Origin of the sequence: Salinimicrobium xinjiangense DSM 19287 (assembly GCF_000423585.1) — a bacterium.
Taxonomy (GTDB): Bacteria; Bacteroidota; Bacteroidia; order Flavobacteriales; family Flavobacteriaceae; genus Salinimicrobium; species Salinimicrobium xinjiangense.
The window spans coordinates 202664-260171 of the sequence record NZ_KE384054.1; the positions used below are offsets into that span (position 1 = coordinate 202664).

General features: G+C 41.9%; 47 protein-coding genes, 2 tRNA genes and 1 pseudogene. 22 read left to right on the plus strand and 28 right to left on the minus strand.

All coding sequences use genetic code 11. From position 1 onward, the window contains the following. Window positions 1–774: 774 nt before the first annotated feature. The 6 genes from proB to G564_RS0114160 all read right to left on the minus strand — a co-directional run bounded on the left by proB (window position 775) and on the right by G564_RS0114160 (window position 9516). The gene (proB, locus tag G564_RS0114130) at window positions 775–1596 is read right to left on the minus strand and encodes a glutamate 5-kinase (RefSeq protein WP_169578137.1); all 822 of its coding nucleotides are present in this window, start codon (window positions 1594–1596) and stop codon (window positions 775–777) included. After that, the gene (locus G564_RS0114135; RefSeq protein ID WP_029038230.1) at window positions 1580–2776 is read right to left on the minus strand and encodes a glutamate-5-semialdehyde dehydrogenase; all 1197 of its coding nucleotides are present in this window, start codon (window positions 2774–2776) and stop codon (window positions 1580–1582) included. Before G564_RS0114135 ends, proB begins: the two co-directional genes overlap by 17 nt. 132 nt (window positions 2777–2908) lie before the next feature. Continuing rightward, window positions 2909–6361: an efflux RND transporter permease subunit gene (locus G564_RS0114145; protein ID WP_029038231.1), complete on the minus strand. Its 3453-nt coding sequence runs from the start codon at window positions 6359–6361 to the stop codon at window positions 2909–2911. A 1-nt stretch (window position 6362) separates the two neighbouring features. After that, complete coding sequence (locus G564_RS0114150; protein ID WP_029038232.1) at window positions 6363–7526, minus strand: efflux RND transporter periplasmic adaptor subunit; 1164 nt, start codon at window positions 7524–7526, stop codon at window positions 6363–6365. A gap of 23 nt (window positions 7527–7549) precedes the next feature. After that, on the minus strand, window positions 7550–8911 hold the full coding sequence (locus G564_RS0114155; RefSeq protein ID WP_029038233.1) for a TolC family protein: 1362 nt from the start codon (window positions 8909–8911) through the stop codon (window positions 7550–7552). Continuing rightward, window positions 8908–9516 (minus strand): TetR/AcrR family transcriptional regulator, encoded by a 609-nt coding sequence (locus G564_RS0114160; RefSeq protein WP_029038234.1) that lies wholly within the window; start codon window positions 9514–9516, stop codon window positions 8908–8910. Before G564_RS0114160 ends, G564_RS0114155 begins: the two co-directional genes overlap by 4 nt. Before the next feature lie 144 nt (window positions 9517–9660). Between G564_RS0114160 and G564_RS0114165 the strand changes: the two genes are divergently transcribed. Further along, window positions 9661–10635, plus strand: a complete 975-nt coding sequence (locus G564_RS0114165) for a polyprenyl synthetase family protein (protein WP_029038235.1) — start codon at window positions 9661–9663, stop codon at window positions 10633–10635. Here G564_RS0114165 and G564_RS0114170 read toward each other — a convergent pair. Then, window positions 10632–11168, minus strand: coding sequence for a hypothetical protein (locus tag G564_RS0114170; protein ID WP_029038236.1), 537 nt, complete (start codon window positions 11166–11168; stop codon window positions 10632–10634). The genes G564_RS0114165 and G564_RS0114170 overlap by 4 nt on opposite strands. A gap of 112 nt (window positions 11169–11280) precedes the next feature. Here G564_RS0114170 and G564_RS0114175 point away from each other — a divergent pair, with 112 nt between their 5' ends. Together G564_RS0114175 and odhB are read left to right on the plus strand one after the other, a co-directional pair. Next, window positions 11281–14076: a 2-oxoglutarate dehydrogenase E1 component gene (locus G564_RS0114175; RefSeq protein WP_029038237.1), complete on the plus strand. Its 2796-nt coding sequence runs from the start codon at window positions 11281–11283 to the stop codon at window positions 14074–14076. Window positions 14077–14127: 51 nt separating this feature from the next. Beyond that, window positions 14128–15414, plus strand: a complete 1287-nt coding sequence (gene odhB / locus G564_RS0114180) for a 2-oxoglutarate dehydrogenase complex dihydrolipoyllysine-residue succinyltransferase (RefSeq protein ID WP_029038238.1) — start codon at window positions 14128–14130, stop codon at window positions 15412–15414. A 256-nt stretch (window positions 15415–15670) separates the two neighbouring features. Here the strand turns inward: odhB and G564_RS0114185 are convergent, their stop codons facing one another. Continuing rightward, entirely contained in the window at window positions 15671–16108 is a 438-nt protein-coding gene (locus G564_RS0114185; RefSeq protein ID WP_029038239.1) for a retropepsin-like aspartic protease, read from the minus strand. Between the two features lie 53 nt (window positions 16109–16161). Here G564_RS0114185 and G564_RS0114190 point away from each other — a divergent pair, with 53 nt between their 5' ends. From G564_RS0114190 to G564_RS0114230, 9 genes are all read left to right on the plus strand, one after another. Then, complete coding sequence (locus tag G564_RS0114190) at window positions 16162–16929, plus strand: TatD family hydrolase (protein WP_029038240.1); 768 nt, start codon at window positions 16162–16164, stop codon at window positions 16927–16929. A gap of 50 nt (window positions 16930–16979) precedes the next feature. Beyond that, window positions 16980–18110 carry a 1-acyl-sn-glycerol-3-phosphate acyltransferase gene (locus G564_RS0114195; RefSeq protein ID WP_029038241.1) on the plus strand — a complete coding sequence of 377 codons (1131 nt, stop codon included), beginning with the start codon at window positions 16980–16982 and terminating at the stop codon, window positions 18108–18110. Next, window positions 18107–19135, plus strand: a complete 1029-nt coding sequence (locus G564_RS0114200) for an asparaginase (RefSeq protein ID WP_029038242.1) — start codon at window positions 18107–18109, stop codon at window positions 19133–19135. The genes G564_RS0114195 and G564_RS0114200 overlap by 4 nt, the downstream gene beginning before the upstream one ends. Window positions 19136–19223: 88 nt before the next feature. Continuing rightward, window positions 19224–19311: transfer RNA gene (locus G564_RS0114205), tRNA-Ser, on the plus strand. A gap of 66 nt (window positions 19312–19377) precedes the next feature. Beyond that, window positions 19378–20178 (plus strand): MotA/TolQ/ExbB proton channel family protein, encoded by an 801-nt coding sequence (locus G564_RS0114210; RefSeq protein ID WP_029038243.1) that lies wholly within the window; start codon window positions 19378–19380, stop codon window positions 20176–20178. A 19-nt stretch (window positions 20179–20197) separates the two neighbouring features. Further along, a complete protein-coding gene (locus G564_RS0114215; RefSeq protein ID WP_029038244.1) occupies window positions 20198–20635 on the plus strand; it encodes a hypothetical protein in 438 nt (145 codons plus the stop codon). Between the two features lie 6 nt (window positions 20636–20641). Then, window positions 20642–21250 (plus strand): ExbD/TolR family protein, encoded by a 609-nt coding sequence (locus G564_RS0114220; RefSeq protein ID WP_029038245.1) that lies wholly within the window; start codon window positions 20642–20644, stop codon window positions 21248–21250. A gap of 18 nt (window positions 21251–21268) precedes the next feature. Beyond that, on the plus strand, window positions 21269–21751 hold the full coding sequence (locus tag G564_RS0114225) for an ExbD/TolR family protein (RefSeq protein ID WP_029038246.1): 483 nt from the start codon (window positions 21269–21271) through the stop codon (window positions 21749–21751). Window positions 21752–21849: 98 nt separating this feature from the next. Next, entirely contained in the window at window positions 21850–22557 is a 708-nt protein-coding gene (locus G564_RS0114230) for a porin family protein (protein ID WP_037374071.1), read from the plus strand. Here the strand turns inward: G564_RS0114230 and G564_RS0114235 are convergent. From G564_RS0114235 to pyrH, 6 genes are all read right to left on the minus strand, one after another. After that, on the minus strand, window positions 22552–23157 hold the full coding sequence (locus tag G564_RS0114235) for a hypothetical protein (RefSeq protein ID WP_029038248.1): 606 nt from the start codon (window positions 23155–23157) through the stop codon (window positions 22552–22554). The two genes, G564_RS0114230 and G564_RS0114235, sit on opposite strands and share 6 nt — an antisense overlap. Further along, the gene (gene rpoN / locus G564_RS0114240) at window positions 23157–24617 is read right to left on the minus strand and encodes an RNA polymerase factor sigma-54 (protein ID WP_029038249.1); all 1461 of its coding nucleotides are present in this window, start codon (window positions 24615–24617) and stop codon (window positions 23157–23159) included. The genes G564_RS0114235 and rpoN overlap by 1 nt, the downstream gene beginning before the upstream one ends. 91 nt (window positions 24618–24708) lie before the next feature. Further along, window positions 24709–26151: an asparagine--tRNA ligase gene (gene asnS, locus G564_RS0114245; RefSeq protein ID WP_029038250.1), complete on the minus strand. Its 1443-nt coding sequence runs from the start codon at window positions 26149–26151 to the stop codon at window positions 24709–24711. A 92-nt stretch (window positions 26152–26243) separates the two neighbouring features. Then, window positions 26244–28664 carry an efflux RND transporter permease subunit gene (locus G564_RS0114250; RefSeq protein WP_029038251.1) on the minus strand — a complete coding sequence of 807 codons (2421 nt, stop codon included), beginning with the start codon at window positions 28662–28664 and terminating at the stop codon, window positions 26244–26246. Window positions 28665–28787: 123 nt separating this feature from the next. After that, complete coding sequence (gene frr, locus G564_RS0114260; protein WP_029038252.1) at window positions 28788–29342, minus strand: ribosome recycling factor; 555 nt, start codon at window positions 29340–29342, stop codon at window positions 28788–28790. A gap of 45 nt (window positions 29343–29387) precedes the next feature. Further along, window positions 29388–30095, minus strand: coding sequence for a UMP kinase (gene pyrH, locus G564_RS0114265; protein WP_029038253.1), 708 nt, complete (start codon window positions 30093–30095; stop codon window positions 29388–29390). A gap of 155 nt (window positions 30096–30250) precedes the next feature. Between pyrH and G564_RS20355 the strand changes: the two genes are divergently transcribed. Next, window positions 30251–30391: a hypothetical protein gene (locus G564_RS20355; RefSeq protein ID WP_156879252.1), complete on the plus strand. Its 141-nt coding sequence runs from the start codon at window positions 30251–30253 to the stop codon at window positions 30389–30391. An 8-nt stretch (window positions 30392–30399) separates the two neighbouring features. Next, window positions 30400–30618, plus strand: coding sequence for a hypothetical protein (locus tag G564_RS0114275; protein WP_029038254.1), 219 nt, complete (start codon window positions 30400–30402; stop codon window positions 30616–30618). 376 nt (window positions 30619–30994) lie between these two features. On the opposite strand, the gene tsf is transcribed toward G564_RS0114275, so the two are convergent. From tsf to rplM, 4 genes are all read right to left on the minus strand, one after another. Next, complete coding sequence (gene tsf, locus G564_RS0114280) at window positions 30995–31819, minus strand: translation elongation factor Ts (RefSeq protein WP_029038255.1); 825 nt, start codon at window positions 31817–31819, stop codon at window positions 30995–30997. 88 nt (window positions 31820–31907) lie between these two features. Beyond that, window positions 31908–32807 (minus strand): 30S ribosomal protein S2, encoded by a 900-nt coding sequence (gene rpsB, locus G564_RS0114285; protein ID WP_029038256.1) that lies wholly within the window; start codon window positions 32805–32807, stop codon window positions 31908–31910. 177 nt (window positions 32808–32984) lie between these two features. Beyond that, window positions 32985–33371, minus strand: a complete 387-nt coding sequence (rpsI, locus tag G564_RS0114290; protein WP_029038257.1) for a 30S ribosomal protein S9 — start codon at window positions 33369–33371, stop codon at window positions 32985–32987. Continuing rightward, a complete protein-coding gene (gene rplM, locus G564_RS0114295; protein ID WP_029038258.1) occupies window positions 33371–33826 on the minus strand; it encodes a 50S ribosomal protein L13 in 456 nt (151 codons plus the stop codon). The genes rpsI and rplM overlap by 1 nt, the downstream gene beginning before the upstream one ends. A 353-nt stretch (window positions 33827–34179) precedes the next feature. On the opposite strand from rplM, the gene G564_RS0114300 reads away from it, so the two are divergent. Beyond that, a complete protein-coding gene (locus tag G564_RS0114300) occupies window positions 34180–34803 on the plus strand; it encodes a lipocalin family protein (protein ID WP_029038259.1) in 624 nt (207 codons plus the stop codon). A gap of 568 nt (window positions 34804–35371) precedes the next feature. Here the strand turns inward: G564_RS0114300 and G564_RS0114305 are convergent. From G564_RS0114305 to G564_RS0114320, 4 genes are all read right to left on the minus strand, one after another. Continuing rightward, window positions 35372–36421 (minus strand): AI-2E family transporter, encoded by a 1050-nt coding sequence (locus G564_RS0114305; RefSeq protein WP_029038260.1) that lies wholly within the window; start codon window positions 36419–36421, stop codon window positions 35372–35374. Between the two features lie 436 nt (window positions 36422–36857). Next, window positions 36858–39683 (minus strand): DNA polymerase I, encoded by a 2826-nt coding sequence (polA, locus tag G564_RS0114310; protein WP_029038261.1) that lies wholly within the window; start codon window positions 39681–39683, stop codon window positions 36858–36860. A 619-nt stretch (window positions 39684–40302) separates the two neighbouring features. Then, window positions 40303–41616 carry a sugar MFS transporter gene (locus G564_RS0114315; protein WP_029038262.1) on the minus strand — a complete coding sequence of 438 codons (1314 nt, stop codon included), beginning with the start codon at window positions 41614–41616 and terminating at the stop codon, window positions 40303–40305. A 2-nt stretch (window positions 41617–41618) separates the two neighbouring features. After that, a complete protein-coding gene (locus G564_RS0114320) occupies window positions 41619–42584 on the minus strand; it encodes a N(4)-(beta-N-acetylglucosaminyl)-L-asparaginase (RefSeq protein ID WP_029038263.1) in 966 nt (321 codons plus the stop codon). Between the two features lie 266 nt (window positions 42585–42850). On the opposite strand from G564_RS0114320, the gene G564_RS0114325 reads away from it, so the two are divergent. Together G564_RS0114325 and G564_RS0114330 are read left to right on the plus strand one after the other, a co-directional pair. Beyond that, a complete protein-coding gene (locus tag G564_RS0114325) occupies window positions 42851–44071 on the plus strand; it encodes a metallophosphoesterase (RefSeq protein WP_029038264.1) in 1221 nt (406 codons plus the stop codon). A gap of 73 nt (window positions 44072–44144) precedes the next feature. Next, the gene (locus G564_RS0114330) at window positions 44145–44441 is read left to right on the plus strand and encodes a thioredoxin family protein (protein WP_029038265.1); all 297 of its coding nucleotides are present in this window, start codon (window positions 44145–44147) and stop codon (window positions 44439–44441) included. A 19-nt stretch (window positions 44442–44460) separates the two neighbouring features. On the opposite strand, the gene G564_RS0114335 is transcribed toward G564_RS0114330, so the two are convergent. From G564_RS0114335 to G564_RS0114350, 4 genes are all read right to left on the minus strand, one after another. After that, a complete protein-coding gene (locus tag G564_RS0114335; RefSeq protein ID WP_029038266.1) occupies window positions 44461–45348 on the minus strand; it encodes a dienelactone hydrolase family protein in 888 nt (295 codons plus the stop codon). 307 nt (window positions 45349–45655) lie between these two features. Further along, entirely contained in the window at window positions 45656–46618 is a 963-nt protein-coding gene (locus G564_RS0114340; RefSeq protein ID WP_029038267.1) for a hypothetical protein, read from the minus strand. Between the two features lie 141 nt (window positions 46619–46759). Next, complete coding sequence (locus G564_RS0114345) at window positions 46760–47398, minus strand: polysaccharide deacetylase family protein (protein ID WP_037374075.1); 639 nt, start codon at window positions 47396–47398, stop codon at window positions 46760–46762. A 9-nt stretch (window positions 47399–47407) separates the two neighbouring features. Then, complete coding sequence (locus tag G564_RS0114350; protein ID WP_029038269.1) at window positions 47408–50671, minus strand: glycosyltransferase family 117 protein; 3264 nt, start codon at window positions 50669–50671, stop codon at window positions 47408–47410. A gap of 253 nt (window positions 50672–50924) precedes the next feature. Here G564_RS0114350 and G564_RS0114355 point away from each other — a divergent pair. Beyond that, window positions 50925–50997, plus strand: a tRNA-Gln gene (locus G564_RS0114355). A 273-nt stretch (window positions 50998–51270) separates the two neighbouring features. On the opposite strand, the gene G564_RS0114360 is transcribed toward G564_RS0114355, so the two are convergent. Then, the gene (locus tag G564_RS0114360; RefSeq protein ID WP_029038270.1) at window positions 51271–51615 is read right to left on the minus strand and encodes a hypothetical protein; all 345 of its coding nucleotides are present in this window, start codon (window positions 51613–51615) and stop codon (window positions 51271–51273) included. Between the two features lie 286 nt (window positions 51616–51901). Between G564_RS0114360 and G564_RS0114365 the strand changes: the two genes are divergently transcribed. The 4 genes and pseudogenes from G564_RS0114365 to hemN all read left to right on the plus strand — a co-directional run bounded on the left by G564_RS0114365 (window position 51902) and on the right by hemN (window position 56928). Beyond that, the gene (locus G564_RS0114365) at window positions 51902–53365 is read left to right on the plus strand and encodes a hypothetical protein (protein WP_156879254.1); all 1464 of its coding nucleotides are present in this window, start codon (window positions 51902–51904) and stop codon (window positions 53363–53365) included. Between the two features lie 63 nt (window positions 53366–53428). Then, window positions 53429–54687, plus strand: a pseudogene (locus G564_RS19385) (putative DNA modification/repair radical SAM protein). Beyond that, window positions 54687–55466, plus strand: coding sequence for a TIGR03915 family putative DNA repair protein (locus tag G564_RS0114375; RefSeq protein ID WP_029038272.1), 780 nt, complete (start codon window positions 54687–54689; stop codon window positions 55464–55466). The pseudogene G564_RS19385 and the gene G564_RS0114375 overlap by 1 nt, the downstream one beginning before the upstream one ends. A gap of 97 nt (window positions 55467–55563) precedes the next feature. After that, a complete protein-coding gene (hemN, locus tag G564_RS0114380; RefSeq protein ID WP_029038273.1) occupies window positions 55564–56928 on the plus strand; it encodes an oxygen-independent coproporphyrinogen III oxidase in 1365 nt (454 codons plus the stop codon). 258 nt (window positions 56929–57186) lie between these two features. Here the strand turns inward: hemN and G564_RS20510 are convergent. Next, window positions 57187–57508, minus strand: a 322-nt coding sequence (locus G564_RS20510; RefSeq protein WP_029038274.1) for a hypothetical protein, incomplete at its 5' end; no start/stop codon positions are given.

Genomic DNA, 57508 nt, shown 5'->3' on the forward strand with positions numbered 1-57508 from the left:
AATATTTTACAATTTCTTCGTGTTCTTCTTTTTTCACTTTGTGCTCTTCGTGTGAAATTTGTCTCATGCTGGCGCGGATTTGTAATCCGTGCCGATTTTAAACAACTGCGCCTCTGTGAAATTTACCTATATGTTGTCCCTACGGGACAATGATTCAGGAGGCGATTTTATTTTCTACCCATATTTTATCCCTACGGGACATGATTCGCTTATCTGCGTCCTCTGCGATTATCCTTTGCGGCTGCGTGAAATTTGTCTCAGGTTGGCGCGGATTTGTAATCCGTGCCGATTTTAAACAACTGCGCCTCTGTGAAATTTACCTATATGTTGTCCCTACGGGACAATGATTCAGGAGGCGATTTTATTTTCTACCCATATTTTATCCCTACGGGACATGATTCGCTTATCTGCGTCCTCTGCGATTATCCTTTGCGGCTGCGTGAAATTTGTCTCAGGTTGGCGCGGATTTGTAATCCGTGACGAAATATAACTCTTTCCTACGGGGACTGTCCAGAAGCTGACCTACGGGACAAAAGCAGAATGGGAATGTGGTGCCTGGAAACTGGGTTTGGGATTTGGTGCCTGGAATTTCGGATTTGGCTCCATTTTGAAATCTGGGTATTGGAATTTTGTCACCTTTTGGTGCTTGGTGCTTGGCCCTCCTTCGCTGAAGCTTCGGCGGGTAAAAATTTGGTGCCTGACCATTTGGTGTTTACAAAAAAAGGCTGCACATCTCTGCACAGCCTTTTCATTTATAAATAAACCTTCAGGTTTCTAATGATGGATCCTGGTAAATTGCACCTTGTCCTCAATGGCATTCAGAATGAAATTATCATCTAGTCCATTAACAATCCAGGTTTCGATCTTCGCTTTTTGAGTGATCTCGGCAGCTGAAACTTTTGAGCTCATTCCGCCGGTACCATGAGTGGATTTTGTCTCACTCATCACCTCTTTTTTAAGGGCATCAAGGTCGCTTACCTTACGAATGGTCTCCGGAGTTTTAGCTTCAATTGAACCTTTTTTGTAGACTCCGTGAGTATTGGTCGCGATGATAAATAGATCTACATCCAGCAGAGCTGCGGTTTGTGCCGCAAGATTGTCATTGTCTCCGAACTTGATCGCGTCTGTAGACGAAGTGTCATTTTCATTAATGATAGGAATGTAATCATTCTCGATCAAAACATTTACGGTGTTAACGATATTCTGCCTCGATTCTTCATTACTAAAGTCGTTTGGCGAAAGCAAACACTGCCCTATCAATAATCCCAGTTCCCTGAAATTTTCCTGAAAAATACGCATCAGGTGAGGCTGACCAATAGAGGCCAGAGCCTGCTTTACGTCAATATTCTCCCCACTGCGTTCCAGGTTTACGAATTGTTTGGCCACAGCAACGGCACCGGAGCTAATGATCACGAATTCGTATTTATCCTTTAAAGTGGCGATCTGCCTGCCTATATCTTCAATTTTTCCTCTTGAAATGTGATCGGTTTCTTTGGTTAGTGTATTAGAACCTAATTTTAATAGTATCCTTTTCTTCTTCTTTGGAGTTTCCATTTCTATATTATTCTGTTCTAAAATTTTATCTAGTTTGTCCATTTCCGTGTATATACCATTTATTGGTTACTAAATGCTGCAGACCAATAGGTCCACGCTGGTGTAGTTTATCTGTACTAATAGCGAGTTCTCCACCAAGTCCTAACTGTCCGCCATCAGTGAATCGTGTGGAGGCATTGTGATAGACCGCTGCATTGTCCACATTTTCCATGAAATGTTGTGCAGTTTTATCATCTTTCGAAATTATAGATGCTGAATGTCCACCCGAATATTTATTGATCTTCGCAATAGCTTCAGTTGTTGAATCCACCTCTCCTATAAGAGCCTTATAATCCAAGAACTCTTCGTACCACTCATCTTCATTCTCTACAGGTCGGCTGCCATTCATATTCTCCAATGATCTGTCTGCAATGATCTCCACATTATTGTCTGAAAGGGCTTTTTGAAGCTCGCTTAGAAATTCTTCCTTATTAGGAAGTTCTGAATTAATGAGGATCTTGTCAACTGCATTACAGGCGGAGATCTTTCCGGTTTTACCGTTAAGGATCACATCGATTGCAATATCTGTGTTGGCGTTTTTGTCAACATAGACAAAATTATTTCCGCGGCCGCTAACGATAACCTGGGCAGAGGAGTTCTCTTTAACAAATTTAATAAGTCGCTCGCCACCTCTTGGTACCACAAGGTCGACCCGCTGATTTGGGTTAGCCAGGAATTCCTGCGTCTGCTTTCTGTCAAACTGAAGGTATTCCACCCACTTCGGAGAAATGTTATTTTCCTCAAGAGCTTTATGCCACAATTTCACGATCTCCAGGTTGGAATTAAGGGATTCCTTTCCGCCTTTTAAAAGGATCTTATTTCCCGATTTAAAGGCGATCCCTGCTGCTTCAACAGTTACATCGGGACGGGATTCGTAAATGATCATCACTGTCCCAAAAGATGCAGTTTTGTTGTAAACCTGCATTCCGTTGTCATGCTTAAAGCTGAATCTTTCCACTCCCACAGGATCTTCCTGAGAAGCTAAATGTTTTAATGAAGCGACCATTCCTTCAATTTTGGAATCATCTACCTTGAGACGGTCTTCCATGGCCAGATCTTCACCCGAATAAGAGTCGAGATCTATTTTATTTGCTTTTAAAATGTTGTCTTTTTCCTTTTCCACAAGATTTGCCATTGAGATCAAAACGGCGTTACGTTCATCAATGGTTAACTGAGTGTTCATTCGTTGAATTTTAATTAATATTAAATTTTACCTGTGCATAGTGTCCAAACACTTTGCCATAGTCCGGAATAAAAATAAAAACCTCCGGAAAATCCGGAGGTTTCAAAAATATAAGGTCTCAAAAATGCCATTTTAGGAAAGTCTTCTTTCTCTTCTGTTTCGCATTCTTACCCTGCCCCGGTTAACCAGATAAAGCATAGCCGGTACTACGACAAGGGTAAGGAAGGTTGCAAAGATCAACCCGAAGATCACCGTCCACGCCAATGGCCCCCAAAAAATCACATTATCTCCTCCAATATAAATTTGAGGATCATAATCTGTGAAAAGGGAGAAAAAGTCAATGTTTAAGCCTATTGCGAGTGGAATTAGACCTAAAACTGTCGTTATGGCAGTTAAAAGTACCGGCCGCAATCTTGACTTACCACCTTCCACGATCATTTCAAAATACTGGCCTTTTGTCAGCAAATCCTTATCATCAAGTCCCAGGCTGTCCTTTTTGCGGTCAATTAGTATCTGCGTATAATCTACCAGAACAATGGCATTATTCACCACAATTCCCGCAAGGGAAATAATTCCCATCATGGTCATGATGATAATGAAATCCATCTGGAATATAACAAGCCCTAAAAAGACTCCCGCGAGCGAAAGGAAAACAGCCATCAGGATGATCAAAGGCTTCGGAATGGAATTGAACTGGGCTACCAGAATCAGAAGAATTCCGCCAAGTCCAATTAAAAGGGCCTTCAGCAAAAAGGACATATTCTCCTGCTGTTTCTCCTGCTCTCCTGTAAATTCCAGGGAGATATCCTGGGGCATATCGTAGGAAGCAAGTTCGGTTTGCAGTTGCTCCACGATCGCATTGCCATTATAACCTTCAAGAACATTGGAGTAAAGGGTGATCACCCGTTTAAGATCCTTTCTTTTAATGGAACTAAAAGCGGAAGTCAATTCAGTTTTTGTGACCGAAGAAATTGGAACCTGCACAATATTTCCGGTGTTCTGATCCTTAAAAGTAATGGGCTGATTGAATAAAGCATTTTCATTATACCTGAAATCTTCATTGAACCTCACATTAATAGGATAATCCTCGTCTCCTTCCTTATAGGTGGAGATCTCTTCCCCATAGATTGCCCGGCGCAGGGTTTGTCCCACTGCACCTGTTGATACTCCGAGCTGCCCGGCTTTCACCCGGTCTACACTAACATTTAGTTCGGGTTTGGATTTATTGACATCGATCTGTAATTCCTCTATCCCGGGAATATTCATTTTCTGAATGAAATCTCGCAGGTTTTCGGCTGTGATCAACATCTGCTCGTAATCCTCTCCTTTGAGTTCAATATTGATAGGATATCCTACGGGTGGGCCTGCAGCGTCTTTTTCTACAATTACAGATGCTCCCGGTATATCCTGAACAGCATTTCTAACTTCAGAAAGTACGTGGCTACTTCTCACACCTCTACGATCCTTGAATTCCCGCATGGATAAGGTCACTTTGCCCTTGTGGGGCATGGCATTCTGTTGCCCGCCGTCTGTCTGCGGATTCCCGGCACCCTGTCCTACCTGAGAGATGGCGGACTCGACCATAAAATTATATCCGTCTTCATCTTCATATTGTTCAATAACTTCATAAACCTGTTCTTCAATTTGTTTGGTAACCTCATTGGTTCTTCTAATATCGGTACCTTCAGGCAATTCGATATAGGTGATGATCTGGTTTGGTTCATTTTCAGGAAAGAACAAAACCTTCGGCTGAACTATTCCCACAAGAACGAAGGAGATGATCAACATAGTTAGCGTTCCGAAGAATACCAGATAGGAGTTCTTTCCACGCAGACTATATCTAAGCGTTGATTCGTACTTCTTCTCCAGTTTCTTCAGAGCCCGGTACTGGAAAAAGTCTACCCAGGGGCTAAGGAAATATTTGTAAGCCCACAACAGGATTGCTGCGAGTATGGAAAGATTTCCAATAGCTCTAAGGCTTCCAAAATCGAGAATAAAGCCTGCCACTAAGAGTATAACCCCTGTACCGGCAAGTACTGCACTAATACGGATAAGTTTTTTCTTCGTGAGCTCTTTTTCCTCTGTCTTCATGTATTCAGAAGTCAGCATGGAATTGATAATAAGTGCCACGAACAAGGAAGAGCCCAGTACCACCGAGAGCGTGATTGGAAAATAGATCATGAATTTTCCAATGGTTCCCGGCCAGAGACCAAGGGGGAAAAATGCTGCAAGGGTAGTTGCGGTAGAGGCAATTATTGGCCAGGCAATCTCGCCCACTCCCTGTTTTGCCGCTTTAATTCTTGGCACTCCCTGGTCCATAAGGCTGTAGACATTCTCCACGACCACAATCCCGTTATCCACAAGCATTCCCAACCCCATTACCAAAGCGAAAAGCACCATCGTATTAAGGGTGAATCCTATGCTTGACAGAATAATAAAAGACAGGAACATAGAAAGCGGAATCGCAAATCCTACAAACAAAGCATTCCTGAAACCTAAAAAGAACATAAGAACTACCACAACCAGGATGACCCCAAAGATGATGTTGTTCACCAGGTCATCCACCATATTTTCTGTAGTGGTTGACTGGTCATTTGAAAATGTGATACGAAGGTCTTCGGGTAGATAAGTTTCCTGTTCGGCTTTTACGATTTCTTTGATGTCATTGATCGCTTCGATCATGTTTTTTCCACCACGCTTCTTGATGTCCAGCATGACAACCGGTTCTCCAAATTCACGGGCAAAAGTTGTTGGCTCCTGCTCCTGGAATCTTATTTCGGCAATATCCCTTAAAAAGACATTTCCATCTTCCCTTTTTACAATCACGTTCCGCAGCTCATTTGGATCTGTGACCTCGCCCAGGATACGAATATTCTTCTGGATCCCGCCGCTTATAACATTTCCTCCCGAGATGGTCTGGTTCTCCATACTTACCGCACTAACGATGTCCTGGAAACTGACTTTTGATGCAGTCATCTTGTAAATGTCAACTGCAATTTCCACCTCTTTTTCTTCGGCGCCACGAACCGATGCTTCTTTTATCTGCGGAAGTAGCTCTATCCTGTCCTGCAGGTACTCGGCATATTCCTTTAGCTTCTGCACAGGATAATCTCCCGTAAGGTTGACGTTGAGAATAGGCATTTCTTCTGAAATGTTCAGGTCGAAAACATTGGGTTCCACCTTTGCACCATTATCCAGGGTAGGCCAGGTAGTTGCTGCTTTTTGCTGATCTACCTTATCTTTTACCTTTTGCTTGGCAGCATCTATAGTAATGTCTTCGTCAAATTCAACGATCACCAGTGAATAGTCCTGAAGCGTTGTAGACGAGATATCCTGAACCCCCGCAATATTGTTAAACTCCTGTTCGAGAGGTTCAGTTATGAATTTCTCCACATCTTCGGCCGAGTTTCCAGGGTTGATGGAGCTTACATAAATCTTGGTCTCTATGACTTCGGGGAATGATTCCCGCGGCATGCTGTAATATGACATCAATCCACCCACGAAGATGATGGCAATGATGACATACACCGTCATGCGATTTTCTATAGCCCAGGAAGAAAGTTTAAAATCTTTATCTAATTTCATTTTAGTTCTGCTTTGCGATCTTTACCTGTTCTCCTTCCTGTATGCTGCGGGCACCACTGGTGATGACCAGCTCGCCGGCCTGTAATCCCGAAAGTATCTCTACAGAGTTATCATAAGACCTGCCGGTTTCCAGGATCCTTCTTTCGGCTACACCCGTACTGTCTGTTTGTTTGGTTACGACATAAGCCACATTTTCTCCTGCGGAATTTTTCAGGATCACATTTTCGGGTATGATGATCGCTTCTTCTGAAGTGTAATCATTAAGCTTTACTGTAGCTATAAGATTAGGTTTTATCTGCTCGTTATTGGAAGGCACCGCCACCTGTATCTCAAAAGTCCTGTTGTTTGGATTTACAAAATTCCCCACCTGTCTTACCGTGCTTTCAAAGGAAGTGCCCGTTGCAGCGATCTCGACCATTACCTCTGTACCTTTTTTTATACTTCCCAGGTAGGATTCCGGTACTGCTGCACTTATGTACATATCAGAAAGATTAATGAGACGGAATAACCTGCTTTGCCCCGGGGCCACTACTTCTCCCTGTTCTGTGAAGATCTCATCTATTACTCCGCTAAAGGGAGCTCTTACTACTGTTTTTGCTAACTGACTACGCAACTGGTCAACCGAATTCTGCATGGCTTCATAGTTGGTTTTTGCTTCCAGGTACTGGATCTCACTACCTATATTTTGTTCCCACAGACGCTGCTGTCTTTCAAAGGTTGTTTTTGCAAGTGCCGCCTGTGCTTCCAGTTGTGCAAGCTGGCTGCCTAATCCTCCTTCGTCAATTCGTGCCAGGATCTGGCCTTTTTGAACCCGGTCTCCCTCGTTTACATTTACATTAAGAAGTACTCCTGAAAATTCAGGATAAATAGTGATGTTTTGTTTTGTCTCCACATCACCCGGAAGCTCAACATAATGCTTGAACAGGGAATCTTTCACCTGTCTCACACTAACAAGAGAGAATTTTGTATCTGTATCCAGTTCTTCAATGGCTGCATCGAGTTGAGCGATCTTTGAGGTAAGTTCGCTTTGTTGTGCACTTAATTCTGCTTTTTTAGCTCTTATTTCGCTAAGGTTTCCTTTTTCTATGACCTTCTCAACAGAATCTTCTTTTCCGCAGGAAACCAGAATTAGGAAACTTATAATTAACAGGCTTATCTTTTTCATTTTTTGATGATTCATTTTTGTCATTAGTCTTTTTCAGAATATGTTTTCGTACTCAGCACGTTTTCCAATTCCACTTTAGCATTTATTACTTCAAGCATAGCCTGCAATACATTCTGCTGGGCTGTATAAAGTTGTCTTTGAGCTTCACTTAATTCAAAGCTGCTGGCGAGACCCTCAAAAAATTTGATCTGGTTCTTGTTCTCGATCCTTTCGGCCAGCGCCAGACTTTCCTGCTGTGCTTCATAATTCTCCAGGCTGAATCTATAATCGGCTTTGGCAGCATCTATTTCCAGAGAAACCCTGTTTTTTGTTTCCTCAAGGTCTAACAGGGCCTGCTCATATTCAAACTGCATTTGCTTTGTCCGGGAGTTTCTCATGCCACTGCTAAAGATGGGTATGTTTAGGCTCACTCCTAAGATAGATTGCTGAAAATATTCCTGGTCTTCATTAAAGAAAGTAAAGGCGTCACTGTGACCTGTGGTTCCGTAGTTCAGGAATCCCGTGAGCTGTGGTAGTGCTTTTGCTTTTTCAAGTCTCACAAAAATGCGGGCAGCCTCTGCGGAATTTTCAGCTATGCGCACATCAATATTCTCCTCCACCGGAATACTTTCCTGCAATAATTGAAGGTCATAAAACTGAAGGGCAAGAGTATTAAGGTCATCTGTGGGAATAACCGGTCTCTCTACCGGTATTCCCATTGCCATATTAAGAAGTTGATAGGATATTTCCAGCATACGGCGGCTGCGGTTGAGATTGTTGTCAAGACTAAGACGGGTGATCTTAAGCTGTTCCACATCTTCCTCTTCGGCAAGACCGTTTTCAAAGATCTTTTGAGTGTCGTTAAGATTTTTGGTGACATTCTCCAGGTTATTCTCAAGAATTGAAATGCTTTCCCTGGCCATTAGCACGTTACCATATGCGTTGATAACAGCCTTTTTTACTTCGAGATCGGTCTTTGTTTTAGCATTTTTGGAGATTTGTAATAAGGTGCGGGCAGATTGTACACCAACAATGTAAGAACCGTCAAAAATGAGTTGTGACCAGGTTGCTGTGGCGCTGAGGTTTTGTTGGGTGCCAAAACGCACGGGTACAAAAGTCCCCGGATCACCGCCGGCAATTTCCCCCGGAATGAGTGTAACAGGTTGTTTCAGGAAATTCTGGTAATCCACATTGGCATTGATCTGCGGCAATCCCTGTGAAATGATCTCCCACTTTTGAGAAAGTGCTTTCTCTACCTCCTTTTCAGACCTGATCGATGAATAATTATTTTCCAGTCCCAGGGCAACGGCTTCTTCCAGGGAAAGACTAAGAGGAGTTGTCGCGGGGATTTGTGCCAGTGTTTGTAAGCACAATAGGCCGGTGATAATAAAAATTAGATTTTTCATTTTGTAATTCCGGATTTTAACAGGGTTTCCAGTTTTTTAAGTCCTCTTGGGGTTACTATTGCTCTTAAATGATATTCGAGATGCATTTCTGTGAGTTCATTCATTGAAAATTCACCTTCGGCAAAAAATTCCCGGTCCTTAATTCCAACAATACCTATAAAATAGATACGGCTGATGAACTCCACAGGTAAGTCACTCCTGTAGACTCCTTCCCTGATCCCATTTTCGAGATTTTCTTTGGTTAGTCCTTCAAGAATATTTTTCTGTTTTTCCCTAACGGTTGAATAGATCTTTGGATAATATTTTTGAAGTTGATATTGAGGAGAAGATTTTTCATCCTTTAGATGTTGACAGGCAAAATCCTTGATCTGAAAAAGTTCTTCAATAGGATCATTGTTCTCATTTCTAATACTCTGTATGCCGGTAGAGATCTGCTCAAAGACATAGAAAGCAGTCGCTTCTATCAGTTTAGTTTTGGTAGGGAAATGGGCGTAAATGGTCTTTTTGGAAATACCCATCTCTCCCGCGATCTCATCCATGGTAACGCTTTTAACCCCGAAGGTGAGAAATAATTCTGCGGCTTTGGATAGTACTTGCTCTTTCACTTTTCTGAAAATTTAAGGCGTGCAAAGATACAAATGGAAACTTAAAAAACAATTAAAGTTTCCGTAGTTTTTAATTTTCATTTCTTAGGTTCCAAAAAGGCCGGATTTTCTTCCTGTTTTGGTATTTTAGCGCAAAATTTTTTTATGCTCCCATTAGAACAATACCGCCGGGAATTTGATAATTACCTTTCCCAAAAGCTTGTAAAGCAGGAACCCGTAAATTTGTATGATCCCATGGTGTATATACTCAGCCTGGGAGGGAAGCGGGTAAGACCTGTGCTGGTGCTAATGGCAGCGGAGATTTTTGGAAATGATCACAGAAAGGCACTGGATGCGGCCCTGGCAATAGAAGTATTTCACAATTTTTCGCTGGTCCATGATGACATCATGGACGATGCTCCTTTGCGCAGAGGGATGCAGACGGTTCATGAACGCTGGGACATTAATACCGGAATCCTTTCCGGAGATGCCATGTTGATCAAAGCTTACCAGTTATTTGAAAATTATGAAGGTGAGACTTTTCGAAAACTGGCAAAACTGTTTTCCAAAACTGCAATAGAAGTCTGTGAGGGGCAGCAATACGATATCGATTTTGAATCCCGGGAGAATGTGAGTATTGAGGAATATCTCAGGATGATCGAGTATAAAACCGCTGTTTTAGTAGGAGCTTCATTGAAAATGGGGGCTATTGTGGCTAATGCTTCCGACGAAAATGCTGACAAGATTTATGAATTTGGTCGCTTGCTGGGAATCGCTTTTCAATTGCAGGATGATTATCTGGACGCTTTTGGGGATCCCAATACTTTCGGAAAACAAGTGGGGGGTGACATTATAGAGAATAAAAAAACCTTTCTTTATCTTACCTCTCTTCAAAAATCAGCTTCAAATGAAGCAGTACAACTGGAACACCTGTATTCCATAAATCCGCCAGATCCTTCAGCAAAAATAGAGACTGTAAAAGGCCTTTTTGAAACAAGTGGTGCTGCAGAACTCACCCGGATGGAAATTAAGAAGTACACACAAAAGGCCTTTGATGTGCTGGAAGAGCTGGAGGTAGATGAGGAGCGAAAAAAGGTTCTCTACAATTTTGGGAAAGGATTGATGGACCGGGAGGTTTAAAAATAAATACTCACAAAAGGCATAAAGGCATTGGCATAAATGCTTTTGTTGCTGTCATATAAGACATCATATCTAATCCCCACCGTTACCGGACCGGTATTATATCCAAGCCCGAAAAAAAGAGCGGGATACCAGTAGGAATCACTCAAATTTGAGCCATCGAGCTTAAAATCACGGGAAACATAATGTTCTTCAAACTCTGTAGAAAGTTGTATTGCCCGTATAGGCCTTAGTAGCCCAATGATACTTCCCCCGGCAGTATAGGTGGTGTAACGCGAGGTGTTATTATATGATCCTGCCAGTCCTACTCCTGCAGAGGTGTAGCGGTTAAAATCATAAATGGCTTTTGGGGCAAGAAATCCGCTGAAATATCCGTTGCTGAAATTAGCCCCCAGGCTTCCGCCGAATCTTACATTTTCCCAAAAAGGGGAATTGGGCACTCCCGCATCCTGGGCAAGAAGTTGGTTTTGAGAGAAATATATTATGGAAATGACAAGAAAAAACGTTTTATTAATGCTAAACAAGAAGTTCATGATGTTAAAAGTTTTCGAAGTATAAGGTAAATATATTAAATGCTTCGGTGCTTCTTTTTTAAAAATTGTACTTTTGTAACGTTTACAATTTAGAAACAGGTAGTTTCAACTTATGGATAAATTTTCATTTTTAAATGCCGCACATACAGCCTATTTCGCTGATCTTTACGACCAATATCTTCAATATCCCGATAGCGTAGAACCCAGCTGGAGAGCCTTTTTCCAGGGATTTGATTTTGGTCTTGAGACTTCAGGGAATGGACAAATCTCTACACCACATCCCGAAAACGGGGAGCCGGTAGAAATTTCAGATTCGGTCCTGAAGGAATTCAGGATTGTGAAATTAATAGATGGTTACCGTACCCGTGGTCATCTTTTTACAAAAACCAATCCTGTAAGGGAGCGAAGAAAATACAGCCCAACTCTTGATATTCAGAATTTCGATCTTGAGGAAAGCGATCTTGATACCGTTTTCAACGCCGGGGAAATTCTTGGCCTCGGGCCATCCACATTACGGCAGATCATCGAGCACCTGCAAAAGGTCTACTGTGATTCCATTGGTGTGGAATATATGTTTATTCGCAAACCGGAACAGGTAAAATGGATTCAGGACAGGCTTAATGTGAATGAAAATCAGCCTGCATTCAATGCCGATCAGAAAAAACACATTTTAAAGAAACTAAATGAAGCAGTTTCTTTTGAGAATTTTCTTCATACCAAATATGTTGGACAGAAACGTTTCTCTCTGGAAGGAGGGGAAAGTCTTATTCCTGCACTTGATGCCATTATTGAAAAAGCAGCCGATCTTGGGGTGAAGGATTTTGTGATGGGAATGGCTCACCGCGGAAGATTAAGCACCCTTACCAATATCTTTGGGAAAAGTGCGAAAGACATTTTCACTGAATTTGACGGAAAAGATTATGAAGAAGATATTTTTGACGGGGATGTCAAATATCACCTCGGCTGGACTTCCTGCCGTACTACAGATAACGGTGAAGAGATCAATATAAATATTGCTCCCAATCCTTCGCACCTGGAAACCGTAGGTGCCGTAGTTCAGGGGATCACCCGCGGGAAACAGGATCGTCACTACAAGGATAAAACACATGCGGTACTCCCAATTATCGTACATGGTGATGCGGCCATTGCAGGACAGGGAATTGTTTACGAAATCGTTCAAATGTCACAGCTGGAAGGTTATACTACCGGCGGTACAATTCATATAGTAGTAAACAACCAGGTAGGTTTTACAACCAACTATCTTGATGGGCGTTCTTCAACTTATTGTACAGATGTTGCCAAGGTGACCAAATCTCCCGTGCTGCACGTTAATGCCGATGATGCCGAAGCAGTTGTGCACGCTGTATTATTTGCGCTTGATTTTAGAATGGAATTTGGGAAAGATGTTTTCATTGACCTTTTAGGATATAGAAAATACGGGCATAACGAGGGGGATGAGCCGAGATTTACGCAGCCAAAGCTTTACAAAGCTATTGGGGCTCACCAAAATCCGAGAGATATTTATGCTGAAAAACTGAAATCTCAGGGGGTGATCGATGATGGTTATGTTGAAAAGCTTGAGAAAGAATATAAGGCTAAACTCGAGGAAAATCTGGAAAGTTCCCGAAAAGAAGAGACAACAAGGATAACCCCTTTTATGCAGGATGAATGGGAGGGATTTGAACATGTAGATGAATCCCGCATGGTGGAACCGGTAGATACCACTGTTGACATGCAGGTGTTAACCGAAGTTGCCGAGGCAATTTCCCAGCTTCCCGAAGACAAGAAATTCCTGAGAAAAATTAAGAAACTTATAGAACTGCGGCATACCATGTTCTTTGAGAACAACAGTCTTGACTGGAGTATGGCCGAATTGCTCGCCTACGGAACTTTGATCAAGGATGGTTTCTATGTTAGAATGAGCGGTCAGGATGTGGAAAGGGGAACTTTTTCCCATAGACATGCTGTTGTTAAGGTAGAAGACAGTGAAGAAGAAATTATCCTGTTGAATAATATTAAAGGGACTTTTTGTGATACCAAACAAGGGTCTTCCTGCGACCTCAAGATCTACAATTCATTATTATCTGAATATGGAGTTGTAGGATTCGATTACGGTTATGCTATGGCAAGTCCAAATTGCCTGACCATTTGGGAGGCACAATTTGGAGATTTCAGTAATGGAGCCCAGATCATGATCGACCAGTATATTTCTGCCGCCGAAGATAAATGGAAGCTTCAGAATGGGTTGGTAATGCTCCTGCCTCATGGGTATGAAGGCCAGGGAGCAGAGCATTCTTCAGGAAGAATGGAAAGATATCTTCAGCTTTGTGCAAAGGATAATATGTTTGTAGCCGATGTAACTACCCCGGCCAATATGTTCCATTTGCTAAGAAGACAAATGAAGGTAAATTACCGGAAGCCGCTTATTATTTTCACTCCAAAGAGTTTGCTGAGACATCCTAAAGTGGTTTCTACCAAAGAAGAATTCGCAAACGGAACATTCCAGCCGTTAATTGATGACGATACAGCAAAAGCAGATAAGATCAAATCCCTGGTCTTCTGTACCGGTAAATTCTATTATGACCTACTGGAGCGCAGGGAAGAACTGGAGCGGGACGATGTAGCTTTGGTAAGATTAGAGCAACTGTTCCCTTTACCGCAAAAACAAATAAAAGAGGTTTTGTCTAAATATAAAAATGCAGATGATGTAGTTTGGGCACAGGAAGAACCGAGAAACATGGGCGCATACAGTCATTTGTTATTACATTTGGAGGAAGCAAAAAGCTTTAGAGTGTGCAGTAGGAAATTCTATGGCTCTCCTGCTGCAGGTAGTTCTGTGAGATTCAAAAAACGACACGAAAAGGTGATTCAGTCTGTTTTTGACAAAAATACTGAAGTAACTGTTTAAATTTATAAATACGCGGCCGGTCTAAACCGGTTTTAAATAAAAAAAGATATCATGGCTTTAGAAATGAAAGTCCCTTCTCCGGGAGAATCAATTACCGAAGTAGAAATCGCCCAGTGGCTGGTTTCAGACGGAGATTATGTAGAAAAAGATCAGGCAATTGCCGAAGTTGACAGCGATAAGGCAACTCTGGAGCTTCCGGCAGAAGCAAGCGGTATCATTACCCTTAAGGCAGAAGAAGGTGATGCTGTAGCTGTGGGACAGGTGGTTTGTTTAATCGATACAGATGCACCAAAGCCCGGAGGTGGCGATAAAGATTCTAAGGAGGTCGTTAAAGAAGAGAAAGAGGCAACTTCTGCTAAAGAAGAGGAGCTGGAATCTGCGGAAAAGGACAATGAAAAAGCTGAAGCTAAAACTGAAACTCCTTCAAAGCCGGGTACTCCTTCTCAAAAACAGGATACCTATGCTACCGGAAGTCCTTCACCTGCAGCAAGGAAAATCCTTGATGAAAAAGGAATGGACGCAAAATCTGTTAAAGGCACAGGGCGTGATGGCAGAATTACCAAAGAAGATGCATCTAATGCCAAACCTTCTATGGGTACTCCCGGAAAAGGCAAAAGAGGAGAGGAGCGTAAGAAAATGTCAATGTTGCGCCGCAGAGTTGCAGAGCGTCTGGTAGATGTAAAGAACGAAACTGCCATGCTAACTACCTTTAACGAGGTGGACATGTCGGCTATTTTTTCCCTTCGCAAGCAGTATAAAGAAGAATTTAAAGATAAACATGGCGTGAGCCTTGGGTTCATGTCTTTCTTTACTCTTGCAGTGGTAAGGGCTCTGGACCTTTATCCGGGAGTAAATTCCATGATCGATGGTGATTATCAGGTCAAATATGACTATAAGGATATTAGTATTGCAGTATCGGGACCAAAAGGATTAATGGTTCCTGTATTGAGAAATGTGGAGAATATGAGCTTCCGGGGAGTGGAAGAGGAGATCAAACGCCTCGCAATAAAAGTGCGTGACGGTCAAATTACTGTTGATGAAATGACAGGAGGTACATTTACCATTACCAATGGTGGGGTATTTGGATCTATGTTATCAACCCCAATTATTAATCCTCCACAAAGCGCAATTCTTGGTATGCACAACATTGTGGACAGGCCTGTAGCTATTGATGGTCACGTAGAGATTCGTCCTGTCATGTATGTGGCGCTGTCATATGACCACAGAATCATTGACGGTAAAGAATCTGTGGGATTCCTGGTTGCAATCAAAGAAGCCCTTGAAAATCCTGAAGAGCTGTTGATGGACAATGATATTAAAAGAGCTTTAGAGCTATAAATTTAGAATTGCTGAAAATAAAAGAGAGGCAATGATCTAATGATTATTGCCTCTCTTTTTGTTCCAAATATTTCTAGTATGTAAGGAATGTGTAGACATTCAATACCAGTACGAAAATAATGAACAGTGCCAATAAAGCCGGAAGCACCGGCAGGTGTTTTAGGTCTAAATCATTCATAGCGGTAGATTTTTTGGTTACCCTTAAGATCTGAAAACTATGAATGAGATGAAATGGGTAGAAACCCCCATTTTTATATTATTTCAGGTACAGGTTCATTGTTTTGTAATCAATAATGGCTTTTCCTTTCTTTAGGATGTCTGCACCAATGATCCCCTGTACTTTTTCTGCCTTGTGTTTTACCAATGCGTCGTTCACATGCCTGAGATCAAAAAGAACAAGATCTACTTTTTTCTTTTTCCAGCCTTTTATTTCAATATTGTTCTTCTGCGCGATTTGAGTCATCATATCTGTGGCACCTGCACCGGCAGCTTTAATGTCGCTGTCTTCGGCCAGAAGTTCGAAATGAGAAATAGCCTCCAGACCTACGCAGGTGCTGGAAGCCCCGGTATCCAGAATGAAGTTCCCTTCTATTTTATTGATCTTTGCCTTTAGTTCAAGATGTTGGGTTGCAGTATAGGTTAGGGGAATTTTTGTATATCCTTTTTCTTTAAGTAACTTTTTAAGCGATGCCATTCTTTTCCTTTTTTGGCAAAGATAGGTGTATAAAATAAATTATTTTTGCGTTTATGACAATTACAGACACTCATGCACATCTTTATAGCGAAGCTTTTGAAGAGGATCGCGAAGAGATGATAAACAGGGCTCTTGATGCCGGCGTTTCAAGATTTTTTATTCCGGCTATAGATTCAGAATATATAGATGCCATGTATGATCTGGAAAGAAAATTTCCGGAGCAAATATTTTTAATGGCAGGTCTGCATCCCACACATGTAAAGGAGAATTTTAGAGAAGAGCTGGCAATAGTGGCCCGGCAACTGGAGGAAAGAAAATTTTATGCAGTAGGGGAAACCGGGATAGATCTGTATTGGGATAAATCTTCTCTTAGTATTCAACAGGAGGCTTTTCAATATCAGATCCAGCTTGCTAAAAAATATAAATTACCTGTTGTGATCCACTGCCGGGATGCCTTTGATGAAGTATTTGAAGTGCTGGAACGGGAGAAGGGGGAGGACCTTTCTGGAATTTTTCATTGTTTTACCGGTACCTACGAGCAGGCGCAACAGGCCCTTTCCTATAATCTTAAACTTGGGATTGGGGGAGTGGTAACTTTCAAAAATGGGAAAATTGATAAATTCTTAGACCAGATCCCATTAGAGGAGATCGTTCTGGAAACAGATGCTCCTTATTTAGCGCCGGTACCTTACCGCGGAAAACGAAATGAAAGTTCCTATCTTATTGAGGTTCTCAATAAAGTTGCCGAAATTTACGGCATAACTCCAAAAGAAATATCAGATAGGACTACACAGAATTCCCGGGAGATTTTCGGGATATAGCTGATAAGTGCTTATAATTTCGTTTTTTTGCTAACCCTAATGAAGATACAGTGACAAATTACGATGATATTCGGTTTTATGAGGATTCAGAAGTGCAGAAGGCCTTAAAGGATTATATAAAACATCCAATGATCAAGAGCCTGTTGCAGTATACCTTTCCGAATGTTGCTTTTGAAAAGATAGAGGAAAAGGTTTTATCCTGTAATTCTATTCGTGATTTCCAGACCAGGATCATTTACCACACCGTACAAAAGGTTCTGAGCAAAAGCTCTGAAGGACTTTCATATTCAGGCTTTGACCGTCTTAAAAAAGAAGAAAGCTACCTCTATATTTCCAATCACAGGGATATTGTACTGGATACTTCCCTGCTGAATGTTGTCTTATATGAGTCCGACCTCAAAATGACAGCTTCAGCAATTGGAGATAATCTTGTTCAAAAACCTTTTTTACTTGCCCTTTCCAGATTAAACAGGAATTTCCTGGTCAAGAGAGGTTTGGGGCCGCGTGAAATGCTAAAAAGTTCCCAGAAGCTTTCAGAATATATCAGAAAATTGCTCGTGGAAGAGAAACGTTCTGTCTGGATGGCACAACGGGAAGGAAGAACCAAGGACGGTAATGACCACACACAACAGGGAGTTTTGAAAATGCTTGCCATGGCAAGGCAGGATGATTCAATGGCCGAATATTTTGCAAAACTAAAGATAGTGCCTGTGGCTATCTCCTACGAATTTGATCCCACAGATGTTCTAAAATTACCTGAGATCCTGGCAAAGAGAATGGAAACCATTTACATTAAATCGGCCAATGAAGATTTTAAGTCAATCTTAAAAGGAGCTTTAGGGAATAAAGGGCGTATTCACCTTACGGCCGGGGAACCTGTGAGTGCAGAAGATCTTTATGAGATTGAAAGAAGCGCGGGTTCTGTTAACGAGCAGCTTCAGAATTTAACTGCCAGTATTGATCGCAGGATCCATAAGAATTATAAGTTATGGCCGTCAAATTATATTGCTCTTGACCTGCTTAACGGCAGCAGTATGTTTAAGGAGCATTATGACACCAAACACAAAAGACAATTTGAAAGAAGATTGACCCGCAGGGTGGATTTTAAAAATGCGCTTGAGGTTAACAGCTATCTATTAATGTATGCCAATCCGGTAATTAATCAGAAAAACCTCAAATGAAAACCAGTGCCAACATCCTTTTGATCTATACCGGGGGAACTATTGGTATGGTAAAGGATTTTGAGACGGGAGCTTTAAAGGCATTTAATTTTGATGAATTGCTTCAAAATATCCCTGAGTTAAAGCTGTTGGAGCATTCTATAGAGACCGTTAGCTTTGAAAAGCCCATTGATTCTTCAAATATGCGGCCGGCTTTTTGGCTTCAAATCGCCGAAATGATCGAAGAAAGATATGAGGATTATGATGGATTCGTGGTTTTGCACGGCAGTGATACCATGTCTTACAGCGCTTCTGCTCTTAGTTTTATGTTTGAGAATCTCTCAAAGCCAATAATTTTTACCGGTTCACAGTTACCTATAGGGGATCTGCGAACAGATGCAAAGGAAAATTTAATTACCAGTATACAGATTGCAGGTTTGCAGAGACATAATAAGCCTGTCATTTCTGAAGTATGTCTGTACTTCGAATACAAGTTATATCGTGGTAACCGGACTTCAAAAATTAACGCCGAGCATTTTCAGGCTTTTGCTTCTCCTAATTATCCGCCTCTGGTTAACTCCGGCGTTCATTTGGCAGTGAACGATAATGCGCTCTGGAAGCCTAATAACAGGCGAAAAATGAAGCTGCATACAGGTTTGAACGATGAAATTGCGTTGATAAAGATCTTTCCCGGGATCAACAGAAGTCTGCTGGAACATATAATGGCAAAGGAAGGTCTTCAGGGAGTTATTCTGGAGACCTACGGCAGTGGAAATGCACCGACAGAAGAATGGTTCGTAAATTTGCTGAAGCAAACTATTTCCCGGGGTGTGGTGATAGTAAATGTTACCCAGTGTATTGGAGGCAGCGTGTCAATGGGTCAATATGAGACCAGTACACAGTTAAAAAAGATAGGTGTTATTTCGGGGAAAGACATAACAACAGAGGCGGCTGTGGTGAAAATGATGTACCTTTTAGCCAAGGACCTTTCTCCAAAAGTTTTTAAAACAATTTTCGAAACATCCTTAAGAGGAGAAATGTCTTAAAAAATAAGGCGGTTACTTGACCGGCGTATTATTTTTTTCGTTATTTGGCAACTTATTGAAAGCAGCTTCTGCTTAGTGATAGACAAATAGAGAGGTGGCCGAGTGGTCGAAGGCGCACGCCTGGAAAGTGTGTATACCCCACAAGGGTATCGAGGGTTCGAATCCCTTCCTCTCTGCTAGTTTTATTTGAATAAATATTTATATCTTTAACCCGTTAACTAATTAAATTAAGACAAAAAGTAATGAAAAGATTATTTTCAATTTTGGTAATCGCTACAATTATGGTGTTCGGAGCCGTAAATGTTAATGCGACTAATAACGTGAATGCCCTGCCGGCTACCATGATGAACTTCGTGCAGGATGATGCTGAGGCTATGGCCGAGGAAGCAGAAACCGAAAGTGTAGGTTTTCATCAGGAGTTAAAAAGACGTTTTATTGAAGGTGGTCCCGGCTTTATGGGGATTGTTCTTCTTTGTTTGATCTTAGGTTTGGCGATTGCTATTGAAAGAATTATATACCTTAACCTTGCTACTACCAATACAAAGAAATTGGCACAGGATGTTGAGGATGCCCTTAACACCGGTGGAATTGAAGCTGCAAAGGATGTTTGTCGCAATACAAAAGGTCCTGTTGCTTCTATTTATTACCAGGGTCTGGACCGTGCCGATGAGGGAACTGAAGCTGCAGAAAAAGCAGTAGTTGCCTATGGTGGAGTTCAAATGGGTCTTTTGGAGAAAAACGTATCCTGGGTTTCTTTATTTATCGCTCTTGCACCTATGCTTGGGTTCATGGGAACGGTAATTGGTATGATCGAAGCCTTTGACAGAATTGAAGCAGCCGGAGATATGCAGCCTTCACTTGTTGCAGGAGGTATTAAGATCGCACTTCTTACTACGGTATTCGGTTTGATCGTGGCTATTATTCTTCAGATCTTCTACAACTATATCATCGCTAAGATCGACCGTATCGTGAATGACATGGAAGATGCTTCTATCACTTTGATTGACATCCTTGTAGATTACAAGAACAAAAGAAGAGTATAACAATTACCAATAATTTATTATGACCTTACATAAAATTTTAAAATATCTTGCGCTCGTCATTGGAGTGGTGGGCCTTATCCTTTGGGGAAGGGTTCTCATGGCCGGTGATGATGCTATAGAAAGTTCTGCCGACGTACAGGCGAGTGTGGTGACACCATTTCTTTATGTAGCATATCTGGTATTCGCTGTTATCGTTCTTCTTGTATTGTTCTTTGTTATTAAAGGATTGTTCTCAGGGAACATCAAAAGGACCCTAATAGCAGTAGGAGCGTTTCTTCTGGTTATCGTTGTGGCATATTTATTGACAGACGGTACAGAGACTCAGTTAAGTGATGGTACCATGTTATCGGCAAGTGCGAACCACTGGGTAGGTGCGGGTCTTGTGACCTTCTATATCCTTGCCTCTATTGCAATTTTGCTGATGGTATTATCAGGAATAAGAAAACTTATAAAATAAACTAGTATGGCCAGACGATCCTCACCCGAAGTAAATGCCGGTTCCTTGGCCGACATCGCCTTCCTGTTATTGATCTTCTTTCTGGTGACTACAACTATTGAAACAGATAGTGGTATTAGCCGAAAGTTGCCACCAATGCAGGATGAAAATGTTGAACCCCCTGTTATAAAAGAAAAGAATATTTTTCAGGTTATCGTTAACAGGAACAACGATTTGCTTGTTGAAGACGAGCTTATGGAGTTAAAAGACCTGAGATCTGCCGCTGTAGCCTTTTTGGACAATGGTGGAGGTGTTGGACCCGAAGCTTGTGATTATTGTCAGGGAGCAGGAGATCCTACCTCATCAGATAACCCGACTAAGGCCGTTATCATGTTGGTAAATGACAGGCAAACAGAGTATGGAACCTATATTGCAGTTCAAAATGAACTCGTAGGGGCTTATAATGAACTTCGTGATCGCTCTGCCCGAAGACTATTCGGAAAGTCATTTCAGCAAATGGAAGCTGACTTTAAAGACGTGAGATATACCGGCAACAAAGACAGGCTTAAAGAACAAATCGAACAAGTGAGGGATATGTGGCCTCAGAAGCTTTCTGAAGCAGATCCTAAAAACTAATCGCGAAAAATATAGATTATGGCAAAATTCAATAAGAAAAAGAGTAGTGAACTGCCCGCGATCAATACTTCGTCTTTACCCGATATCGTCTTCATGTTACTTTTCTTCTTCATGGTGGCTACCGTAATGCGTCAGAATACTTTGAAAATTCAAAACGTATTACCTTATGCAGATCAGGTAGAGAAGTTAGATAAGAAGGACCTTGTGATGTACATATATGCCGGGAAACCAAGCCCAAGGTATAGACAAAGCTTTGGTTCTGAAGCACGTATTCAGCTAAACGATAATTTTGCGGAAGTATCCGATATTCAACAGTTTATCTATTCTGAAAGAGAATCGAAAAGAGAGGAGCTTGTTCCTTTCCTTACTACAGCACTCAAAGTTGACCATGAAACCAATATGGGGCTTGTATCCGATATCAAGCTGGAATTGAGAAAAGCTGAAGCGCTTAAGATCAATTATACCACCCGTACCGGTGATGTTGGACAAAACTTTGAATAATAATTAATTCATTACTTATATATCCCCTTTCAACTCTGTTGGAAGGGGATTTTTTTTGAGGAAAAGTTCCTTTACCTTTATTCTCAATTATACTGCTTATGAATCTCCTTCAAAAATGGCTTTTTTGCCTGCCCTTTCTTTTTCCGCTTTACAGTATGGCGCAGGAGGGAAACCCCGTTCCTCAGGTAACTGACAGTCTTTACAGGGAGGATCAGGTCTATATCGGAATAACCTACAATATCGTTACCGGACAACCTTCAGAAATCCAGAGTTCCCAGTTCTCCGGCGGCCTGCATTTAGGCTTTATCAGGGATATGCCTCTTAACGAAAGAAGAAATATCGCCCTGGGAGTTGGGTTGGGATGGTCAATAGATACCTACGGGCAGAATTTATTTGTGGGACGGCAAATCGATGGCGAAGGCAGTCGCTTTCAGGTTCTGGATAGGAACCGGATAGATTTTGATGCCAACCGGTTTACAACGCAATCTATAGATGCTCCGCTGCAATTCCGATGGCGCACTTCCACACCCGATAGTTATAAATTCTGGAGGATCTACACCGGGCTTCGACCTGCCTATGTTTACCACTTCCAGTCAAAATTTGAGCAGGATGGGAATACCTACAGGGAGTCAGATATTCCGGAATTCGAAAGATTCCGTCTTGGGGCAACCTTCACCTTTGGATATAACACCTTTAATTTCAACTTCTACTACAGCCTTAATTCCTTCTTTAAAGATGTGGATTTAGATGGGGAAAGTCTCGACTTAAGGACCTTTCAGGTGGGACTTATGTTCTACCTGCTATAACCAGAAAAAGGCTGCAACCACCTGAGGTAGCAGCCCAACAACAAAGCCTAATGCAAGTTCTTTCATCGAATGAGCGTTGAAATGTAGTCTGGAAGAAGCGGTGAGGCCGGTAATAGCAACCAGGAAGCTTACCGTATAGATCAGGTTCAGATCAAAGTGCAGACTAAGGAATATCACAAATAATGTTATTCCGCCGAGTCCGGTCATGTGAAGACTGGCCTTTATACCTGCAAAGAGGAGAAGAAGTCCCAGCAGGGTGGAAACCATTATTCCTAAGAAAAAATAGTACAATTCGGGATAATCAAACGAATTGAGCACGTACTTTAGAATGATGAAAATAAGCCCGGCATAAAAGAGCAAGGGCCATTTTCTTTCCCTGATCTCCTTCATTAGGTGGTCACTTACTTTTCCCAGAGTTTTTAGCATAAAAAAATAAACCACCGGAATAAAGATCGTCATGATAGCTATAGCCAATACTTTGGCTTTTACAATATCCAGGGGAAAAAAACGCGGTGTAACAAGGAAATAGATTAAAGTGCCGGCAATTGGCATCCAAATGGGATGAAAAAGGTAGGAGGCAGTCTTGAGCAGGATCTTCATTAAATCTCTTTGCGTAGCCGTGCTACAGGAATGTCCAGTTGCTCCCTGTATTTCGCTACGGTACGTCGTGCTATGGGATAACCCTTTTCCTTTAGCATCTTCGCCAGCTTCTCATCTGTGAGAGGTTTTCTTTTATTTTCATCTTCTATGGTCATCTCCAGGATCTTTTTTATCTCCCTGGTAGATACATCTTCTCCCTGGTCATTCTTCATAGACTCAGAAAAGAAATCTTTGATGAGTTTGGTGCCGTATGGAGTATCTACATACTTGCTGTTAGCTACTCTGGACACAGTGGAAACATCCATATCGATCTCGTCGGCAATGTCTTTAAGGATCATGGGTTTCAGATTGCGTTCATCACCGGTGAGAAAAAATTCTTTCTGGTAATTCATGATAGCACTCATTGTCACAAAAAGGGTGGTTTGGCGCTGTTTAATAGCCTCAATGAACCATTTCGCCGCATCGAGTTTTTGTTTGATAAACATCACAGCATCCTTCTGAGCCCTTGATTTCTCTTTGGATTCTTTATAGCCTTTGAGCATTTCGCTGTAATCTTTGGAAACGTGCATTTCGGGCGCATTACGTCCATTCAGACTTAATTCCAGCTCCCCGTCTACAATTTTTATTGTGAAGTCGGGGATCACATGTTCGACAGCCCGGGTATTGCCTGCATAGGCACCGCCGGGTTTGGGATTAAGATGTTCAATGACATCAATAGCATCCCTAAGATCATCTTCAGAAATATCGTGCTTGGAAAGCAGCTTCTGGTAATGCTTTTTGCTGAACTGGTCAAAAGACCTTTCAATAATATCTTTTGCGAGACTTACCTGCCTCGTTTGTTCCTTCCGGTTAAGTTGGATAAGGAGGCACTCCTGAAGGTTTCTGGCTCCCACTCCTGCAGGATCAAGCTCATGAACATGCTTTAATACCCTTTCTACCGTAGGTTCATCTGTATAAACATTCTGTGTGAAAGCAAGATCATCCACGATGTCCTGGACGGTTCTTCTTATATAACCGCTTTCATCCACACTTCCCACCAGGAATTCTGCAATTTCTTTTTCAGATTCGCTCAGGCGAAGCGTGCTTAATTGAGTCTTCAAATATTGGGTAAAGGATGTGCCCGATGCGTATGGCACCTGGCGATCTTCATCATCTGCACTGTAATTATTTGCCTGAAGGCGGTAACTGGGAATTTCGTCGTCGCTCAGATATTCATCAACATCTATATCGGCTTCAATAGACTCATTGCCGGGATCATCGTCCTGGTAGTCGTCTGTCTCATATTCCTCCTCGTAGTCATCTTTCTCTTCCTTGCCTCCTTCCAGGGCAGGATTCTCTTCCATCTCCTGTTTAAGCCGCTGCTCAAAAGCCTGGGTAGGCAACTGAATAAGCTTCATCAGCTGGATTTGCTGAGGAGAGAGCTTTTGAGACAATTTTAAATTTAACTGCTGTTTTAGCATATAATTTTGGCTTTGTATAAAAATAAAAAAAACAATCTACAAACGTAAAAGATCGCAGATTGTTTATGACTACTTTAGGATGTGATTCCGTTTAGAACTCTGCGTTGAGCGGAGTTCTTGGGTAAGGTATTACATCTCTTATGTTGCCCATTCCTGTGGCAAATTGTACCAGTCTTTCAAATCCTAATCCAAAACCACTGTGAACACAGGTACCAAATCTGCGTGTGTCGAGATACCACCATAGTTCCTTTTCATCGATCCCGAGTGCCTGCATTTTCTTTTGCAGCACTTCAAGACGCTCTTCTCTCTGAGAACCTCCAACGATCTCTCCGATTCCCGGGAACAGGATATCCATTGCCCGTACCGTCTTTCCGTCTTCATTTAAACGCATATAAAAGGCTTTTATGTTGGCAGGATAATCAAAAAGAATAACAGGACATTTAAAATGCTTCTCTACAAGATAACGCTCATGTTCACTTTGCAGGTCGGCACCCCATTCCTCAATGATATAATTGAACTTCTTCTTTTTATTCGGTTTTGAATTTTTCAGGATATCAATGGCTTCGCTATAGCTTACTCTCTTAAAGTTGTTTTCAATAACGAATTTGAGCTTATCTGTAAGTCTCATCGGACTTCTTTCGGCTTCAGGTTTTGTTTTATCCTCATTGGCCAGTCTCTCCTCCAAAAATGCAAGATCATCCTTACAGTTATCCAGGATATACTTAAGTACATATTTGATGAATTCCTCGGCGATATCCATATTTCCGGCGAGGTCACAGAAAGCCATTTCGGGCTCTACCATCCAGAATTCAGCAAGGTGACGGGAAGTATTGGAATTTTCTGCTCTAAAAGTAGGACCAAAAGTATATACCTGCCCCAATCCCAGCGCATAGGTTTCTGCCTCCAGTTGCCCGGATACTGTGAGATTGGTTTCCTTTCCAAAGAAATCCTCGCTAAAATCTACAGATCCGTCTTCCTTTTTAGGTACGTTGTCCAGATCAAATGAAGTCACCCTGAACATTTCTCCTGCCCCTTCTGCATCACTTCCGGTAATGATAGGAGTGTTTACATAATGGAAGTTGTTCTGCTGGAAATAGCTGTGAACAGCAAAGGCTAACTTAGACCTGAGTCGCATCACTGCTCCAAAAGTATTTGTACGCACCCTTAGATGTGCCTGTTCCCTGAGTTTTTCAAAAGAATGTCTCTTTGGGGAAAGGATTGTAAGTTTTACTTCTTCAGGATCTGCATCTCCAAGGATCTCCACAGAATTTGCCTGGATCTCCACATTTTGTCCGCTTCCAAGACTCTCTGTCAGCGTACCGGTGACCTTAATGGCAGCACCTACAGTAATGCGTCTTAGAACCGACTCGTTCATCTTCTCATAATCTACAACACATTGCAGGTTATTAATGGTTGAACCGTCATTTAGGGCAATAAAACGATTACTCCTAAAAGAGCGAACCCATCCCTTAACCTCTACTTCCTGTAAATATTTAGTGCTTTTTAAAAGTTCTGCGACTTTTCCTGTGATCATTTCAGTTGAATTTGGAGAGCAAAGATAATTTTTCCCTTCATGCCTTACAAGTAATTCAACAGGGCTTACTGCGGAAAAATACCTGTCAAAAATTACATTTTTGGATCCTCTGAATTTTCGTCATCCTCAGACTCATCTTCTGCCGGGAGAATATTGATTGCAGGCTCTCTAAGTACCTCTTTATTGGCGATCTCTTTCTGAAGGGAAAGCAGTAGCGCCGGAAGCAGCAAAAGGTTAGAAAGCATCGCAAATAACAGGGTGGCAGAGACCAGTCCTCCCAGAGCTACCGTGCCGCCAAAGCTACTTATCATGAATACCGAGAAGCCGAAGAAAAGGACTATGGAGGTGTAAAACATACTCACCCCGGTTTCCCGAAGTGCTGCATATACAGATCTTTTGACCTTCCAGTTGTTTGCCTTTAGTTCCTGCCTGTACTTCGCCAGGAAGTGAATGGTGTCATCCACAGAGATCCCAAAGGCAATACTAAACACCAGGATAGTAGAGGGTTTTATTGGAACCCCAAGATATCCCATCATGCCCGCAGTCACCAGCAGGGGTAAAAGATTGGGAATAAGAGATATCAGGATCATTTTAAATGATCTGAACATCCATGCCATGAGAAGCGCGATTAGGAAAATTGCAAGGCTCAGGGAAATGATAAGATTCCGCACAAGATAGGTGGTGCCTTTTTGAAAAATAAGGGCCTTTCCTGTCATTTCCACATTGAAACGATCTTCAGGAAAGATCTCGTAGATCCGGGGCCAGAGATCTGCTTCGATCTCTTCCATTTCGCGGGTGCCAATATCTTTCATGAAGGTAGTCATTCGTGCGTACCTTCCCGTGCTGTCCACAAAGGAAGTGAGCAGGTTGTCTCCGGTACCGTCTAAGCTTTGAGCATAGGGTAAAATAAAGGTTTGCTCCTGGGAGGTGGGAAGCTGGTAATAATCTGGATTTCCATTATAGTAGGCCTGTTTGGCATACTTCACCAGGTTTACAATTGATAGTGGAGGCGACAGCTGCTTCTCTTGTTTAATAAGTTCCTGAAGTTCCTCCATTTTGCGCAGGGTAGGCAATTTCATTACCCCTTTTTCCCGTTGTGTATCAATAAGGATCTCAAGGGGCATTACGCCATCAAATTCTTCTTCAAAAAATTCAATATCCTGGAAGAATTCTGCCTTCTGCGGCATATCTTCCAAAAGACTACCAGAGATTCTTATCGTATAGATCCCTATAATACTGGCCACCAGTAAAAGGATAGCTGTAAAAAATATGCTGATGCGGTGATGTTTCACCATACGTTCCATCCAGTTGACAAAACCATTGATCCATCTTTTATTCAGATGCTTGAGATGCTTTTCCCGAGGCACATTCATATAACTGTAAATGATAGGGATAATGAGCAGGCTCAGAATAAAGATTACAATGATATTAATAGAGGCAACAGTACCGAATTCCTGGAGTAGGGTGCTTTCGGTTAGAATAAAAGTAGCAAAGCCCGAAGCAGTGGTAAGATTGGTGAGCAAAGTAGCATTTCCTACTTTAGTGATCACCCGCTGCAGGGATTTCGCCTGATTCCCGTGTTTCTTTATCTCCTGCTGGTATTTGTTGATAAGGAAGATACAGTTGGGAATTCCTATCACAATTATCAACGGAGGAATAATGGCTGTAAGTACTGTAATTTCATAATGCAGCAGCCCAAGGATCCCAAAAGCCCACATCACTCCAATTATTACCGTGATCATGGAGATCACCGTTGCTCTTATACTTCTGAAAAAGAAGAAAAAGATGAAGGAGGTGACAAGTAAAGCTGCTCCAATGAACAGCCCTATCTCATCAATGATGCTCTGGGCATTGAGAGTGCGTATATAAGGCATTCCGGAAACATAGACATTCATCCCATATTCCTGTTCAAATGCTTCTACCAATGGGATCAGTTCGTTTACTACAAACTGTTTTCTTTTTCCGGTGTTGACGATCTCCTTATCAAGATATACCGCGGTTTGAACAGTATTGGAATGCCTGCTGTAAACCAATCCTTCATAAAAAGGGAGCCGGTTAAATAACTCCTCCCGGTATCCTGCCAGTTGAAGGCTGTCCGGTTGCTCTTCATGTATGAGAGGCACCATCTCAAATCTTGGAGGATCTTCGAATTTCTGAAGTTTTTGCAGATCTCCGACAGAGACTGTGAAATCAATTTCAGGATAGGCCTTTAACTGACTTGAAAGCTTGTGCCATCCCATGAACTTTTCCGGAGTGAAAAGCTCCGGATCATTTACAGCAAGTACAATTACATTACCCTCTTCTCCAAACTTGTTCAGGAAAGCCTGGTACTGGAGGTTAATAGGGTCATCATCGGGCAGCAAATTAGCTTCAGTGAAAGAGAACCTCATGTTCTTCCATTGAGAACCGAGAAAAATGGTGCAGGCGGCTATTAAGATCAGGATAAGTATCCTGTTTCTTAGAATAGTTCGTGCAACCGTATTCCAGAATTCGAAGCCGAGGAATTTTGACATGGAAGAGTTTTGCTGCAAAGGTAAAAAAGCATCCCTATTTTATCCAGTGGCGTGGCCTGGGAAAAGGGCAAAAAAAAGCGGCTTTTCGGCCGCTTTTTGGATAACTATATAAGACCGGTACGACTACACTGTCATTATTTCTTTTTCCTTTACCGCAAGGATCCTGTCGATCTTCTCGATGTAGGTATCGGTAAGCTTTTGAATTTCAGCTTCTGCAGACTTCTGCAAATCTTCAGAAATGTCGAGCTTTTTGATCTCCTGATTGGCATTTTTACGATCATTACGCACTCCAATCTTGGAATCTTCAGCTTCAGCTTTTGCCTGTTTTGCAAGTTCCCGGCGACGTTCTTCTGTCAAAGGAGGAACGTTGATGATCACACTGTCTCCATTGTTCATAGGATTAAAGCCGAGATTGGCCTGCATGATCCCTTTTTCTATTGGACCGATCATATTCTTTTCAAAGGGTTGAATGGTCAATGTCCTGGCATCGGGAGTATTAATGTTAGCAACCTGATTTAAAGGTGTCTGGCTGCCATAGTAATCAACTCTTACACTACCTAACATAGCTGGAGTGGCCTTTCCTGCGCGGATATTTAGCAGTTGTTTCTCCAGGTGAAGAATGGCTTGATCCATTGCTTCTTTTGTACTGTCAATAATAAAATCTAACTCGTCGTCCATTTTTAATGTTTCAGTCTTAAAAACTATTTCAAATTATCTTCAAAATCAAAAATTAACTTTTGTGCCTATTTTTTCCCCTGTAACTACTTTTTCAAGGTTTCCGGGCTTATTCATGTCAAAGACGATGATAGGCAGCTTATTCTCCTGGCTAAGGGTAAAAGCTGTGGTGTCCATTACTTTTAGTCCTTTTGTAAGAACATCATCGAAGCTGATAAAATCAAATTTAGTTGCTTTTTTATCAACTTCGGGATCTGCAGTGTATATACCGTCAACCCTTGTTCCTTTTAGAATGACATCTGCATGTATTTCGATAGCTCTCAGAACTGCAGCCGAATCTGTTGTAAAATAGGGATTTCCGGTGCCTCCGCCAAAAATTACAACCCGTCCCTTTTCCAGATGGCGAATAGCTTTTCTGCGGATGAAGGGCTCTGCAACTTCATTGATCTTAATGGCTGTTTGAAGTCGGGTTTGGATTCCCGCATCTTCCAGAGCACTTTGCAGGGCAAGTCCATTAATAACTGTCGCAAGCATTCCCATATGATCTCCCGTTACACGATCCATACCACGGCTGGCCCCTGCTACTCCTCTAAAGATGTTTCCGCCGCCAATAACTATGGCAACTTCCACCCCCTTCTCAATAACCGCTTTTATCTCTGCTGCATATTCGGCTAAACGTTCGGGATCGATGCCATATTGACGTTTCCCCATAAGGGCCTCTCCCGAGAGTTTTAATAAGATTCTGTTGTAATGCATCTATGTGATTTAATGGGTTGTGCAAAACTAATGAATTTATCCTATAGATGAATAGTTCCGAAAATCAAAATAAATGTAAAATGGGGTTAAAGAAAGGTAATATTTAAATTTTACTGTCGTTTCTAAAAGGAACCTGAAATTATAGAAAAAGAAGGATGAAAATTAGCATTTTTAAAACCGGATGTTTTCTGTTATGTATCCTGCAGATTGTTGCCTGCACTGTTGATCGGGATGACGAGGCCGATATCTTCGGAACCTGGATCGAAACAGCACCTGTTCCCGACAGGACCACATAGTTTTTGGTGTGGATAATCGCCTTACGCGAATTGACGGTGATGGTAATGCAGAATTCTACATCTATCGCATAGAGGATAAAACTCTGCATCTCAGGCTTGCTTCGGGTCTGGAGGGCAGTTCTGAGCTGTTCTTTGAGCAGATCAATACGAATAAACTGAAGGTAGAAAATCTTTACGCGTCCATTCCCGAAGCAGAACCGGTTTTTATCATTTTTGAGAGGTATTGAAAAAGAATCAAGACCGCAGCGCTGCCTGCTGGCAAGCGAGCTTCTAGAAGCAAAGAACAAGACTTATTTCTTTTTTGCCGACAAATAAAATTCTGGTTATTGGGCTAAAGCCCTTTCTGTTTTTTTTCTTTTTTCCACCACCTGAAGGTGGTGGCAATTCATCTTTTCCATTATTAATAAATGATTTTTTGACATGAATTGCCTCCGGCTTTAGCCGGAGGATTCAGAAAACAGCCGCCATCACAGGGCTTTAGCCCAATTTTGCGCCCTTTCAACCCTTTCCGGGTTCTAAACCCTGAAAGGGTTGGACGAACTTTAAACAAAAAACCCGCTCCTTTGCAGAAGCGGGTTTTTAAATTATAAATAAAGAAAATGACTATCCTAAAGCCACTCTTTCAAAAGCTACAACATTAAGATTGGCATCTTCTGACTTTACATATTCAGATACAGACATTTTGCTGTCTTTGATGTAATCCTGGTTAACAAGGGTATTGTCTTTAAAGAAACGCTTTATTTTACCTTTTGCGATGTTATCAAGCATAGCTTCAGGCTTACCTTCCTGTCTCAACTGGTCTTTTGCAATTTCGATCTCTTTCTCGATCACAGACTGGTCAACACCTTCTTCGTTAAGAGCAACAGGGTTCATTGCAGCTGCCTGCATTGAAACGTTCTTTGCTACTTTTTCGGCGTTTTCTGTCTTGGCAGAAAGACCTGTAAGAACAGCAATTTTGTTACCTGCGTGGATGTAAGATCCTACAAATGGAGCTTCAAGAGTCCTGAAGTCACCAATCTCGATCTTCTCTCCAATTACTCCGGTTTGCTCAGTAAGTTTATCCTGAACAGTGATCCCTTTGTAATCTTTTGAAAGCAACTCTTCTTTAGAGTTTACGTTCATTGCAAGCTCAGCGAAATCTTCAGCCAACTGAATGAAAGATTCGTTTTTTGCAACGAAATCTGTCTCACAGTTAAGAGAAACGATCACACCTCTTGAATTGTCTGCATTTACTTTTGCGATAGCAACACCTTCAGCTGATTCTCTGTCGGCACGGTTTGCAGCTACTTTTTGTCCTTTCTTACGAAGGACCTCAATAGCTTTATCGTAATCTCCTTCGGCTTCTACCAAAGCTTTTTTGCAGTCCATCATCCCGGCACCGGTAGCCTGTCTTAGTTTATTTACTTCTGCGGCGGTTATATTTGCCATAGTTAATATGTTTTTTAAAATGAATAAGTCGTTCAGCTAAATTCAGGAGAATGCAACTAAACGACTCATAGATTAATTATATGAACTTCTATTCTTCCTCGTTGTCGTTAGAACGTGCATCTGCCAAAGTCTCTTTTTTAGACTCCAGTTTCACATCTTCCTGAGCTTCCTTCATGTCTTTTTTATCCTGTGGATCTGTAGACGGAACTTCAGTTTCTAATTTCGGTTTTCTTGCTCTTGGAGCTTTTGCCGGTTTGTCTTCTGCAGCATCTTCTTCTTTACCTTCTTTTCCGGAAGCTTTTCTTTCAGAAAGACCTTCCACGATTGAGTCAGCAACGTAAGAAACAACTTTGTTGATTGATTTTGAAGCATCATCATTTGCAGGGATCACATAATCCACATCTCTTGGATCTGAATTGGTGTCAACCATTGCAAAAATTGGAATGTTTAATTTTTGAGCTTCTTTAACCGCGATGTGTTCACGAGTGATGTCTACTACGAATAGCGCACCCGGAAGGCGGCTCATTTCTGAAATAGAACCTAAGTTTTTCTCTAACTTAGCTCTTAAACGATCTACTTGTAAGCGTTCTTTTTTAGAAAGCGTGTTGAAAGTACCGTCTTTCTTCATTCTGTCGATAGAAGCCATTTTCTTAACAGCTTTGCGAATAGTGATGAAGTTGGTCAACATACCACCGGGCCATCTTTCTGTGATGTAAGGCATGTTAGCTCTTTCGGCTTGTTCAGCAACAATTTCTTTTGCTTGTTTTTTGGTAGCTACGAAGAGTATTTTTCTACCGCTGGCTGCGATTTTGCTAAGAGCCTCACCGGCTTCCTGCATTTTAGCAGCACTTTTATAAAGGTTGATGATGTGAATCCCGTTGCGCTCCATATATATGTAAGGCGCCATGTTTGGATTCCATCTTCTTGTGAGGTGACCAAAGTGTACACCTGCATCAAGTAATTCTTTTACTTCTACTTTGTTTGCCATTTTTGTAATAGTTTACGTTCTGTTGAGATAGCAACAATCAGGTGGCGATATAATATCCGGCCCTGACCGTTTAGATGCTAAACTAACCACCGGCACTTCTTTAAGCGTAGCTCCGGAGTAACAACAAAAATCTTATGATTTAAATGAACTTTTTGGTGCTTTCAACACCAAATAATATTAACGTTTAGAGAACTGGAATTTCTTACGGGCTTTCTTCTGACCGAATTTCTTACGTTCGACCATTCTTGGGTCTCTTGTAAGTAATCCTTCAGGCTTAAGCGTAGTTCTGTTCTCAGCATCCAACTCTACCATAGCTCTTGAAAGGGCAAGACGAATAGCTTCTGCCTGTCCTGTGATCCCACCACCGTAAACATTAACTTTGATATCAAAGCTTTCATTGTTACCGGTCATGTTAAGAGGCTGTCTTACTTTGTACTGAAGCGTGCTTGTAGAGAAGTAATCCTTAACGTCTTTTTTGTTTACAGTGATGTTTCCGCTTCCTGTAGAAACGTAAACACGTGCAACTGCCGTTTTTCTACGGCCAATTTTGTGAATAACTTCCATTACTTAAGATCGTTTAAGTTAATAGTTTTTGGTTTTTGCGCCTCAACATTATGTTCAGATCCTGCAAAAACTCTTAGGTTTCGGAAAAGATCTGCTCCAAGTTTGTTCTTTGGTAGCATTCCTTTTACTGCATTTTCCACAAGTCTCTCTGGACCTTTAGTGAATAATTCCGAAGCAGTTAAACTTCTTTGACCCCCAGGATAGCCGGTGTGGCGAATGTACTCTTTAGAGTCCCATTTCTTTCCTGTTAAGTTGATCTTCTCGGCATTGATAACAACTACATTATCACCGCAATCAACGTGTGGGGTAAAATTAGCTTTGTACTTTCCTCTTAGTAGCTTTGCCACTATAGAAGAAAGGCGGCCAAGGGCCTGTCCTTCAGCATCTACAACAACCCACTCCTTATTGACAGTGGCTTTGTTGGCAGAAACCGTTTTGTAGCTTAATGTGTCCACACTAATTAAATTTACTTAATAATTAAACATTCCATTCCCTGCATAAAACAGGGGTGCAAATGTACAATTATAAATTTATAATTCAAATGCCAGATTATTAATTTAATGGAGGAAAAGTTTCGGACTATCAGACCTCTCCAAAATGGGCTTTTTTTTATGTCTTTCCCGAACTACATTTTCTGCTTCTGAAGATTTTTGCAGCCAATGAACAGACTGAATTATCATTAGATATTTATAAACGCTTTATCGACGAAATACTTATAATTCCGATTAACGGAAAATAAAGTGTTAAAAAATTATTAATTAATTTTTCTCTCTCTTACATTTGTCTCCTCAAAATGAATGACTTGACTATGAAGAGAAATTTACTTTATGTTATTTGGGGAATTATGTTGACACCCCTTCTTTTTTCCTGCTCAACAGATGAAATGAGCAGTGACTCCCAGGACCTGAATCTCTCAGGTACTGCCACCGTTCAGGAAGAACAGATCCTGGTTTCAGACCTTGTAGGAACCTGGAACATTTATTCCATGACCTCTGTTCCTTTAGAAGAGGGTGGCGAAGCTACAGCCGTTGATTTTGATCAGAACGGGAGCTTTACCTATGACCTGTTAGAGGAAACAGATTGTTTTGATGCTATGTATTTTACTTTTGAAGATACGGGTAATGTGCAAACTACGCAGTCGCGATTGTTCTTTTCTGCTACTACAGGTATGTTCTCCTGCCAAACCACAAAAGATTATACCGCCACTTATTCTGTGGAGGAGGGAAATATCCTTACCATAAATTTTAAAGTTAATGATGTGGATTACACCGAAACAAGATCAATTTCCCGATACACGGACAATGGGAATGAATTTCTAAAAGTCACCCTTACCAAAGAAGAGACGGATGCTGCAGTTTATGTTTCACCGGACCCGGGAAATACAGTAGCTTCAGAAATTCAAAAAATCGAAATGATCTATATAAAACAATAAAGAGCTTTTTTGCCCCCAATGTAAAAGTCCCCCCAAAATTGATTCGGGGGATTTTTTTATTTTTAATTTTATTGATTGCGGTTGTGGGATATATTATATGGATCTGTCGTACCTACGGCACTCTTGGGAATCTGCCCGTTTTACCCCGGAATGAATTCCGGGGCTAAAGATCTTTCGTGCCGCTGGCACTATGTATTGGTACGAAATAAATAAATGCCGTTAGGCTTGAACGATTAATTAGCCACGGGCTTCAGCCCGTGGATTTCATGGAATAAGTTTAGGCAAGGCCGATCAATTTTGAGGTTGACTGGTTAGAGTAAATCTGTCGTACCTACGGCACTCTTGGGAATCTTCACGTTTTAGCCCCGGAATGAATTCCGGGGCTAAAGATCTTTCGTGCCTCGGGCACTGTTTTCTACTAGGACACTAAAAACCTGAATTCTATTAGGATCTTGAAATAAATTCCGGGGCTAAATACATTTTGCCCCTTTAAAAACCCTTGATGATTTTCGTGGATATTTTATTTAAGTCTACTATCTCTCATCTACTATCTCCCGACTACTACCGTCTATTTTCTACTATCTACCGCCTTTTTTTCCATAGGCTTAACATAAAGATCCTGCACCAGGATAATAATGATCAATACTAGAGGAGTTGCGAAAACCACTCCCCAAATTCCTGTCATTGCTCCCACAAAAAGCTGGGAAAGAATGATCAGAGCCGGCGGGATCTTTATCAGCTTTTTTTGGGCCTGCGGATTTATCAAACTGCTTTCGAGAAGTTGTATTCCGGTGTAGAGAATAGCGACAATAAGGGCAGTGGTAGGATTAATTGCCAAACCTATAAGTACAGCAGGGATCATGGCAGCTAAAGGTCCGAAATTAGGAATAAAATTCAGGATCCCCGCAATAAGAGCCAAAGTGAGCCACATAGGGAAGCCGAGAATTACCAGTCCTATAGCGGTTAATACAAAAACTGCCAGCATGGCAATAAATTTTGCCGCCAGCCATTTGGTTAAGCCTGTTCCCAAATGTTCCAGTACCTCTTCTGCCTTTTCTCTTTTAGGTGGAGGAACAAGATGAATGATACCGTTTTTGTAAAGCCCGGGAGAAATAGTGAAGAATATTCCAATAAGCAGGATGATATAAATGTCTCCTAATCCACCAAAAGTGGTCATAAAGAAGCGACTAATAAAATTTGGTAAGTCATCTGAATTTTGCAACTCTTCTATTTGCTCAAGAACTTCCCTGCCTACACGACTACCACTCAGGGATTGTTGTGCATCATTTACTAACTGCGGAAAAGTTTCTTCGATCTGTGATGCCTGCGAGCTTACGGTAGCTCCTATAAGCCAAAAAATGCCTGCGGCGACCAAAATTGATCCCAATAATGAAATTGACATTGTGATTTTCCTGCTCCAGCCCGTCTTTTTTGCTATAAAGGAGCTCAAGCCTCTAAAGAAGCAAGCGATCAATGCTCCGGCAAGTACAAGAATGAGTATATTGAAAGTAGCTTCAAAGATAAGGAGCAGAGTAGCTATAAGGGAGAAAATTCCGCCCACTATCCAAACCTTTTGTACAAAAGAATAATGGGGTTCTGCTTCTTGGGAATCTGGCATGGTTGATCAGGTTCGTTAACCCTTTCAAGGTATTAAAGATTTTCAGCAAGTCTTCTTAAGGAAATTTTAATTAGCTTAAATTCAAGCACCAGGCACCAAATTCCAAGCACCAAATTCCAAGCACCGAATTCCAAGCAGGAAATTCCAAATCCAGTTAACTAAGCCTGATATTGGTTGCCCTTTTTCACAAACTTTTCAACTATGAAAACAGGCAACCGGGGACAATAATTAACAGGCATCGTAAAAAATCCTGATGAGATCTCTCGTCACATCTCCTTTCTTCGAAAGAAAATGCTCTGTCGAGATGACAGTTTCAGTGATTATTCGTTAAACCTTGATTTTTAAACATTTATAAGTTTATTCAGACAAAAGTCTTGGCTCCTGGTTCTTAGTTCTAGATTTTATTCCCAACCTTGAATTTTGAACCTTGAATTGTTTAATGTGCTTCCAGCCAATTCTCTCCCACACCAAGATCTACATCGAGCGGGACATCCATTGTAAAGGCATTCTCCATTTCGCTTTTTACGAGATTCTGTATCTTTTCCAGCTCGGGTCTGTAAACATCAAAGACAAGTTCATCATGCACCTGTAGCAGCATCTTTGTTCTGTAGTTGCCTTCCTCCAGCTTTTTATGGATATTGATCATTGCCAGCTTTATAATATCGGCGGCACTTCCCTGGATCGGTGCGTTCACTGCGTTTCTTTCGGCGGCACCACGCACTACGGCATTCTGGGAATTGATGTCCTTTAGATATCTTCTTCTTCCTAAAACCGTTTGAACATATCCATGTTCCCTAGCGAAATCTATTTGTTCACTTATGAAATTCCGCAGCTTCGGATAGGTCTTATAATAGGTATCGATAAGGTCTTTAGCTTCGCCTCTGGAAAGATTCGTCTGGTTGCTCAACCCAAATGCCGATACTCCATACACAATTCCGAAGTTTACCGTTTTGGCATTGCTTCGCTGTTCCCGGGTCACTTCTTCAATAGGAACATTAAAGACCTTTGCAGCAGTTGAGGCATGAATGTCCTGCTTTTGCTGAAAAGCTGAGATCATATTATCTTCCTTGCTCAAAGAAGCAATAATTCGTAATTCTATTTGAGAATAATCGGCAGCCAGCAGGATGTGATCTGCATCTCGGGGTACGAAGGCTTTTCTCACCTGCCGTCCTCTCTCGGTTCTTATAGGAATATTCTGCAGGTTGGGGTTATTCGAACTTAATCTACCCGTCGCAGCAACCGTTTGCATATAATCTGTATGCACTCTTCCGGTAGTTTCATCTACCTGCAGGGGCAGTGCGTCTATATAGGTGTTTTTCAGTTTCACGAGTCCGCGATAATCCAGTACCTGCCTTACAATATTGTGCTGTGGAGCCAGAGCAGAGAGAATTTCCTCCCCCGTAGAATATTGGCCTGACTTTGTCTTTTTTGGCTTTTCAACCAGTCTAAGTTTTTCAAAAAGAATAACTCCCAGTTGCTTTGGGGAACCAATATTGAACTCTTCTCCTGCGGTCTCAAAAATGTCTTTTTCGAGGCTGCTTATATCTTTCTCTAATGCTTCGGAAAGGCTTGCCAGAAAATCTTTATCCAGTCTTATCCCTTCGATTTCCATGTCGGCCAGTACCCGTACCAGCGGAATCTCAATTTCATTGAACAATTTCTCTGTCCCTGCTTCCTTGAGTTCGGGCGTAAAATGCTGCTTTAGCTGAAGGATCACATCGGCATCTTCTACGCTGAATTCCGTTTGCTTATCCAGCGGAATGTCCCTCATAGACCTCTGATTCTTACCTTTACCCAAAAGCTCTTCCACAAATACTGGGCTGTAGTTCAAATAAGTTTCCGAAAGTACATCAAGGCTGTGACGCATATCCGGGTTTATTAGGTAATGCGCCAGCATAGTGTCAAAAAGGGGACCTCTGAACTTTATATTATACTTCGCCAGTACCTTGATATCATGCTTCAGGTTTTGGCCCACCTTTTCAATATTTTCAGATTCAAAGAAAGGTCGGAGGTTTTCTATTACCGCCTGGGCTTCGGTACGATCTTCGGGAAGGGGAAGGTAAAATCCTTTCCCGGCTTCCCAGGAAAATGCCACTCCAATTATTTCCGCGGAAAGCGGATTGAGTCCGGTAGTGGTGAATTCAAAACACACACATTTCTGCTTCATTAAATTCTGAAGAAAGAGCTGCATTGCCATGCCTGAAGCCACACTTTGATATACATGCGGCACCTCTTTGATCGTTTTTCTTCCCGAGAAGGATTCCAGGCTCTCTGTAGCTTCCCCTCCAAAAAGGGAAAATTGGCCTGCTCCTGCCGGCTGGGCCTGGGCTTTGCCTGTTGGGGTGCTTGTGACCTGGGTAGGCCTTGCTGTTTCCTCGCCTGAGAAAAGCTTTAGGAACTGATCTTTGAGGCGGCGGAATTCCAATTCCTCAAAAAGCTCCTGTACCTTTTCTGAATCGGGCATGGAAAGCTCGTAATCTTCGGCGTGGAACTGCACCTTACAATCAGTCATTATGGCTGCCAGTTTTTTGGAGATGCGGCCAAGTTCTGCATTGGCTTCCACTTTTTCACGCATTTTACCTTTCAGCTTATCTGTGTTGGCCAGGAGGTTTTCCATGCTTCCGAATTCCTTCAGAAACTTTTTTGCTGTTTTTTCACCCACTCCGGGTAATCCGGGAATATTGTCCACGGCATCACCCATCATTCCGAGGTAATCTATCACCTGCTCGGGCCGCTCCACTTCAAATTTCTTCTGAACTTCAGGAATCCCCCAGATCTCAATTCCGTTACCCATACGGGCAGGACGGTACATGAAAATATTTTCAGAAACCAACTGCGCGAAATCCTTGTCGGGTGTGACCATAAAGACTTTGTAACCTTCTTTTTCTGCCTGTTTGGCCAGGGTTCCAATAATGTCATCGGCTTCACAACCGGGGAGAACCACCACCGGAATATGCATGGCTTTAAGAATGTTCTGTATATAAGGAATTGCCTGCATGATAGGTTCGGGTGTTGCATCGCGGTGCGCTTTGTAAGCTACGAACATTTCTGTTCGCACCACACTTCCTTCCTTGTCAAAACAAACCGCCAGATGATCTGGCCGCTCCCTTCTTATCACATCAAAAAGAGAATTCATGAAACCCATTATAGCCGAGGTATCCTGGCCTTTGGAATTGACGATCGGGTTATTTATAAAAGCATAATATCCTCTAAAGATGAGGGCGTATGCGTCTAGAAGGAATAAGCGTTTTTGTTCGGCCATGGAAAAAATTTTGGAAGGCTAAAATTACAAAACTAAAATGAGTATTGAGAAGTGAGTAGTGAGTATTGAGATTGATCAAAGATTAATGAACAATGAACAATGATCAGTGGCCAGTGGTCGGTGGTCAGTATGACCCCGATGAACAGTGGAGCTACCGTGGAAAATGGATTTTCAGGAAGATAGAATTTAGATTTTAGAAGTACAATTTTCGATTTTCTGCTTTTGCCAGCCCCAGCGGGGCGAAATATTGGTAGCCCGGGGTGTAAACCCGGGATCAAAAAGTGCCACCTCCAAAAAGAGCCCCGGAGGGGCGAAATATTTCCGGTTGTGATTACAATATTAATTAAGTCTTATGATAGTGGTCAGAAAAAAGTCTGCAGTGCATAGCTTTAAAGTTGGCAGTAAAACAATAGTTAGATTTTAGAAGTTAGAAGTATGAGTTTAGTGGTTCAATGTTCAGTTATCAGAAAATTAAAGAAACTGCTGGATCTTGAATTTTGAATGGTTTACTGGCAAACAGGGAACTGGCAACAGGCATCAGGCAATAGCTACAATCCGCAACTTGCAACCACTTGCAACCTGCAATTACATTATACCTTATTCCCTATACCTTAAACCCTTAAACGGCTACTTCAGTTTTCTTGTGCTTAAAGCCGTAGAACATGATGTATCCATAGCAAAGCATTACAAGAATAAGAGCAAGATTAAATCCGAAGGAATCTGTAAGGTATCCAAAGGCAGGAGGTACAACTGCACCTCCAACAATCATCGTACAAAGTACTCCAGATCCCTGAGGCTTATTGTCACCCAGGCCATCCAGCGCCAAACTAAAAATAGTAGGGAACATGATGGAATTGAAAAGTCCCACCGCAATGAGAGACCACATGGCTACCAGTCCTGTAGTTAGATTGGAAATTAGTACCAGGCCAATAGCACAGGCGGCAAAAACAGTCAGTACAACAGCCGGATTGATGATCTTGGTGAGATAGGAACCTATAAATCGTCCAATCATTGCGCCGGTCCAGTAGAAGGTCACAAATACTCCCACGATTGCCATATCTGTGGAGGTGGTCACTCCCGAAGTAAGAATATACTCTGCCAGAGTTCGCATGAACGGGGTCTCCCGTATCACATCGGGCAGGTTAAGACTTAAAAAGTAATTTACCATATAAGATCCAATGGCGACCTCGGCACCTACGTAGAAGAATATTCCGAAGGCACCCATCACCAGATTACGGTTCTTGAGAACTACGCCATAATCATTGGAAGCTTCGGTATCTGTAACCTTCGGAAGGTTAACAAATGTGAATACCAAAGCAATAAGTATAATAAACACGGCTATTCCCAGAAAAGGAGTTTGCACGGCAGCAGCTTCTGAAGCATAATATTTCACCCGCTCGGCTTCGGTCATAAAGGCAATCTCATCCCTTGTCATCACCTTGTCACTAAGAATAAAAAGAGCACCCAAAGCAGGAGCAATAGCGGTCCCCAGGGAATTAAAAGCCTGCGACAGGTTGAGTCGGCTGGATGCAGTTTTTTCAGGTCCAAGGATGGTCACATATGGATTGGCTGCTACCTGCAGGATAGTGATCCCTCCCGCCAGGATAAAATAACCAACCATGAAGATCCCGAATACCCGGTAGGATGCTGCGGGCCAGAAAAGCAAACATCCGGTGGCCATGGTCAAAAGGCCTAAGACTATTCCTTTTTTATATCCAATTTTTGAGAGTAGCCAACCTGCAGGGATGGATAAAAGAAAATAGGCTCCAAAAAAGGCAAATTGTACCATTCCTGCCTGGAAATAGCTGAGGGTAAAAACCTCACGCAATCGCGGAATAAGGGAATCCACCAGGACGGTAATAAAGCCCCAGAGAAAGAACAGGATTGTAACGAATATAAATGCGGTGCGATAGGATTTTCTTGTGTTTTCCATTTCTAATGATAAAATTTACTTGGGAAATTGACATTTTTGCCACCTCTGTATTCCATATAAGAGAAGCCTTTCTGAATGCAGGATGAACCTACATCGCCCTTTTTATTGATGGCGATAAAAGCGGCCTGGAATTCTTTATAATTTGAGTTTTGTTTGATGATCCTTAAAATAGCTTCCTCGCAGGCTTCCTGAGGAGATTTCCCCTGGCGCATAAGTTCCACGATAAGAAAAGAACCTACACTTTTGAGAATTGCTTCTCCCATGCCTGTTGCCACGGCACCTCCAACTTCGTTGTCAAGAAAGAGTCCGGCTCCAATTATGGGAGAGTCGCCAACCCGGCCGTTCATTTTATAGGACAATCCGGAGCTGGTACATGCACCTGCTATGTCGCCTTGAGAATCGAGACACAGCATTCCAATAGTATCGTGGTTTTCAATATTTATGATAGGCTTATATTCTTTTGTCTTAAGCCATTCCTTAAAAGCGTCTCTTGAATTTTCGGTGAGCAGATCTTCTTTTTTAAATCCCTGTTGCCGGGCGAATTGATCTGCACCCTCTCCTGCAAGGATGACATGCGGAGTATCCTCCATGACCTTTCTTGCCACAGAAACAGCGTGGGTGTGATGTTTAAAGTAAACTACTGCTCCTGCCTTACCAGAAGGGTCCATGATACATGCGTCAAGAGTGACATTTCCCTCCCTGTCTGGCGCGCCACCTCTGCCTACGGTGGTATTTTTTATATCTGCTTCTTCCACCATAACTCCCTGCTCCACGGCATCGAGTGCCGTTGCCCCTGCGGTTAATAATTCCCCTGCCTTTCGGCTGGCATTGGGGAAACTCCAGGTTGCAATACAAACAGGATCAAAATTTCCCATTTCTGAAAGGTTTAAATAATTAATGAACGGAGAAACTGCTGCGACTCCAATTCCGCTGAGCGAGGTATTCTTTATGAAATGGCGTCTTTTCAAGTTTAGTTAAAACTGCAGGGCTGTAAAAGTATGAAAACAGATTTAGAAATGAAGTTATATGTAGGCATACATTGCCCCCAAACAGGTCTTAAACAGCTGACCTTCGTCATAATTTGGTGATATTTTTTGCAGCTATTGGTACTCCCTCCTGCTGTTAGTCATGATCCACCCTCTTAGTATTCTCTATTGTACCATTACATAAAGCTTTGGTAAGAAGGAATTTTTGGCAAGGCTTTAGCAGTATCTTTGCCGCCTAAAGATTTTACATGCGCTGGATCATTTTTCTCATCATATATATTGTTCTTGATATTTATGCCTATCAGGCGTTCAAGACCATCACCCGACATTCCTGGATCTATTTTATCTACCTGTTTCTCTCCCTGGGAGTGCTGGCATATTTACTTTATCAGTTCAATATTCCCGAAAAACAGGGATTAACCGGAGCCCGTAGTTATGCAATAGGATTCTTCCTGGCTTTTTTTGCCCCTAAGCTCATTCTTTTCGTACTGCTCTTTGGAGAGGATATTGTCAGACTTGTAGTGAGCGGGTTTCAGAAGCTGAATGAGACAAATCAGGAATATTCCCTGCCTTCAAGACGCAAATTCGTAAGCCAGTTAGCTTTGGGGATTGCGGCTATTCCTTTCGCCTCCCTTCTATACGGAATGTACCGGGGACGATACAATTATAAGGTACTAAAATATGTGTTGCATTTTGAGGACCTGCCCGATGCTTTTGATGGATACAGGATCACTCAAATTAGTGATATCCACTCCGGAAGTTTTGACAATCCCGAAAAGATACGGTATGGGATAGAGCTTATCAATGAGCAACAAAGTGATGCCATAATGTTTACAGGAGACCTGGTGAACAATACAGCTTCCGAAATGGAACCATGGAAAGATGCTTTTGGTAAACTAAGGGCGCGCGACGGAGTTTTTTCTGTACTCGGCAACCATGACTATGGCGACTACGTAAATTGGGAATCTGCAGCGGCAAAAAAGGCAAATTTAGATGCTCTTAAAAATGTGCACAGCGAGATGGGGTGGGATTTATTACTTGATGAGCACAGAAAGATCAGCCGTGGTAAAGACTCTATTGCCATCGTAGGAGTGGAGAACTGGGGTGCCGGATTTAAACAGGTAGGCGATCTTAACAAGGCTGCTTCAGCACTTTCAGAAGAAGAATTTAAGATACTGCTCTCGCATGACCCTTCACACTGGCAGGAGAAAGTAAAAAAAGACCGGAAGAAATTCCATATTACCCTTAGTGGTCACACTCACGGAATGCAATTCGGGATTGAGATTCCGGGCTGGTTCAGGTGGAGCCCGGTGCAGTACAGGTATGAGCACTGGGCCGGAATTTATGAAGAAGCCGGAAGATTTCTGAATGTCAACCGCGGCTTCGGCTTTTTAGCCTATCCCGGCAGAGTAGGAATATGGCCCGAAGTTTCTGTAATTGAACTCAGAAAAGGCTCTAAGCCGGTATAAATCAAACTTTTGATTATATTTGATATGGCTGCAGGAGATAAGTCTCGGCTGCGGCTAAATTAATTTCAGATATATGTCAAAATTTGGGGAATTAATTGACTTACAGATTCCGGTCCTTCTGGAATTCTATACAGATTGGAATGAAGCTTCCGAAGCTATGCATCCGGTTTTAAAAGATGTTGCAGCCGCGATGGGCGACAAGGCAAAGATCATCAAGATCGATGTCGATAAAAATTCTGAACTGGCCGAAGCTTTAAGGGTGAAAGGTCTTCCCACCCTAATGATCTACAAGGAAGGGGAGATGAAATGGAGGCAAAGCGGGGAGCAGGATGCCAATACGCTTATTGGTTTGATGCAGGAGTATATTTGAGCTTCCCAAAACGGGAGTACTAACTCAGTTTTTCTTTAAAGAAATCGATGGTTCTTGACCAGGCAAGTTTTGCTGCTTCCTCGTCATAGCGCGGAGTGGTGTTGTTGTGAAAACCGTGGTTTACATTTGGATAAAAATGAACAGAAAATTCTTTCTGTTTTTCCTTTAGAGCTCTCTCATATTCGGTCCACCCGGCATTTACACGTTCATCAAGACCTGCATAATGTATTTGTAAAGGGGCGTTAATTTTAGCCACTTCTTCTATAGGAGGTTGTCCGCCGTAAAAAGGAACTGCAGCTCCAAGATCAGGTAGCTCTACAGCCATCATATTAGCGATCCAGCCGCCAAAACAAAATCCTACAACGCCTACTTTTCCATTTGTATCGGGATGTGATCGCAGATATTCATATGCGGCGATAAAATCCTGAAGCATTTCATTGCGGTCTCTTTTTTTCTGAAGTTCTCTCCCGTCGTCGTCATTTCCGGGGTATCCGCCAAGAGGTGAGAGGGCATCGGGGGCCAGACTAATAAAACCGTCTAATGCAGTGCGGCGGCCAACATCTTCAATATAAGGATTGAGTCCGCGGTTTTCGTGCACCACAATCACCCCCGGAAGTTTTGAGCTCTTGTTTTTTGGTGCAGACAAAAGCCCTTTTATAGTTCCGCCTCCCTTGGGAGAATTATAAGTAATATAATCTGAATCAATATCAGGATGATTTTGGGGGACTGTGGCGGTGGTTGCGTAATTTGGTGACATAAAACTCAAAAGGGAGCCAAGCGTTACGGTTCCCGCAGTATAAACAGAGAGTTTTTCTATAAACTGCCTTCGGCTTAACTTGTTATGGGCGTAATCATCATATAGATCAAATACCTCCTGACTAATATCTTCTTTTCTCAAGTTGCTCATAACAAATAATTTAGATTGTCCTAAGTTAGAAAATTATTTGCCAGGATTCCATCCGGTCGTTGTAAACGGAGATTTTTTAAATGATCACCATAAACAAAAATACCTGTTGGATTCTTATTAAGACTGATCAGAGATTTCTAAAATGATATCCTTTCTCATTTAAAAATACTAACAGGCGTGGTAGAATTTTCAAAAGATTTGGTTCTGACTTGAAGCTGTCGTGGAATACGATCACGCATCCCGGTCGCGCATTTCGCACTATATTCTGATTCCAGTCCCAGGAATTATCTTCTAAAAAACTATATTTCTACAGATTACACTCGTCCCCCGCGACCTGAGCTGACGTTGGATTATACAAATTGTCCCTGGCTTCTAAAGCAAGTTTTCCCTTAGCGGCCAAATCGCGCAGGCCACAATAATCAGCCAGTTCTATATTATTCCAAATTTTCATATTTAAAATTTCTGAGGTGTCAAGATTGTTCAGCCCATCCAGATTTTTTAAACTTGTATTATTTATAATATTTAATTCATTTGCTTGTTGAAGATTATTTAGCCCACTTAGGTCCTCAAGAAGAGGATTCCCACCTATATTAAGGTTGTCTACTCTGGTAAGTTCTGTGAAGTTTGCATTAGAAAGGTATGGGTTGCCCAAAACATACATGCTCTCTACTGATGGAATTTTTGACACTCCGTTGGTATTTACTATTCCTAAGTTGCTTAAAGTAAGACGTAAAAGGGGATTGCCTATTTTGCTAAGTGGATCAAGGCTTTTTATCTTTGGAAGATCAGTTAAAAACAAATTATGAGTTACTCCTACGATTCCTTCAAGACCAGTAAGAGTAATTAACTCCGGGCTGTCTTCTATTTCTAGATATGATAGAAGAACAGAAATACTTCTTAGACCACTAATGTCTTTTAGTAGCGAATTTTTATTAAGGCTTATTCCGGCCTTATCTATAAGATTTACATTTTCCAAACCGTCGAGATTCTCAATACTGGTGGCCAAAATCATCAGATCCCCCCGTATGCTATGGATACTTTTAAGGCCCGATAAATCTGTAATAGATTCTCCTATAAATACCAGATTTCCTGTAATAACATTATATTCTTGTTTAGCAAAGTCGTCCACATCGGCCTGGGTCGAAAAAGTTTTAGGATTATGATAATACTTTTCCTTAGGAACTGTCTCAACTTCAGAATTTCCAGAATCGTCTGTACTACATGAAGAACAGAGAAGAATTATTATGAAAAGATATAAGCCTGATTTCATGAAAACTGGTTTGGTCCGGGTGACAAGATATGAAATTATGATATTTTTAATAAATTTTTAAGAATGTTCTCTTGCTGAGTTTATGTGCGCACTTGTTTCTGAATTAACTGTAAGGATATTCCATAGAGAAACCGTGATCTTTTACAAAGCTTTAAAAATAAATCCCTCCCGGCTATAAACCTCCAGAATTCGTGGTAGAACTTCCAAAAGATTTGGTTCAGCCTTAAAACTGTCGTGGAATACGATCACGCTTCCCGGTCGCGCATTTCGCACAACATTGTGATAGCATCTTTCGGGAGAAATTCTTGTGTCGTAATCCAGGCTCACAATGCTCCACATTACAACTTTAAAACCCCTTTTTTGAAGCTCTCCCGCCTGCCTGTTTTTTATCTTTCCATAAGGAGGCCGAAAAAGGGGATTTTTGAGAGGTTTTTTAGAAGGATGATTTTTTTGAATTACCTGTTGGCATTTTAAAGTGTTTAGAAGATATTCGTCTGTTCCGGTCTTCCACCCGTTTAGATGATTGTAGGTGTGATTGCCAATTGTATGACCTTCGTGTATGATCTTTCCAAAAATATCGGGATGCTTCTGCACATTTTCTCCAATGCAAAAGAACGTTGCTTTGGCATCAAAAGCTTTAAGCTGTTCCAGTACCCATGGGGTTACCTGCGGGACAGGGCCGTCATCAAATGTGAGATAAATACTTTTGTCTTCGGCAGGCGCTTCCCAGATCCTTTTAGGATAGATCCATTTTACGAATCCGGGAATACGTTCTTTCATTGAATTATGCTACAGGGAATCTCTTATCTCCTGCGGAAGCAGATCGGCATTTGATTCCGGTAAATCTTCGGGTGCATCGGGTTCCCCGTAAAAGTGTCTGAACAGCATTAGGTACCTGTTGAACTTATCTGCTTCTTCCCTCGCTATCTCTTCAGAATCATTTATGATCATAAGATCCACAAGACTTCTGTAGCGCTCAATATCGGTTACGATCTCATTTCCGCGGGTGAATTGCCGGTCAAGATCCAGGGAACTGTAATAAGTAAGGTTCTCCTGATACTTGGTGGCTACCTGCTGCCAGAGTTTCCGTGCTTTTTCTTTATTGCCCACTTCATAATAACCTGCAATAAAAGGTTCCAGCAGGGTGTAATATTCAAAATGCTCCACCGGCATCTTTTCCATGCCCAGGTCAAGAATGTCTTCTGCCCGTTGCATCTTACCTTCGTTGATAAGAGCTTCTACCAGGCGCGCCAGATTGCTGCGGTAAGTAATGGCATTCTTTCTGGTTTCAGTGTCGTAATAGATGTCGGGATCTCCCGAGTTACCCCAGTACCATCCGGTCACTATGTCATACATCTTATCGGCATCTATGCGGCCCATGTCAAATGGATTTCTCGGGTTAACCGGAGTCCTTATTGGAACGAGTTTATAAGCCACTCCGTCAAGCTGTAAATAATCTTTCATCCACAGGTAATCATCATCACCAAAACTACCGCCAGTGAAATAAATAGGTCGCTTCCAGTCATTGTTTGCAATGATATCCAGCATAAGCAGCCTGTTTTTATAAATGATGTCTCCAGACAGCTCTATGATGATCTCATCTACAATCTCATCGGCTAGTTGTGGTTTAACTATGTCATTTTCCAATACATTCTCTTTATTCACAGGGACCCGGATGCTCTTTGTGGGGAAAGTACTCACGGTTTGTCCGCTCATCAACTCTGCTTTTGTCCGCGGATCACTGCTGGCGATCCAGTTCATCCAGTTCTTTATATTCATGGTGTCCTGCGTAATCGCCTGGTACCATACGGCGTCATTGGTGCCATAGCGATACTGCTCATGTTCCAGCTGGCCGGGTATAGGGTCGCTCTCCCAAGCTTTCCGCTTCATTTGATCTATATACCAGTCGGTAGCAAAAAGGCTGGTGTTAACTACTCTTACATCGGTTCTGTATTCTTCGATCTGTTGTGCGTACCACAGGGCAAACGTATCGTTATCACCAATGGTGAAAATTATGGCATTTTCATCCAGACTGTCCAGGTACATTTTTGCCATTGAGAGTGCAGTATACCGGTCGGAACGGTCATGATCATCCCAGTTCTCTGCCGCCAGCACAGTAGGAACTGCGAGGAGAGACAACACTATGGCTACAGGAGCTGCGACCTTCATCTTTAAATGATCCTTTAGCATATCAAAGAGGGCGTAAGCGCCAAAACCAATCCATATTGCAAAAACATAGAAGGATCCTACAAGAGCATAATCTCTTTCCCTTGGCTCGAATGGTCTTTCGTTAAGGTAGATCTTAAGTGCAATACCTGTAAACAGGAAGAAGACCAGTAGCACCCAAAAGTTCTTTTTATCTTTTGAAAAATGGAATACAAGGCCTAAGAGTCCTAACAGCAGGGGGAGGAAATAATAGGTGTTTCGCGCCGGGTTATTCCTGGCATCTGAAGGTAGCTGGTCCTGGTTGCCGAGTCTGGCTTCATCAATGAATTTTATCCCGCTTAGCCAGTTCCCGTTTTGATCGGTATATTTTCCCTGAATATCATTTTGACGGCCTACAAAGTTCCACATAAAGTAGCGCCAGTACATATAGCCCATCTGGTATTCAAAAAGGTAATTGATATTCGATCCCGATGAAGGTTTTTCAACAATAATATATTCTCTGAACTGCCGCAAAAACTGATCGTATTGTTGGTTGTCTACCCCGCCAAGGTTATAGTTGCGTTTAAATTCATTTACTGCATTGAGCAATTGTTCTTCCTGCTGGTATTCAGGTTTGATCGTGAAATTAAGAGGGCCTGTAAAATCCAGATAATTAGCAGCATGTTCTGTACTCCACATGCGGGGCAGGACAGCTTTGTGAGCATCATCTGTGTTTTGCTTGGCATTCTTATAATTGTTTACGATCACATATTTGCCAGCGGCCTCATCTTTTTCATATTTAGGCTTGTCATCTATGTAAGGATTGTTTTTATCCAGTCCGCCGTAGATCTCTGTAAACTGTGGACCGTAAAATAAATGGGTCTCGGGGTATTGTTCCCTGTTGTAGTAAGCCAGTAACTCCCTGGCATTATTAGGATTATTCTCATTGATCACCGTATTCGCATTAGCTCGAATAGGAAGCATGATCCAGGAAGAGAATCCAATAAAAATGAACAGGATACATAGCAATAAGGTGTTAAGCTGAAAATACTGCTTGCGCCTGGTGTACTGTAGACCAAAATAAAATACTGCAATTAGAGCGAGACCGGTAAAGATGGTTCCTGAGTTGAACGGAAGCCCAAGAGAATTGATAAAGAAGACTTCTGTGGCCGAAAAGAGCTTCAGGGAATAGGGTAAAAGGAATTTAAAAATGAACATAAGAACTGCCACCACCACGATGTTGGCAATAATGAAATTCTTTACCGTGATCTTAGAGAAATTTTTAAAATAATAAAGGAAGCCGATGGCTGGGATGGTGAGTAATCCCATAAAGTGAACCCCAAAGGAAAGACCTACAATAAAGGAGATAAGGATGACCCAGCGGTTACCCCGGGGAGCAAACATATCCCTTTCCCACAAAAGGCCAAGATAGAACAGAATGGACATAAGAAAAGTGGCCATTGCATATACTTCGGCTTCGCCCGCGTTGAACCAGAAGCTATCGGTAAAAGTAAAGGCCAGGGATCCAACAGCGGCACTTCCAAGAACTGCTACTTTTTTTGCTCCCGATATTTCAGAAGCGGGACCGGTGACCTTTTGTAAAAGCAGAACTATAGACCAGAACATGAACAGGATGGTAAAAGCACTTGCGAAAACCGACATGAGGTTTACCATATATGCGATTTGTGAAGGTTCACTCGCAAATACAGAAAAGAAGGCGCCCATCATCTGGTAGAGTGGAGCTCCCGGAGGATGACCTACTTCCAGTTTGGACGAAGTGGAGATATATTCTCCTGCATCCCAAAAACTCACGGTTGGTTCAACGGTAAGCCAGAAGGTTGTAAGAGCTATAAAAAAAACAAACCAGCCCAGAATTTTATTCCACCTGGTAAAGTTAAGATCGGTCATAGAAGTGAGTTTGAGAACTGTGGCGAATTTAAGAATAATTAAGAAATTGGAAGTAGAACGCTTTTTAAAAGCAGATATTTTCCCGGAACCGATGCTATCATTGATTTTTCTTAGAATAAGAGAGGGTGCAACCTCCTGTATTCCAGTCCGGATTTTGAATGGAAAATAGATTTTTTAATTAATAGGAAAGAATTCGGAAAAAATATTTGTACAACAGAAAGTTTGTTTTAAATTTGCATCCGCATTACAGCAATGGCCTATGGTGTAACTGGCAACACGTCTGGTTTTGGTCCAGAAGAGTCTAGGTTCGAGCCCTAGTAGGCCAACAAAGTAAATGTGAAACCGAATTGTGAAAACAGTTCGGTTTTTTGTTTTTACAAGGGTGAGGGCGAGAAGCCTGTCTCGATTGAAGCCGTAGGCTGAATCGAGAGGAGCCCTAGTAGGCCAACTGAAATGAAAAACCCCGAACGAGAGTTCGGGGTTTTGTTTTTTAGCCTAATTCCATTCCTCCTTTCCATAAGGGACCTTCCCGCTTCAAATAAAAAAAGCTCCGGTTTTTACTCCGAAGCTTCTATATAACCTTTAGACTATTTCTTACTCTATGCAACCTGCGTTAATGACCCGGGTATATGGTTGTAATAATTAAGGGCACTCTGGTAAAACTGCAGACTTCTCTTGTCTGATTTTACGCAGGAGGAAAGAAACCTGTTAAGGTCCTGGCATTCAAAATTCACAGTGGTATACTCATGGTCAGACACCGGAATTTCTGCTTTTACTGTATGATTTTGATAGTCGATCTCTACTTTACGGGCGGCAAAATACATTTTTATAATGCCTTTGTGCAGAGAACTGTAGTTACTTATATCTGTATCACAGTCAGTACAACTGATATTTACGAAATTTTTAAATTCTTCTATAATTTGAGAGGGTTGAAATGATGTCATAAGGTCTGTTTTTGGGGTTAATCTTTTATTCTTACAGGGCCTAAATTACAGTTTGACGTGTTAAAAATGTTCTAACAGAATGTTGATTAGCAAAGAATTAACAAGACCCGGTAGTCTCTGTGAAAAAATTAGGAGTTCTTAGTGATTTCGCGGGATACAGTTCCGGTCCAATTTTAACAATTTAAGAAGAAGATCAGGCGTGTCTTGTTGGTCGATCTCCCGAAGAAGGACAACTGTTAAAAGCTCTTTTAGGGAAAATTAGTATCTTCAGATTAAACTCTTGTTTGTGAACCGGAAAAAGCTTCTTCTTTTTATAGCCTTACCACTTGGAATAATCCTTTTATTGTATCTGCTTAATCTTTTTGTGAAGCAAAAGGTCGAAAGTCGATTACAGGAGCTTGATTCCGATGTTTCCTATGCAGACCTGGATGTAAATATCTACTTCAACCGTTACCGCCTGGAAGATTTAAAAACCTCGCAGGATCAATTTTCTATAGGTGCCAAAAAGGTGATTTTTAAAGGTGTCTCTTATTCAAAACTTCTTTTTGACGGAGCGCTGGTAATAGATGAGCTCGAAGTTCAGGAGCCGGAAATCGTTCAGATTAGAAACCGAAAAAAGGGCGAGAAAAAGTCTTCAGATGAACAGGTGAAAATTAAAAGATTCTTTCTTTCAAACGGAACCTTCAGCAGTAAAGAGAGTAACACGGCCGATGCTTCTGTTTATCTCCGTTTTCCGGAAGTAAATCTTAAGCCGGGTGAGGACATGGGAAATCTGCAGTTTGAGTCTTATAAAGTGAAACTCGATTCTGTGTGGCTTAAAATGAATGCCGAACATTACATAAACATAGGATCGGCAGAAGCCGAAGATGGAAGAGTAAAAGTCTCCGACTTCAAAATCGCTTCATTTTATCCAAAACCTGAATTCGACCGTAATATTCCTTATGAAAAGGATCGCATCGACCTCAAAATTCCAAGGATCACACTACAGAACCTGACATTTAACAAGCTAAACGACACGCTTCATCTTACTGAGCCAAAAATGGTAATTTCTGAAGCCTTTCTTGAAATCTATAGAAATAAGCTTCTTGCTGATGATACCAGGAGAAAACCTCTTTATGGAGAATTGCTCAGAAAAGCTGCTGTGAAATTAAATTTTGAGCAGGTACAGGTGGAAAATAGCGAGATCATTTACGAGGAACTTGTTCAGGAAGGGCGGCAGGCGGGGGTGATAAGATTTTCCGGGGTAGAAGGAGAGATCAACCATTTAAATAATCTTAGGGATAGTCTGCCGGAGCCTAAAGTCTCTGCGCAGGCCAATTTTATGCGGGGAACATTGGTCACTCTTGAACTTGATTTTCCTGTTTTTGACGACTTGAGTTCATTCCGGGCCTCCGGAGGGCTGGGGGAAATTGAGGGAGAAGCTTTGGATCCTTTTATCATACCTGTCATGGATTTCCAGGTGCGCGGGGAGATCAACGACATTTCCTTTAATTTCTATGGAAATGATGATGTCATGGAAGGAGATTTTACAATGGATTATGATTCCCTAAAGGTGGAATTATTAAAAGATGATGGTACAAAAAAGAGGAATATTTTAAGTGCCCTGGCAAATTTACTGGTGGAAAATAAAGGCGAAGCCGGGAAGCAGGAACACCATATCCAGGTGGAACGGAATAAGCAGCGCTCCTTCTGGAACTTTCTCTGGTTGGGACTGCGAAAGGGGTTCATTGAAACTGTGGAACAGTTCTAAATTTTAACTTCGGAAATAATCCATTAATTAGGAATAAATCCTATTTTTGCTGAAAAGCTGTAAATGGATTACAACAGGATTAAGGAGAAGCTCGGCATCCTGGCCGATGCTGCAAAGTATGATGTTTCCTGTTCTTCAAGCGGAAGCAAACGAAAAAATTCTACTAAAGGCCTGGGAGACTCTTCGGGTATGGGGATCTGTCATTCCTATACCGACGATGGCCGTTGTGTATCTCTCCTCAAGATCCTCCTGACCAACCACTGTATCTTTGACTGCGCATATTGTGTGACCCGTAAAAGCAATGACATTAAAAGAGCGGCCTTTAAAGTGCAGGAAGTGGTTGATCTCACCATCAGCTTTTACCGCCGCAACTATATAGAAGGCCTTTTCCTTAGCTCCGGAATATTTAAGGATGCAGATTACACTATGGAAAGGCTTATCCAGGTGGCAAAAAAACTGCGGATGGAAGAGAACTTCATGGCTATATACACCTGAAATCTATCCCCGGGGCCAGCGATGAGCTAATGAGGGAGGCCGGGCTGTATGCCGACCGCCTTAGCGTGAATATCGAAATTCCCACCAAAGCCGGACTCAAGCTCCTGGCTCCCGATAAGAAACACGAAGATTTTATCAAACCTATGGAAAAGGTGAAAAATGAGATCATTCAGTATAAGCAGGAGAGCAAATTAATAAGAAGTACTCCAAAATATGCACCCGCAGGTCAAAGTACGCAAATGATCATAGGAGCTTCCGGGGAAAGTGACCGGGACATTATGTATTCGGCTAACTTCTTCTATAAAAAATATAATATGAAGCGGGTCTACTACTCGGGGTACGTGCCGGTAACCACAGACTCACGCCTGCCGGGGCTGGGAAGTCAGGTGCCTTTGCTAAGAGAGAACAGGTTATATCAGACCGACTGGCTGCTGCGATTTTACGGTTTTGATGTGAGGGAGCTGCTTAACGAGCATAATTTGAATCTCGACCTGGAAATAGACCCTAAACTGAGTTGGGCGCTGAGCAACCGACATTTATTTCCCGTAGATGTAAACAGGGTAGAGAAACAACTGCTGTTGAGAGTTCCGGGCATCGGACAAAAATCGGTCAACAAGATCCTGCAGGCAAGGAAAATCCGGAAGCTTAATTGGGAACACTTAAAGAATATCGGTATTGCCATAAACAGGGCCTAGTACTTTATCACCTGCGATTCCAAGGAATTCGAGGTGAATGAACCTTCGAGTGAGTATCTCAAAAATGTGATTTTGAGTACCTCTTCGGGAAAGTTCCGGCAGTACACAGGGAAACAATTAAGCCTCTTCTAATGGAACAAACGGCTGTCTTATATTATGACGGGAGCTTTGAAGGTTTCTTATGCTGTGTCTTCGCCTGCTACGAGGAGCGGTTAAAAGTGCTGGAAATCCAGCCGCCGGGCAGGGAGAAGCAGGAGTTCTTCGCAGAAGGCAGGGAGATCATTACGGATCCTGCTAAAGCGAAAAGAGTCTGGAATTCCTTAAAAAAGAAAGCCTCTTCGGCAGGCCTGCGGGACATCAAATGGGCTTTCTTAAGTGAGATCGAAGGGATAGAATTACAGTTGCTGGCTGTGATCAGGTATGTTATAGCCGAAGAGATCGCAGTGGACAGGGATTTTTCCCATCCCGCGGTATTACGTGTTTCCCAGTCCGCTAAAAAGGTGGGACGGGAGAAACACCGCATGGAGGCTTTCGTACGCTTCAGGCTTACCCGGGATGGCAGCTATTTTGCCGCTATAGAACCAGATTTTAATGTGCTGCCACTTATTAAAGCACATTTTAAGAGCAGGTATGCAGATCAGCAGTGGATCATTTATGATCTGAGGCGAAACTTCGGAATTGCCTTCGATCTTTCAGAAGTAAAGTACATCACCCTGGACCTGGATCCTCAAATAGGAATTTCAGGCGCCCCCGAAGCTTTTTTCCATACTTCAGAAATAGCTTTTCAGCAGCTGTGGAATCAGTATTTCACCAGCACCAATATTCAAAGCAGGGCCAATTCTAAATTACATGTACAACATCTTCCGAAGCGATACTGGAAATATCTCACGGAAAAGAACCTTCAAAAATGACATTTTTGGGAGGTTTTTAATTCAGACAATTTTGACCTGATTTAGATCATGTTATAATCAAAAAAGGCCGGTTACTTTTGCATTCTAATTAATAGGTATGAGCACTTCTTTAATTCAGAAATACAATGTTCCCGGACCCAGATATACTAGTTATCCCACGGTACCGTACTGGAACGAAGCCGAATTTACGGTTGAAGCATATAAAGACACTCTTAAAAAGTCATTTTTGGAGAGTAACAGCGAAGAAGGAATAAGTCTGTACATTCATCTTCCATTCTGCGAGAGCCTGTGTACATTTTGTGGCTGCAATAAGCGAATTACCAAACGCCACGAGGTGGAATCTCCCTATATAGCAGCAGTGCTGGAGGAATGGGATATGTATGTAAGACTGCTGGAGGAAAAGCCGGTGATAAAAGAGATCCATCTTGGAGGGGGAACCCCAACTTTCTTTTCGCCCGCCAATCTCCGGATCCTTATTGAGGGTCTTTTTGAGAAAGCCGAAAGGGCAGAGGATACCGATTTCAGTTTTGAAGGTCACCCTAATAATACTAAAAAGGAGCACCTGGAATTACTCTACGAACTTGGATTCACACGTGTGAGTTATGGGGTGCAGGATTATAATATAGAAGTGCAGAGAGCCATTCATCGTTTTCAGCCTTTTGTGAATGTAAAAAATGCGACCGAACAGGCACGGGAAATAGGTTACACCTCGGTGGGCCACGACTTGATCTTTGGTCTGCCTTTCCAAACCGTCGACCATATTCGGGAGACGATTGCCAAGACGAAGGAGCTGATGCCGGACAGGATCGCGTTTTACAGCTACGCACACGTGCCATGGATCAAAGGAAATGGCCAACGGGGGTTTAAGGAAGAGGATCTTCCCACTGCCTCTGTGAAACGCGAAATGTATGAAATTGGAAAGCAGCTGCTTTTTGAAGCCGGTTATGTTGAAGTGGGCATGGATCACTTTGCATTAAAAACAGACACCCTCTATAAATCTATGGAAAACGCGAAATTGCATCGCAATTTCATGGGCTACACCTCGTCAAAGACCAAGGTGATGATTGGACTCGGAGTTTCTGCCATTAGCGATAGCTGGACAGGTTTTGCACAAAACGTAAAGACCATTGAGGAATATTATGAGATCCTTGAAAAAGGAGAGCTGCCTCTTTATCGGGGACATATTCTGACTGCCGAAGACGAGAAATTACGTCGCCACATCCTCAACATCATGTGTAATCTTCACACCTCGTGGAAAAAGGAAGAAATGAAATTTTCTGAACTGCCTGAAGTACTTATCAAGCTGAAGGAAATGGAAGCCGACGGGCTTTTGGAATTTGGAGATGAGGAACTGACTGTAAAAGAAAGCGGAAGACCTTTTGTGAGAAATATTTGCATGGCATTTGATCTTTTACTCCAACGCAGCAAACCCGAAACCAAATTGTTTTCCATGACAATTTAGAAGATTCAAGGTTCAAGATTCAATGAGCTAAAGCCGGATTTAATTCAGGATTTAAGGTTCAAAATCAAGATTCAATTTCCTGTTGTATCCAGTTGTCATCTCGACAGAGCAATTTCTTTTGATAAAAAGATATTGCGACGAGAGATCTCATTTATGGAAAACAGGACTTGAAATACCTTTAGGTGGGGGAGAGAAATAGGATCCAGGATTTAAGGTTCAAAATTCAAGATTGAGTCACCTCTAAAAAGCCTATTTTTATTAAGCTCTGAGAAGTTTATATTTGTCTTCAAATTCGGGGTTTTTTGTTTGCTCCATGATAAACGAGAAAATCAAACAATCTTTGATGTTTAAAAGGTGAAAAAGCACAGAAAATGCGGAGTTTTGGCCTTTACCCGGACTCCATGGACACATTTTCTCCATATTTTTGGCTATCCTCACTAGATTTATCCACATTCCGCGGGCAAAGGCCCACATCCGGTTTTTAATAAGACCACGGTATTTAGTCTTTTTATTTCTGATGTTTACCACAAACTGAAAAATAGTGGCTTCTACATTGTTTCTTCGCTGCTTTTCTTCCACA

What these genes read in the sequence shown, in the direction of transcription:
- proB (WP_169578137.1), bottom strand. Translation starts at nt 1,596, where the DNA reads ATGGACAAACTAGATAAAATTTTAGAACAGAATAATATAGAAATGGAA.
- G564_RS0114135 (WP_029038230.1), bottom strand. Translation starts at nt 2,776, where the DNA reads ATGAACACTCAGTTAACCATTGATGAACGTAACGCCGTTTTGATCTCA.
- G564_RS0114145 (WP_029038231.1), bottom strand. Translation starts at nt 6,361, where the DNA reads ATGAAATTAGATAAAGATTTTAAACTTTCTTCCTGGGCTATAGAAAAT.
- G564_RS0114150 (WP_029038232.1), bottom strand. Translation starts at nt 7,526, where the DNA reads ATGAAAAAGATAAGCCTGTTAATTATAAGTTTCCTAATTCTGGTTTCC.
- G564_RS0114155 (WP_029038233.1), bottom strand. Translation starts at nt 8,911, where the DNA reads ATGAAAAATCTAATTTTTATTATCACCGGCCTATTGTGCTTACAAACA.
- G564_RS0114165 (WP_029038235.1), top strand. Translation starts at nt 9,661, where the DNA reads ATGCTCCCATTAGAACAATACCGCCGGGAATTTGATAATTACCTTTCC.
- G564_RS0114170 (WP_029038236.1), bottom strand. Translation starts at nt 11,168, where the DNA reads ATGAACTTCTTGTTTAGCATTAATAAAACGTTTTTTCTTGTCATTTCC.
- G564_RS0114175 (WP_029038237.1), top strand. Translation starts at nt 11,281, where the DNA reads ATGGATAAATTTTCATTTTTAAATGCCGCACATACAGCCTATTTCGCT.
- odhB (WP_029038238.1), top strand. Translation starts at nt 14,128, where the DNA reads ATGGCTTTAGAAATGAAAGTCCCTTCTCCGGGAGAATCAATTACCGAA.
- G564_RS0114185 (WP_029038239.1), bottom strand. Translation starts at nt 16,108, where the DNA reads ATGGCATCGCTTAAAAAGTTACTTAAAGAAAAAGGATATACAAAAATT.
- G564_RS0114190 (WP_029038240.1), top strand. Translation starts at nt 16,162, where the DNA reads ATGACAATTACAGACACTCATGCACATCTTTATAGCGAAGCTTTTGAA.
- G564_RS0114200 (WP_029038242.1), top strand. Translation starts at nt 18,107, where the DNA reads ATGAAAACCAGTGCCAACATCCTTTTGATCTATACCGGGGGAACTATT.
- G564_RS0114210 (WP_029038243.1), top strand. Translation starts at nt 19,378, where the DNA reads ATGAAAAGATTATTTTCAATTTTGGTAATCGCTACAATTATGGTGTTC.
- G564_RS0114215 (WP_029038244.1), top strand. Translation starts at nt 20,198, where the DNA reads ATGACCTTACATAAAATTTTAAAATATCTTGCGCTCGTCATTGGAGTG.
- G564_RS0114220 (WP_029038245.1), top strand. Translation starts at nt 20,642, where the DNA reads ATGGCCAGACGATCCTCACCCGAAGTAAATGCCGGTTCCTTGGCCGAC.
- G564_RS0114225 (WP_029038246.1), top strand. Translation starts at nt 21,269, where the DNA reads ATGGCAAAATTCAATAAGAAAAAGAGTAGTGAACTGCCCGCGATCAAT.
- G564_RS0114230 (WP_037374071.1), top strand. Translation starts at nt 21,850, where the DNA reads ATGAATCTCCTTCAAAAATGGCTTTTTTGCCTGCCCTTTCTTTTTCCG.
- G564_RS0114235 (WP_029038248.1), bottom strand. Translation starts at nt 23,157, where the DNA reads ATGAAGATCCTGCTCAAGACTGCCTCCTACCTTTTTCATCCCATTTGG.
- rpoN (WP_029038249.1), bottom strand. Translation starts at nt 24,617, where the DNA reads ATGCTAAAACAGCAGTTAAATTTAAAATTGTCTCAAAAGCTCTCTCCT.
- asnS (WP_029038250.1), bottom strand. Translation starts at nt 26,151, where the DNA reads ATGATCACAGGAAAAGTCGCAGAACTTTTAAAAAGCACTAAATATTTA.
- G564_RS0114250 (WP_029038251.1), bottom strand. Translation starts at nt 28,664, where the DNA reads ATGTCAAAATTCCTCGGCTTCGAATTCTGGAATACGGTTGCACGAACT.
- frr (WP_029038252.1), bottom strand. Translation starts at nt 29,342, where the DNA reads ATGGACGACGAGTTAGATTTTATTATTGACAGTACAAAAGAAGCAATG.
- pyrH (WP_029038253.1), bottom strand. Translation starts at nt 30,095, where the DNA reads ATGCATTACAACAGAATCTTATTAAAACTCTCGGGAGAGGCCCTTATG.
- G564_RS20355 (WP_156879252.1), top strand. Translation starts at nt 30,251, where the DNA reads ATGAAAATTAGCATTTTTAAAACCGGATGTTTTCTGTTATGTATCCTG.
- tsf (WP_029038255.1), bottom strand. Translation starts at nt 31,819, where the DNA reads ATGGCAAATATAACCGCCGCAGAAGTAAATAAACTAAGACAGGCTACC.
- rpsB (WP_029038256.1), bottom strand. Translation starts at nt 32,807, where the DNA reads ATGGCAAACAAAGTAGAAGTAAAAGAATTACTTGATGCAGGTGTACAC.
- rpsI (WP_029038257.1), bottom strand. Translation starts at nt 33,371, where the DNA reads ATGGAAGTTATTCACAAAATTGGCCGTAGAAAAACGGCAGTTGCACGT.
- G564_RS0114300 (WP_029038259.1), top strand. Translation starts at nt 34,180, where the DNA reads ATGAAGAGAAATTTACTTTATGTTATTTGGGGAATTATGTTGACACCC.
- G564_RS0114305 (WP_029038260.1), bottom strand. Translation starts at nt 36,421, where the DNA reads ATGCCAGATTCCCAAGAAGCAGAACCCCATTATTCTTTTGTACAAAAG.
- polA (WP_029038261.1), bottom strand. Translation starts at nt 39,683, where the DNA reads ATGGCCGAACAAAAACGCTTATTCCTTCTAGACGCATACGCCCTCATC.
- G564_RS0114315 (WP_029038262.1), bottom strand. Translation starts at nt 41,616, where the DNA reads ATGGAAAACACAAGAAAATCCTATCGCACCGCATTTATATTCGTTACA.
- G564_RS0114325 (WP_029038264.1), top strand. Translation starts at nt 42,851, where the DNA reads ATGCGCTGGATCATTTTTCTCATCATATATATTGTTCTTGATATTTAT.
- G564_RS0114330 (WP_029038265.1), top strand. Translation starts at nt 44,145, where the DNA reads ATGTCAAAATTTGGGGAATTAATTGACTTACAGATTCCGGTCCTTCTG.
- G564_RS0114335 (WP_029038266.1), bottom strand. Translation starts at nt 45,348, where the DNA reads ATGAGCAACTTGAGAAAAGAAGATATTAGTCAGGAGGTATTTGATCTA.
- G564_RS0114340 (WP_029038267.1), bottom strand. Translation starts at nt 46,618, where the DNA reads ATGAAATCAGGCTTATATCTTTTCATAATAATTCTTCTCTGTTCTTCA.
- G564_RS0114345 (WP_037374075.1), bottom strand. Translation starts at nt 47,398, where the DNA reads ATGAAAGAACGTATTCCCGGATTCGTAAAATGGATCTATCCTAAAAGG.
- G564_RS0114350 (WP_029038269.1), bottom strand. Translation starts at nt 50,671, where the DNA reads ATGACCGATCTTAACTTTACCAGGTGGAATAAAATTCTGGGCTGGTTT.
- G564_RS0114360 (WP_029038270.1), bottom strand. Translation starts at nt 51,615, where the DNA reads ATGACATCATTTCAACCCTCTCAAATTATAGAAGAATTTAAAAATTTC.
- G564_RS0114375 (WP_029038272.1), top strand. Translation starts at nt 54,687, where the DNA reads ATGGAACAAACGGCTGTCTTATATTATGACGGGAGCTTTGAAGGTTTC.
- hemN (WP_029038273.1), top strand. Translation starts at nt 55,564, where the DNA reads ATGAGCACTTCTTTAATTCAGAAATACAATGTTCCCGGACCCAGATAT.